The 56,908-nt window shown below is 36.4% G+C and carries 64 protein-coding genes, 1 pseudogene and 1 riboswitch (1 of these 66 running past the window's edge); of the genes and pseudogenes, 40 read left to right on the forward strand and 25 right to left on the reverse strand.

The annotated features are described in order from the left end of the window. Window positions 1-57: 57 nt before the first annotated feature. Together MWJ95_RS15565 and MWJ95_RS15570 are read right to left on the reverse strand one after the other, a co-directional pair. Window positions 58-1,389: an MATE family efflux transporter gene (locus MWJ95_RS15565; RefSeq protein WP_249074892.1), complete on the reverse strand. Its 1,332-nt coding sequence runs from the start codon at window positions 1,387-1,389 to the stop codon at window positions 58-60. Further along, window positions 1,376-1,843 (reverse strand): GNAT family N-acetyltransferase, encoded by a 468-nt coding sequence (locus MWJ95_RS15570; RefSeq protein WP_249074891.1) that lies wholly within the window; start codon window positions 1,841-1,843, stop codon window positions 1,376-1,378. The genes MWJ95_RS15565 and MWJ95_RS15570 overlap by 14 nt, the downstream gene beginning before the upstream one ends. A 99-nt stretch (window positions 1,844-1,942) precedes the next feature. Between MWJ95_RS15570 and MWJ95_RS15575 the strand changes: the two genes are divergently transcribed. From MWJ95_RS15575 to MWJ95_RS15585, 3 genes are all read left to right on the forward strand, one after another. Then, window positions 1,943-2,773, forward strand: coding sequence for a MerR family transcriptional regulator (locus tag MWJ95_RS15575; RefSeq protein ID WP_249106611.1), 831 nt, complete (start codon window positions 1,943-1,945; stop codon window positions 2,771-2,773). Window positions 2,774-3,249: 476 nt separating this feature from the next. Further along, a complete protein-coding gene (locus MWJ95_RS15580; protein ID WP_249106613.1) occupies window positions 3,250-4,461 on the forward strand; it encodes an SMI1/KNR4 family protein in 1,212 nt (403 codons plus the stop codon). Window positions 4,462-4,478: 17 nt separating this feature from the next. Beyond that, entirely contained in the window at window positions 4,479-5,654 is a 1,176-nt protein-coding gene (locus MWJ95_RS15585) for a DUF4272 domain-containing protein (RefSeq protein WP_249074888.1), read from the forward strand. Window positions 5,655-5,710: 56 nt separating this feature from the next. Here MWJ95_RS15585 and MWJ95_RS15590 read toward each other — a convergent pair whose 3' ends face one another. The 3 genes from MWJ95_RS15590 to MWJ95_RS15600 form a co-directional block, all read right to left on the reverse strand. Next, entirely contained in the window at window positions 5,711-7,135 is a 1,425-nt protein-coding gene (locus MWJ95_RS15590; protein WP_249106614.1) for an erythromycin esterase family protein, read from the reverse strand. 180 nt (window positions 7,136-7,315) lie between these two features. Then, a complete protein-coding gene (locus MWJ95_RS15595) occupies window positions 7,316-7,669 on the reverse strand; it encodes a hypothetical protein (protein WP_249074886.1) in 354 nt (117 codons plus the stop codon). A gap of 23 nt (window positions 7,670-7,692) precedes the next feature. Then, window positions 7,693-8,388 carry a DUF2225 domain-containing protein gene (locus MWJ95_RS15600; RefSeq protein WP_249074885.1) on the reverse strand — a complete coding sequence of 232 codons (696 nt, stop codon included), beginning with the start codon at window positions 8,386-8,388 and terminating at the stop codon, window positions 7,693-7,695. Window positions 8,389-8,989: 601 nt separating this feature from the next. On the opposite strand from MWJ95_RS15600, the gene MWJ95_RS15605 reads away from it, so the two are divergent. Then, window positions 8,990-9,763: a Cof-type HAD-IIB family hydrolase gene (locus tag MWJ95_RS15605; RefSeq protein ID WP_249106616.1), complete on the forward strand. Its 774-nt coding sequence runs from the start codon at window positions 8,990-8,992 to the stop codon at window positions 9,761-9,763. 147 nt (window positions 9,764-9,910) lie between these two features. Next, entirely contained in the window at window positions 9,911-10,507 is a 597-nt protein-coding gene (locus MWJ95_RS15610) for a DedA family protein (protein ID WP_249106758.1), read from the forward strand. A 55-nt stretch (window positions 10,508-10,562) separates the two neighbouring features. Here the strand turns inward: MWJ95_RS15610 and MWJ95_RS15615 are convergent, their stop codons facing one another. Then, window positions 10,563-11,300 carry a cyclase family protein gene (locus tag MWJ95_RS15615; RefSeq protein WP_249106618.1) on the reverse strand — a complete coding sequence of 246 codons (738 nt, stop codon included), beginning with the start codon at window positions 11,298-11,300 and terminating at the stop codon, window positions 10,563-10,565. 110 nt (window positions 11,301-11,410) lie between these two features. Further along, window positions 11,411-11,515, reverse strand: a riboswitch (SAM riboswitch). Window positions 11,516-11,658: 143 nt separating this feature from the next. Continuing rightward, window positions 11,659-12,060 carry a YuzC family spore coat inner layer protein gene (locus tag MWJ95_RS15620; protein WP_249106620.1) on the reverse strand — a complete coding sequence of 134 codons (402 nt, stop codon included), beginning with the start codon at window positions 12,058-12,060 and terminating at the stop codon, window positions 11,659-11,661. Between the two features lie 144 nt (window positions 12,061-12,204). On the opposite strand from MWJ95_RS15620, the gene MWJ95_RS15625 reads away from it, so the two are divergent. Then, a complete protein-coding gene (locus MWJ95_RS15625; RefSeq protein WP_249106622.1) occupies window positions 12,205-12,756 on the forward strand; it encodes an SMI1/KNR4 family protein in 552 nt (183 codons plus the stop codon). 49 nt (window positions 12,757-12,805) lie between these two features. Here the strand turns inward: MWJ95_RS15625 and MWJ95_RS15630 are convergent, their stop codons facing one another. Further along, on the reverse strand, window positions 12,806-13,990 hold the full coding sequence (locus MWJ95_RS15630) for an MFS transporter (RefSeq protein ID WP_249074879.1): 1,185 nt from the start codon (window positions 13,988-13,990) through the stop codon (window positions 12,806-12,808). A 110-nt stretch (window positions 13,991-14,100) separates the two neighbouring features. Between MWJ95_RS15630 and MWJ95_RS15635 the strand changes: the two genes are divergently transcribed. Continuing rightward, complete coding sequence (locus MWJ95_RS15635) at window positions 14,101-14,484, forward strand: winged helix-turn-helix transcriptional regulator (RefSeq protein ID WP_197143893.1); 384 nt, start codon at window positions 14,101-14,103, stop codon at window positions 14,482-14,484. A gap of 69 nt (window positions 14,485-14,553) precedes the next feature. Here MWJ95_RS15635 and MWJ95_RS15640 read toward each other — a convergent pair whose 3' ends face one another. Then, on the reverse strand, window positions 14,554-15,399 hold the full coding sequence (locus tag MWJ95_RS15640) for an aldo/keto reductase (protein ID WP_249074878.1): 846 nt from the start codon (window positions 15,397-15,399) through the stop codon (window positions 14,554-14,556). Between the two features lie 281 nt (window positions 15,400-15,680). Between MWJ95_RS15640 and MWJ95_RS15645 the strand changes: the two genes are divergently transcribed. The 8 genes from MWJ95_RS15645 (at window position 15,681) to MWJ95_RS15680 (ending at window position 22,779) form a co-directional block, all read left to right on the forward strand. Continuing rightward, a complete protein-coding gene (locus tag MWJ95_RS15645) occupies window positions 15,681-16,127 on the forward strand; it encodes a VOC family protein (RefSeq protein WP_249106628.1) in 447 nt (148 codons plus the stop codon). Window positions 16,128-16,407: 280 nt separating this feature from the next. After that, window positions 16,408-17,076: a response regulator transcription factor gene (locus MWJ95_RS15650; protein ID WP_249074876.1), complete on the forward strand. Its 669-nt coding sequence runs from the start codon at window positions 16,408-16,410 to the stop codon at window positions 17,074-17,076. Continuing rightward, window positions 17,073-18,425: a HAMP domain-containing sensor histidine kinase gene (locus tag MWJ95_RS15655; RefSeq protein ID WP_249106629.1), complete on the forward strand. Its 1,353-nt coding sequence runs from the start codon at window positions 17,073-17,075 to the stop codon at window positions 18,423-18,425. Before MWJ95_RS15650 ends, MWJ95_RS15655 begins: the two co-directional genes overlap by 4 nt. 312 nt (window positions 18,426-18,737) lie before the next feature. Further along, window positions 18,738-19,649: an ABC transporter ATP-binding protein gene (locus tag MWJ95_RS15660; RefSeq protein WP_249106635.1), complete on the forward strand. Its 912-nt coding sequence runs from the start codon at window positions 18,738-18,740 to the stop codon at window positions 19,647-19,649. Further along, window positions 19,646-20,356 (forward strand): ABC transporter permease, encoded by a 711-nt coding sequence (locus MWJ95_RS15665; RefSeq protein ID WP_249074873.1) that lies wholly within the window; start codon window positions 19,646-19,648, stop codon window positions 20,354-20,356. Before MWJ95_RS15660 ends, MWJ95_RS15665 begins: the two co-directional genes overlap by 4 nt. After that, window positions 20,356-21,093, forward strand: a complete 738-nt coding sequence (locus MWJ95_RS15670; protein ID WP_249074872.1) for an ABC transporter permease — start codon at window positions 20,356-20,358, stop codon at window positions 21,091-21,093. The genes MWJ95_RS15665 and MWJ95_RS15670 overlap by 1 nt, the downstream gene beginning before the upstream one ends. Window positions 21,094-21,228: 135 nt before the next feature. Continuing rightward, entirely contained in the window at window positions 21,229-22,491 is a 1,263-nt protein-coding gene (locus tag MWJ95_RS15675; protein ID WP_249106637.1) for an erythromycin esterase family protein, read from the forward strand. Between the two features lie 129 nt (window positions 22,492-22,620). After that, complete coding sequence (locus tag MWJ95_RS15680; RefSeq protein ID WP_082172635.1) at window positions 22,621-22,779, forward strand: DUF1540 domain-containing protein; 159 nt, start codon at window positions 22,621-22,623, stop codon at window positions 22,777-22,779. Between the two features lie 45 nt (window positions 22,780-22,824). Here MWJ95_RS15680 and MWJ95_RS15685 read toward each other — a convergent pair whose 3' ends face one another. The 3 genes from MWJ95_RS15685 to MWJ95_RS15695 all read right to left on the reverse strand — a co-directional run bounded on the left by MWJ95_RS15685 (window position 22,825) and on the right by MWJ95_RS15695 (window position 25,084). Beyond that, complete coding sequence (locus MWJ95_RS15685) at window positions 22,825-23,070, reverse strand: group-specific protein (protein WP_249106638.1); 246 nt, start codon at window positions 23,068-23,070, stop codon at window positions 22,825-22,827. Window positions 23,071-23,273: 203 nt separating this feature from the next. After that, window positions 23,274-24,368 (reverse strand): sensor histidine kinase, encoded by a 1,095-nt coding sequence (locus MWJ95_RS15690; protein WP_249074869.1) that lies wholly within the window; start codon window positions 24,366-24,368, stop codon window positions 23,274-23,276. After that, on the reverse strand, window positions 24,359-25,084 hold the full coding sequence (locus tag MWJ95_RS15695) for a response regulator transcription factor (protein ID WP_249106639.1): 726 nt from the start codon (window positions 25,082-25,084) through the stop codon (window positions 24,359-24,361). Before MWJ95_RS15695 ends, MWJ95_RS15690 begins: the two co-directional genes overlap by 10 nt. 157 nt (window positions 25,085-25,241) lie before the next feature. Here MWJ95_RS15695 and MWJ95_RS15700 point away from each other — a divergent pair, with 157 nt between their 5' ends. The 5 genes from MWJ95_RS15700 to MWJ95_RS15720 all read left to right on the forward strand — a co-directional run bounded on the left by MWJ95_RS15700 (window position 25,242) and on the right by MWJ95_RS15720 (window position 29,061). Beyond that, window positions 25,242-26,165, forward strand: coding sequence for an ATP-binding cassette domain-containing protein (locus tag MWJ95_RS15700; protein ID WP_249106640.1), 924 nt, complete (start codon window positions 25,242-25,244; stop codon window positions 26,163-26,165). Then, window positions 26,158-26,856, forward strand: coding sequence for an ABC transporter permease (locus MWJ95_RS15705; protein ID WP_249106641.1), 699 nt, complete (start codon window positions 26,158-26,160; stop codon window positions 26,854-26,856). The genes MWJ95_RS15700 and MWJ95_RS15705 overlap by 8 nt, the downstream gene beginning before the upstream one ends. A gap of 22 nt (window positions 26,857-26,878) precedes the next feature. Beyond that, window positions 26,879-27,739: a DUF4097 family beta strand repeat-containing protein gene (locus MWJ95_RS15710; protein ID WP_249106642.1), complete on the forward strand. Its 861-nt coding sequence runs from the start codon at window positions 26,879-26,881 to the stop codon at window positions 27,737-27,739. Window positions 27,740-27,847: 108 nt separating this feature from the next. Continuing rightward, window positions 27,848-28,393: a histidine phosphatase family protein gene (locus MWJ95_RS15715; RefSeq protein WP_249106644.1), complete on the forward strand. Its 546-nt coding sequence runs from the start codon at window positions 27,848-27,850 to the stop codon at window positions 28,391-28,393. 20 nt (window positions 28,394-28,413) lie between these two features. Further along, window positions 28,414-29,061 (forward strand): uridine kinase family protein, encoded by a 648-nt coding sequence (locus MWJ95_RS15720; protein WP_249106646.1) that lies wholly within the window; start codon window positions 28,414-28,416, stop codon window positions 29,059-29,061. A gap of 66 nt (window positions 29,062-29,127) precedes the next feature. Here MWJ95_RS15720 and MWJ95_RS15725 read toward each other — a convergent pair whose 3' ends face one another. The 3 genes from MWJ95_RS15725 to MWJ95_RS24515 all read right to left on the reverse strand — a co-directional run bounded on the left by MWJ95_RS15725 (window position 29,128) and on the right by MWJ95_RS24515 (window position 30,444). Further along, a complete protein-coding gene (locus MWJ95_RS15725; protein ID WP_249074862.1) occupies window positions 29,128-29,751 on the reverse strand; it encodes a DUF2238 domain-containing protein in 624 nt (207 codons plus the stop codon). A gap of 105 nt (window positions 29,752-29,856) precedes the next feature. Then, window positions 29,857-30,159: a YunC family protein gene (locus MWJ95_RS15730; RefSeq protein WP_249074861.1), complete on the reverse strand. Its 303-nt coding sequence runs from the start codon at window positions 30,157-30,159 to the stop codon at window positions 29,857-29,859. Window positions 30,160-30,321: 162 nt separating this feature from the next. Then, window positions 30,322-30,444: a hypothetical protein gene (locus MWJ95_RS24515; RefSeq protein ID WP_256469487.1), complete on the reverse strand. Its 123-nt coding sequence runs from the start codon at window positions 30,442-30,444 to the stop codon at window positions 30,322-30,324. A 302-nt stretch (window positions 30,445-30,746) separates the two neighbouring features. Between MWJ95_RS24515 and MWJ95_RS15735 the strand changes: the two genes are divergently transcribed. Continuing rightward, a complete protein-coding gene (locus tag MWJ95_RS15735; protein ID WP_249106648.1) occupies window positions 30,747-31,484 on the forward strand; it encodes a polysaccharide deacetylase family protein in 738 nt (245 codons plus the stop codon). 97 nt (window positions 31,485-31,581) lie between these two features. Here the strand turns inward: MWJ95_RS15735 and MWJ95_RS15740 are convergent, their stop codons facing one another. Next, window positions 31,582-31,836 carry a hypothetical protein gene (locus MWJ95_RS15740; RefSeq protein WP_249074859.1) on the reverse strand — a complete coding sequence of 85 codons (255 nt, stop codon included), beginning with the start codon at window positions 31,834-31,836 and terminating at the stop codon, window positions 31,582-31,584. Between the two features lie 107 nt (window positions 31,837-31,943). On the opposite strand from MWJ95_RS15740, the gene MWJ95_RS15745 reads away from it, so the two are divergent. Beyond that, window positions 31,944-32,735 carry a DUF2268 domain-containing putative Zn-dependent protease gene (locus MWJ95_RS15745; protein ID WP_249106650.1) on the forward strand — a complete coding sequence of 264 codons (792 nt, stop codon included), beginning with the start codon at window positions 31,944-31,946 and terminating at the stop codon, window positions 32,733-32,735. Between the two features lie 144 nt (window positions 32,736-32,879). Here MWJ95_RS15745 and MWJ95_RS15750 read toward each other — a convergent pair whose 3' ends face one another. From MWJ95_RS15750 to MWJ95_RS15760, 3 genes are all read right to left on the reverse strand, one after another. After that, on the reverse strand, window positions 32,880-34,202 hold the full coding sequence (locus MWJ95_RS15750) for a CitMHS family transporter (RefSeq protein ID WP_249106652.1): 1,323 nt from the start codon (window positions 34,200-34,202) through the stop codon (window positions 32,880-32,882). Window positions 34,203-34,307: 105 nt separating this feature from the next. Further along, window positions 34,308-35,021 (reverse strand): response regulator, encoded by a 714-nt coding sequence (locus tag MWJ95_RS15755; protein WP_249106653.1) that lies wholly within the window; start codon window positions 35,019-35,021, stop codon window positions 34,308-34,310. Beyond that, entirely contained in the window at window positions 34,990-36,528 is a 1,539-nt protein-coding gene (locus MWJ95_RS15760) for an ATP-binding protein (RefSeq protein ID WP_249106656.1), read from the reverse strand. Before MWJ95_RS15760 ends, MWJ95_RS15755 begins: the two co-directional genes overlap by 32 nt. A 294-nt stretch (window positions 36,529-36,822) precedes the next feature. Between MWJ95_RS15760 and MWJ95_RS15765 the strand changes: the two genes are divergently transcribed. Next, the gene (locus MWJ95_RS15765; RefSeq protein ID WP_249106661.1) at window positions 36,823-37,335 is read left to right on the forward strand and encodes a DNA-deoxyinosine glycosylase; all 513 of its coding nucleotides are present in this window, start codon (window positions 36,823-36,825) and stop codon (window positions 37,333-37,335) included. A 78-nt stretch (window positions 37,336-37,413) separates the two neighbouring features. On the opposite strand, the gene MWJ95_RS15770 is transcribed toward MWJ95_RS15765, so the two are convergent. After that, the gene (locus tag MWJ95_RS15770; RefSeq protein WP_249106663.1) at window positions 37,414-38,274 is read right to left on the reverse strand and encodes an endo alpha-1,4 polygalactosaminidase; all 861 of its coding nucleotides are present in this window, start codon (window positions 38,272-38,274) and stop codon (window positions 37,414-37,416) included. A gap of 162 nt (window positions 38,275-38,436) precedes the next feature. Here MWJ95_RS15770 and MWJ95_RS15775 point away from each other — a divergent pair, with 162 nt between their 5' ends. Both MWJ95_RS15775 and MWJ95_RS15780 read left to right on the forward strand, forming a co-directional pair. Then, on the forward strand, window positions 38,437-38,910 hold the full coding sequence (locus MWJ95_RS15775) for a transporter (protein ID WP_249074852.1): 474 nt from the start codon (window positions 38,437-38,439) through the stop codon (window positions 38,908-38,910). Window positions 38,911-39,209: 299 nt separating this feature from the next. Beyond that, window positions 39,210-40,040: a hypothetical protein gene (locus MWJ95_RS15780; RefSeq protein ID WP_249074851.1), complete on the forward strand. Its 831-nt coding sequence runs from the start codon at window positions 39,210-39,212 to the stop codon at window positions 40,038-40,040. A 265-nt stretch (window positions 40,041-40,305) separates the two neighbouring features. Here MWJ95_RS15780 and MWJ95_RS15785 read toward each other — a convergent pair whose 3' ends face one another. Both MWJ95_RS15785 and pdxR read right to left on the reverse strand, forming a co-directional pair. Then, window positions 40,306-40,797 carry an SRPBCC family protein gene (locus tag MWJ95_RS15785; protein ID WP_249074850.1) on the reverse strand — a complete coding sequence of 164 codons (492 nt, stop codon included), beginning with the start codon at window positions 40,795-40,797 and terminating at the stop codon, window positions 40,306-40,308. 16 nt (window positions 40,798-40,813) lie between these two features. After that, window positions 40,814-42,211 (reverse strand): MocR-like pyridoxine biosynthesis transcription factor PdxR, encoded by a 1,398-nt coding sequence (pdxR, locus tag MWJ95_RS15790; RefSeq protein WP_249106666.1) that lies wholly within the window; start codon window positions 42,209-42,211, stop codon window positions 40,814-40,816. Between the two features lie 113 nt (window positions 42,212-42,324). Here pdxR and MWJ95_RS15795 point away from each other — a divergent pair, with 113 nt between their 5' ends. Then, window positions 42,325-43,305 carry a proline dehydrogenase family protein gene (locus tag MWJ95_RS15795; RefSeq protein WP_249074848.1) on the forward strand — a complete coding sequence of 327 codons (981 nt, stop codon included), beginning with the start codon at window positions 42,325-42,327 and terminating at the stop codon, window positions 43,303-43,305. A gap of 27 nt (window positions 43,306-43,332) precedes the next feature. After that, entirely contained in the window at window positions 43,333-43,692 is a 360-nt protein-coding gene (locus tag MWJ95_RS15800) for a YybH family protein (protein ID WP_249074847.1), read from the forward strand. Here MWJ95_RS15800 and MWJ95_RS15805 read toward each other — a convergent pair. Next, a complete protein-coding gene (locus MWJ95_RS15805; protein WP_481817357.1) occupies window positions 43,689-44,441 on the reverse strand; it encodes a sulfite exporter TauE/SafE family protein in 753 nt (250 codons plus the stop codon). The two genes, MWJ95_RS15800 and MWJ95_RS15805, sit on opposite strands and share 4 nt — an antisense overlap. Window positions 44,442-44,687: 246 nt before the next feature. On the opposite strand from MWJ95_RS15805, the pseudogene MWJ95_RS24710 reads away from it, so the two are divergent. The 12 genes and pseudogenes from MWJ95_RS24710 to MWJ95_RS15865 all read left to right on the forward strand — a co-directional run. Beyond that, window positions 44,688-44,858: pseudogene (locus MWJ95_RS24710) on the forward strand (nucleotidyltransferase family protein); the annotation flags it as partial. Window positions 44,859-44,942: 84 nt separating this feature from the next. Then, the gene (locus MWJ95_RS15815; protein ID WP_249106668.1) at window positions 44,943-45,407 is read left to right on the forward strand and encodes a DinB family protein; all 465 of its coding nucleotides are present in this window, start codon (window positions 44,943-44,945) and stop codon (window positions 45,405-45,407) included. A 9-nt stretch (window positions 45,408-45,416) separates the two neighbouring features. Then, window positions 45,417-46,247, forward strand: a complete 831-nt coding sequence (locus MWJ95_RS15820; protein ID WP_249106670.1) for an AraC family transcriptional regulator — start codon at window positions 45,417-45,419, stop codon at window positions 46,245-46,247. Between the two features lie 220 nt (window positions 46,248-46,467). Next, on the forward strand, window positions 46,468-47,442 hold the full coding sequence (locus MWJ95_RS15825) for an ABC transporter substrate-binding protein (protein ID WP_249106672.1): 975 nt from the start codon (window positions 46,468-46,470) through the stop codon (window positions 47,440-47,442). A 90-nt stretch (window positions 47,443-47,532) separates the two neighbouring features. Further along, entirely contained in the window at window positions 47,533-48,540 is a 1,008-nt protein-coding gene (locus MWJ95_RS15830; RefSeq protein WP_249074842.1) for a FecCD family ABC transporter permease, read from the forward strand. Further along, window positions 48,533-49,564 (forward strand): FecCD family ABC transporter permease, encoded by a 1,032-nt coding sequence (locus MWJ95_RS15835; RefSeq protein ID WP_308221936.1) that lies wholly within the window; start codon window positions 48,533-48,535, stop codon window positions 49,562-49,564. The genes MWJ95_RS15830 and MWJ95_RS15835 overlap by 8 nt, the downstream gene beginning before the upstream one ends. 29 nt (window positions 49,565-49,593) lie before the next feature. Continuing rightward, the gene (locus MWJ95_RS15840) at window positions 49,594-50,376 is read left to right on the forward strand and encodes an ABC transporter ATP-binding protein (RefSeq protein WP_249074952.1); all 783 of its coding nucleotides are present in this window, start codon (window positions 49,594-49,596) and stop codon (window positions 50,374-50,376) included. Beyond that, window positions 50,373-51,152 (forward strand): alpha/beta hydrolase, encoded by a 780-nt coding sequence (locus tag MWJ95_RS15845; RefSeq protein ID WP_249074841.1) that lies wholly within the window; start codon window positions 50,373-50,375, stop codon window positions 51,150-51,152. Before MWJ95_RS15840 ends, MWJ95_RS15845 begins: the two co-directional genes overlap by 4 nt. Before the next feature lie 94 nt (window positions 51,153-51,246). Beyond that, entirely contained in the window at window positions 51,247-51,720 is a 474-nt protein-coding gene (locus tag MWJ95_RS15850) for a GNAT family N-acetyltransferase (RefSeq protein WP_249074840.1), read from the forward strand. 6 nt (window positions 51,721-51,726) lie between these two features. Beyond that, entirely contained in the window at window positions 51,727-52,377 is a 651-nt protein-coding gene (locus MWJ95_RS15855; RefSeq protein ID WP_249074951.1) for a hypothetical protein, read from the forward strand. Between the two features lie 73 nt (window positions 52,378-52,450). Continuing rightward, the gene (locus MWJ95_RS15860; protein WP_249074839.1) at window positions 52,451-52,933 is read left to right on the forward strand and encodes a hypothetical protein; all 483 of its coding nucleotides are present in this window, start codon (window positions 52,451-52,453) and stop codon (window positions 52,931-52,933) included. A 151-nt stretch (window positions 52,934-53,084) separates the two neighbouring features. Continuing rightward, window positions 53,085-53,597, forward strand: coding sequence for a YfiT family bacillithiol transferase (locus MWJ95_RS15865; RefSeq protein ID WP_249074838.1), 513 nt, complete (start codon window positions 53,085-53,087; stop codon window positions 53,595-53,597). Between the two features lie 146 nt (window positions 53,598-53,743). On the opposite strand, the gene MWJ95_RS15870 is transcribed toward MWJ95_RS15865, so the two are convergent. Together MWJ95_RS15870 and MWJ95_RS15875 are read right to left on the reverse strand one after the other, a co-directional pair. Further along, window positions 53,744-54,358: an exosporium glycoprotein BclB-related protein gene (locus MWJ95_RS15870; RefSeq protein ID WP_249074837.1), complete on the reverse strand. Its 615-nt coding sequence runs from the start codon at window positions 54,356-54,358 to the stop codon at window positions 53,744-53,746. Window positions 54,359-54,821: 463 nt separating this feature from the next. Next, entirely contained in the window at window positions 54,822-56,018 is a 1,197-nt protein-coding gene (locus MWJ95_RS15875) for a hypothetical protein (RefSeq protein WP_249106674.1), read from the reverse strand. Window positions 56,019-56,413: 395 nt separating this feature from the next. Here MWJ95_RS15875 and MWJ95_RS15880 point away from each other — a divergent pair, with 395 nt between their 5' ends. Next, window positions 56,414-56,908: the 5' portion of a BMQ_0737 family morphogenetic spore coat protein gene (locus tag MWJ95_RS15880; protein WP_249074835.1), read on the forward strand. 144 nt of this gene lie beyond the right edge of the window; the window shows 495 of its 639 coding nt (coding positions 1-495); its start codon is at window positions 56,414-56,416; its stop codon lies beyond the right edge, outside the window.

A 56,908-nucleotide genomic window follows, 5' to 3' on the forward strand; every position in this document is an offset into this window, starting at 1 on the left:
TGGAATTTCGTTGGAAAACAGTTACCCCCCTTTCGATTTGAAAGGGGGGTAACTTCTTTATAGTGAAATTGCATGTGGTTTGTTCTTCATAAATATAAAAATTAACAATGCGGTAATGCCTTCTGCAACAGGGAATGTCCACCAAATAGCCTGTGGGCCAAAGAATTTTGGCAATAGTAACAGAGCGGGGATGAACAATATAATACTTCGAAGTAACATAATAGTTGTTGCAAGACGTATTCTTTCAATTGATTGGAAGAATTCCGCAAATACCATGTTCACTCCAAGGAATACATACCCAATTGCAAAGTGTACGAAGCCTTGTGCTGCCATATTGCGAATTTCGAATGTACTATCACCAAATAATGCTATTAGCTGCGAAGGGAATAACGTAGCAATTATGACAGTAATGAAACCTAGGACAAATGCAGTGGCTATACCGATTTTCAATAACGCTGTTAATCTCTCTATTAATCTCGCACCGTGGTGATAACTAACAAGGGGTTGTAGGGCCATGCCAATACCAAGAAATACTGTTAATAGGACAGTATGAATATAGTTTACCATCGCGTAGGCGGTAACTCCATCTGAGCCCAAATAGTGTAAAAATGTCACATTATATAAAATAACCATAACAGCGACAGAGGCTTCAACGATAAAGCTTGGCAATCCGATAGCGAACATTTTCTTTACATCAGATAAGCTGAAAAATTTACGTACAAATTTTAATTCGGATTGCTTTCGATAAAAGTGAAGGCAAAGCACTGACATACCGATTATTGTGGAGAGTGCTGTAGCTAGGGCACAGCCAGTTACGCCGTAATTGAGCACGAAAATAAAGATGTAGTTTAAAATAATGTTTAACACAGATGTAGTGATTAAGCCCATCATTGCAAGCTTGGGGTTGCCATCATTTCGAATAAAAATACTTAGTAAGTTTTCAATTGTATAGAACACACCGAAAATCAAAATAACATGTAAGTACTCTTGAACATAAGGAAAGGTAGCATCACTTGCCCCAAATATATAGGCGATTTCCTTTAAGTTTAATAAAAGTATTAGAATCAGTGTTATAACGATAACAACCATTGTTGTAAATGCTAATGTAAAGAGCTGGTGTGCTCGTTTTTTATTGCCCTCACCGAGAGAGATTGAAAATAGTGTTGCTCCACCCATACCGATCCAAAGGGAAATAGATAGTAAAATCGAGAAAATGGGTACCGCGATATTTACTCCTGCTAAAGCGGTTGGTCCAACCCCGTGACTAACGAAAATACCATCCACTAAAATATTCACCGACATCAGCAACATCCCAATCATAGCCGGAAATAAGTATGATAAAAACAAGGGTTTAAGTGGTCTTGTTTCAATTGGATTAATGGTAGTCATGAGCATGTACCTCCTTTACCATCACCTTTTCGCCTTTGTCATCTAGCTCACCGTTAAAGATGAAGCCAAATTTTTTATATAGTTCAACAGCTACTGTATTGTTGTCATAAACACTTAAATATATATTTTGACAGTTGTATTTAGCGACTAAATAATTAATAAGCTGCCGTAAAAAGTATTTTCCCAATCCTTTTTGCTGATAACGCTCATCAATGAAATAGCGATCTAACCAAACACGTTGTGTATTGTCCTTGTGTGGGAAAACACCGTACATAGCGAAGCCAACTGCCATATCTTCCTTATACAATCCAATAGGTATAAAGCGTGTATCTGTTTCTGCCTCCGCTAAGCATTGCTGTGTGCTTTCAATAAAATCTTGCTGACTATCAGCGATGCGTAATGCTAATATTTCTTCTTTGTTTAAAGCTGTAATGTCACGAATTTCCGTGAACATAATGTCAAAACCTTTCTTTTATGCTGTGGCATAATTGTTTGTGAATAGCTACAATTTAATGTATATAGTAACTATACAGTCAAGGAGAGAAACTTAAAAATGTTTAATAAAAATGTAAAATATTTCACAACTGGTGAATTCGCTAAAATTTGTAAGGTAAATAAACAAACGTTAATTTACTACGATCAAATCGGTTTATTATCACCAATTATGAAGGATAATAAAGACTACCGTTATTATTCCATTGCACAATATGAATTTTTCAGTGTGATTGAGCTATTAAAGGCTGTCGGTATGTCTTTAAAGGATATTCAAAAATATATGGCAGAAAAATCACCTGAAAATTTCTTGGACTTGATGTATCAGCAGAAGGAAATTGTAGCGAGAAAACGTCGAGAGCTGGAGATGATTGAAAGCATTATTGATGTAAAAATTGACTTAACAAAAGCAGCTTTAAACCTTGATTTTGACAGTATTACGATTGAACATCTTCCAGAAGCGACATTGTATTTAAGTAAAAATATCGAGGATTCGACGGAAGAACAGTTTACGCATGCTGTTTCCGACTTTATTGATGAATTAGATCGCTCTCAATTGGATACAGGTTATCCCATTGGAGGCATGACAAGAAGAGAGCAAGTATTAGCCGGAAATTATGATAACTATAGTTATTTGTATATAGAGCAGCCGCATCCACGAGAAGGTCATCCTTATTTCAGGGCGATTGAAGGGGATTTTATTGTTGGATACCATATAGGAACGTCCGCTACACTGGGAGAATCTTACGAGCGATTATTTAAGGTGATGCGGGAAAAAGGCTTTGAACTAGGGCAGTACGTTTATGAGGAATATATTTATGATGCCGTGATTAAAAATCGTGAAGAGGATTATGTAACGAAAATTATGATAGAAATAAAAAAAGATACGTGATAAGTAAACTATCTCTTTGTAGCATCATTCAGATGTTCTATAAAGGGATATTTTTAATGGTCAAAATGACTAATAGTAATATTAACGAAAAAGGATCTAGAAAAGGTAGGGTAATTTATCATAACTTTTAAGTTTTTGGTGAGAGCAAAAAAGGTATTTATACATAAAATAGGCTTATTGCCAAAAGTTGTGGATGACATTTGTTAAAATATATACCATATTTAAGTTGATTTCTGCTCCGACTAGGCGACTCAGGAAAGTGGTGCTTAGTTAAAATTATGTAGCTTATTATGAGGAAGTATTTTAATTGGTAAAGAAGAGGCACAGGAGGTGAGCAAGGAAGCTTTTCATGGATCTAAAGTGAACATAACTCACTAGGTATAGAGTACTTTTCTTAACGCGGAGGGATCGTATTGCAAAAATGAATTGAACGATGGGCGTACATATTAAAGCAGCTTGAACAGCAAGGAGCTTGGGTGCATCCACTTGAAATAGCGCCTGTAGCTTCAGAGCAAGAGCTATCAAAAGTAGAGGAACGACTTGGCGTTCGTATACCTTCAGAGTTCCGCGATTTATTGCTACATTGTTCGCGACAAGTGGGGATGTATTGGTCTTTGCCAGACGAGGCCCTACTGCCTATTGAGCTAGGGGAGACGCCTTCAGGTGATTTTGGCTGGAGCTTGGAGGATCTGGAATTTCCTGATTTCGGCGGTAACGGTGAAAATCTAGATGAACAACTATATTTACAGTTTCACACAGCTGGCAACGGTGATGCCCTTCTTATTAGAATTGAGGATGGTTCCGTTTGGTATTGGAGTCACGAGGAAGATGAATTCGACCTACTTGCCAAGCGTTTTACTATTTATGTGGAGCGGGCTTCAGCTTTAGGATGTATAGGTGCGGATTGTGGACAGCATCGACAGTTTTGTAGTGAGGATGGGTTGGATTTGAGCCTGACTAGCTCTGAATTATGGCTAAAGTGGCTCGAACAATATTTCACACTAACCCTGAGCCAAGCAATGTCAAACTTGGATTCCTTATTAATATATGTATCGATGCATGGACTGAAAGGTAGCGTTAAGGAAGCATTTGCACAGTTTGATTCTAGTAAGGTGTATGATGCACTCCGACATAAAATTGAACAATCTCTGCCACCAGCCTATAAAGAAGCATGGAGTGAAGTGTTAGTAGAGATTTGTGCGGTTGAGGCAAGTGATTGGGTAAGGACACTCTGGAGTGACAGAAATGATATCCCTAGTCGGATTCGAGATTATTTAACAGCGTATTGTCTACCAGCAGAAGAAGGTTTATCTCTTGTTCTTCAAGATATCGAAAAAAAGGCAGTTGATGCCTATACTACTTTACACCGGCTACGCCATTTTCATAATCCGAAAACGATAGCTTGGATGAAGCCTTATGTTTCATTCCCAGTAGATGGATGGGGTGAACTTTTAGCAGAATCACAGCCAAGTGCAGAGACGTTATTTGAGTGGTTGAGTGGCAGTGAAGTAGAAAGGCTTACCGCGATACGGGCGGTATATCAAATGATGCAGCGAGAAATTGTACCGACAACGTTTGTAGATAAAGATGATTGGGGACAATTGCTTGCTTTTTGGAAGGAAAACGAAATACTACGAAAAAATAAACAGCTATTTAGCCAAGCTCTTGAAGGCTTAGATAGTTGGTGAATAAAGGGGAGAGAAAATTGAACTATTTCACAATATTTGCATCTAAGAACGACATCGATGATATTGAAGTTAAAATTTCAGATGTTTTCGCGAAAGGTTTTGCCATCGATAAAGATGATAATGAGTATTTAATAAAATCCAAGGCGCTGTTTAAAAAGTATAAATTAATCATTAGAGTCATGTCTGAAGATACAAATCCAGACTACTTCGCTAATAATATTCCTGGAATGATGGGCTATTACGATAACATTCCTTTTGAAGATGACCATTTAAAAGAATTAGTGTTAACGCAAATCACTGTTTTAAACACAGTGATTGCGATTGAATCGGAAAAAGAGATCAATGAAGAACAGATGCAGTTATTTACAAACCTGCTATCAAATATAGGGGGGATTGGCTTTCTACCGGATGGCACTTTACTAGACGATGAAGGGGCCGTTATTGTTTATCCTGAGGGGCAATCAGGTCCATCTAAATTTAGACCTCATGCGTGTACACGAAAGATTATGGGGGAAGAGGTGACATCAGAAGAAGGTGAGCAAAGAAAAAATAACACGATAGCCTATTTAAAGGAAAGAGCTATTCCATTTACAACTTCACTCCCTCAGCTCCCACCAATTGAAGATTGTCAGTTTAAAACCCAAGAAGACATTGCTAGAAGAGCTGTAGCCTTGTTAATTGTCATTCAATTTGCCTGTGATGTAGCGCAAGGGGGAAATATAGAAGAATCGCGAGACTTTTTCATCAATATGTTACGCACATATAAAGTGGAAGACTTTCTAACTAGCAATGAAAGAGACTTTTTACAAGCTTCAGAACCAGCTGTGCAAGAAGCCATTAATATTTCGTGGCAATATGAGGCTTATTGGACGCTTATTTGGGCACTTGGCCTTGTTGAAAAGCTTGATTTCCCTGATGAAGTATGTGATTGCGAGTACGCCATTCAAGTTGTTTCTAACTGTGAAACGTTTGAACAATTTTATCTTCAAACGGTCATGCGTAGTCAGAAAGAGATATTGGATGAAGCCGACAAGATTTACAGATACCAGTGGGCTTGTGTAGATAGTCGCATAAAAGACCAAGCGGCTCCTGCTGGGATGAATGAAAGCATCGTCATGGAAAGACGCAGAGGGTTGTTCTGGATGATAGGGCATCGAAGTGAAGAATGGGATAACATATCGATGGATACTTGAATATAAAGGAAAAATAGCAAACTAGAAGTAGAAACTAGTTTGCTATTTTTACATTTTTATTTAATATAATGAGGTTTACTTACTTTATCAATCAAAAGAAGACCATCATATTGATCGCGTGGAACAAGACTTTCCTGAATCATTCCCCAGCTATAAGATAAACGTGGTTCAAACATCCATGAGTTGCCTCGCTCATTTTGACGGTTTCGCATGTCGATAAATGTGTAAGGTTTATTTGAAGATGAAACAATATCCTCGATTGAGCCTTTCACTGTCGGTAAAACGGCCATAGGCTCACCCATATTGTTTGCTGTTTCCCCACTAGTCATATAAAGGCCAAGCACATAGCTATATTTCTTGTAGATGTCTGGTAGACGTTCACCCAGTAATTTTACAGGATATGGAGAACCCATTACTTCGGATTGTGCTTTACGAATATGGTCATTATGCGCCCAGACGATGAATTTTTCAGTTGGATAAATCTCCTCTGCTAACCAAAGTAGGTTTTCCATCATCGATTGGTCACGCCATTCCATTGTTTTAAAATAAGAATCGTATTTATTTTGTTCTACTTCAATGTTGGATTGAATTGATAATTCTACATATTCTTCTGCAAAACGGATACGGTCAGCTAAAGTACGTTCCATAAGCTTTACAATATGTGGTTCGCTCGGATAAGCTGCCTTTAACTCTTTTTCTTTAAGCTGTACTTGTGATTTCACTTGCTTATATACTTTAATAATGCTTGGTTTTACCTTTTGATAGCCCTTTAAATCCTTACCGTAGGTCCAGTCTGCAAGTTGCTCCTCTACTTCACCGAACTGTTTCGCCAGTTGACTATTTTGTAGCCAGTCACCGTTCGTAAATACATTTTGCTGTAGAATATCAAAGCCAGCCAATTTTAATGGTTTATCTGTTTTCTGTGTTTTTTTAGCATATTCGAATAACGTTAGTGTTTCTTTTGACCACCATACAGGATAAATAGCATCCTTCATCGTTTGTTTCGCTATTTGTTTATCAATTTGTCCTTGAGCATTCATAGCATCCCCCATACCGCTTTCGAAAGCTAGGACATTGTAGCCCATCTCTTGGTGTAAAAATTGAATTAAACGTGTTTTTGCTAGGCTAAATTCGGCTGTACCATGTGAACTTTCCCCTAAAAAAACGATGCGCTTATCATGCAATAAAGGCTTTAGCATCTCTAAATCTTCAAATTTAGTAGATGGTATATTTTGTTTACCAACTGCTTCAGGCTGAATGGATGTTAAGCTGTAGGCATGGTCGTTTGTCCACTTTTTCCAATCCTGAAGTGTTTCATTGGATGTGCGAGCTGCCTTAACCTCTAATTTGTTATCGAAAGCTACGCGTTCTTCTATCGCTGGAACTGCTACGGATGCATTTGAAACCCCGTTGAAAGTTACAAAGCTTGTTAGTGCAATGCTTAATGATAATAAAACCTTACGCTTCTTACCTTTTGTCATTCTCTATCAGTCCTTCGTTATATGTTAAAACCAATTATAAGTAATTAAGTTTAAAGTAAAGAGGGACTTTGTTTAAATTTTATTTAAATTTGGGTGAATGTCATTATTCTAGGTGATTCGAATAGGGGTAGGCAAAAAAACATCTCCAAAGCTTAAGTAACTTTGAAGATGTTGATAGTTTTATTTATAGTGATACGCGCTAGCTCTTTGGTTTTTCCGCTGTATTTGATTGAACCATGCACGATCCTTTTCCTCTTGTTTTAATGTACTAACGATGGTTGAGGAGCAGCTGACACAGATTTTTGCCTGAGTAATTTGTCCACAGCGTTCACAAGGTGCGCCTAAATTAGGGAAAATTGATTTTTTCAATTTTCCTGCCTTTACCCATTTATAGAGTAGGTCTGATGAAACCCCAGTTAATGCAACTACCTCGTCGTTCGTTAAATAACGATTATTTTTTCTCAGTAAAAAATGGTGTAGTTCTGAAAAAATATCTTCTTCTCTCACATCAATCCTTTTTGCAAATAGCTGCATGTTTATTACTCTCCTCGTCTACTTCAATTGATAACTTCTTCTATACTTTCATGTATATTGTTAGGTTGCTCGTCATATTTATAGTTTTCCCAGCGATTTCGTGCTAGTTTCCGATATTTATTGGAAACATGTCGATCTGCAATTAATCGAGAAAATCCTTTTTTCGCCTCTGCAATATCTCCAAGTCGAAGGCTTAATTCGGCATGTAAATATTGAATTCTCTCTCCGCCCTCTTGATTGGATGCAAAAGATTTGCTGTAAAAATCTCTTGCAGCGAAGAGGTAGCGCAATTCCGACTCATGATCATTTTTTAAGCGATATAGCCAGGCTATTTTTAGTGCGAAATTGGCCATAAGAAGCGACTCTTCCATAGATGCTCTTGAAACAAGATAAGCTAATTTAAGGCTTACAATGGCATCATCAATCGTACGTTCCTTGCACATATCCATTGGTTTTTGTAGCTCTTTTATATACAATTCATCAATAAGAAGCAGAAAAGGTCCATACGTTCTTGTCATAGATTTGTGGTAAGCATAGCCACAATGTGGACAAACAGCAACCTCATACAATAACGGGTTTAAACCCTCATAAACAGGCATGAAGTCTGTTTGTTCTTCGATAATTTTATATCGATTAGGGCGTACTTTATATGTAGTAAAATGCTTTTTGCAAAACTTGCAATCTACACTACTTTCATAGTAGTAAATGTTAAATGCCATAAGAATAAACTCCTTTGCATCGTTTCTTTTGTTCTATTTATACGATGGATAGAATCGTTCAATGTATTTAATTAATTATCTTTTATATTAACAATTCTATGTTCTTTGGTATACTCCTTTAGCATTATTAAAATAAATATGTCCATTACTTTCTTTGTTATTTAAATTTCTATATGTACCCGTAATAGTATTTATCGGTGCAGTTGTAGCAAGTTATACATTTATTTTAGTTTGTCCAATTAATGTTAAATTAAATAGTAACTAATTTTACTGATATAAGTAATAATACCTATAGTGAATTTTAGTATAAAGATGTTACTTAATGTAAAATTAAAATTACAAATGTGTCGATTGGAGACAGATATTGGCCGACAAAAGAATCCTGTATCAGAATTTAGTGTTTTCTATTTAGATTCATCCCCAAAATGAAGAAGATCTATGTTATTAATATGTATCCTGTGTATAAGTTGATTAGGGTGGAGGCTGGGCGACTCCTTGGAGATCAGCGAAAGCGAAGCGGCAGCTATAAAGCGCCCAGCCGGAACGGAAATCAACCACACGCTTGGTGAAAATTATGTGAAACGCTAAGGAGGAGCGAACGATGGATTATAAAATTGTATTCTTTGACGTAGATGGTACGCTTGTTAATTATGAAGATGGTTGTATGGAAGAAAGTACAAGGAACGCTATTCAACAATTAAAGAGTAAAGGAATTCATATTGTTGCAGCTACAGGAAGACCTTTATCGATGTGCCAGGATTTAAGAAATGTAGGAATAGAGACGTTTATTACAGCGAATGGTGCATATGCTAAGCACCAAGATCAAGTCATACATAAAATACCTGTTGCACAAGAAATTGTCCAGGCCGTTAAAGCTTTCGCTGATGAAAATAAACAAAGTCTATCGTTTTTTACAGAACAATTATCAATGAATAACGTCCGAGAAAAAGAGACCTTAAAAGCCATGCAAGAAACATTATCTTTGCAAGAGTTTCCTGTTATCAATGAAGATATCGTTACGCAAGAGGTGTATTTAATGTGTTTATATGGTGATGAGGATATTGAGAAAAAGTATACTTCAACATTTCCTCATGTATTATTTAAAAGGTGGCATCCTTATATTACAAATGTTTTGCAACATGATGTTTCTAAATCTATTGCTATCCAAGCTGTCCTAGATTATTTCGACTTGAGTCCTGAGGATGCACTTGCTTTTGGCGATGGAGATAATGATATCGATATGCTGGAGCAGGTTGGCTTTGGTATTGCAATGGGTAACGGTAGTGAAGCATTAAAAAATGTGGCTAATTATGTAACAAAGAAATCAACTGAGGGTGGTATTGATTATGCTCTTCGTGAGCTACAAATAATTTAACGCCTTTCCGATTTCTGACGCAATGATGCCAAGGTATAGTTGCGTGGAGAAAATTGGATTGAAACCATAACACTCATAATGTTGTCTCTATTGAGTTATGATAAAGCTAACTATAAAAAATTATTATGCTTTAGGTGGGATGGATTTATGGCGCATCACGTGCAATCTCTTATTGAGCATTACGGATATTTTGGCATCATTCTTATCCTAGTTGGAGGGATTGTTGGGCTGCCACTTCCTGATGAGATATTTTTGACATATGTAGGGTATAGTGTATATCGTGAAACTCTCGCGCATATCCCCGCTTTAATCAGCGCTATTGTAGGTGCGGTAGGAGGAATTACCCTGAGCTACTATATAGGCTATAGATTCGGACTACCTTTATTACAAAAATATGGTTCGAAAATTCATATTACTGAGCAGAAAATTGATTTTACTAAACAGTTATTTGCAAAAATAGGGCCGGGATTATTATTAATAGGATATTTTATTCCCGGTGTGCGTCATCTTACAGCATATATTGCAGCTATTAATAATTATCCTTATAAAAAATTTGCTTTCTTTGCCTATACGGGAGCAACTATATGGACATTTACGTTTATTACTTTAGGTAAAGTACTGGGAGAGAAATGGCATTATGTTGGGGTATATTTATCTCGCTACAGCATTTATCTTATAGTATTATTCATATTAATGATGTTGATCGTTTATGTAGTTTTCAAAAGAAGGAATTCACCGAAATAAATAAAAGGTAAGATAGGTATGATTCAATATTCATCGAATCATACCTATTGCTATTTTAAGGTAATATAGCAAATGAACGGACAGGGAATCCAGATGCTTTTTCAGGCTTTGGTACAATATTAAAAATAACAGCGCCTTTTGGAGGTAGCTTGTCTAAATTGGTCATCAGTTCAATTTGGTAAGTATCTTGCTCAAGCACAAAATATTCACCGTCTAACTTACCATTTGTACGAAAATCCGCTGCTGAATCCGTATCAAAAGTTTCGTGACCGATAGCACTTACTTTGCGCTCGTTGAATAAAAACTGTAACGTTTCTAATCCCCAGCCAGGAATATGATTATGACCATCACCGTCCTTGTTGCTGAAAGACTCTTTATCTGGCCAACGTTTACTCCAATCGGTACGCAGGGCTACAAAGGTACCTGCTTCAATTTCTCCATACTCAGCTTCAAAATCAAGAACATCTTGAACACTTAACGTGTAATCGTTATTCATTTCGGCTTCCTTCGATTTATCAATAACGATGAGTGGTAGCACTAGTTCTTTTAGCTTCAATTCCTCTAAATAGCGTGTATCTCGCACAAAATGGATAGGTGGGTCAATATGTGTGCCGTATTGCCCAGGGAACGTGAATTGCTGTGCAAAGAACCCATCATCATGGGAAAATAATGTTTCAAATTTTGCATCATCAAACATAAAGAAATGAGGAGAATTTGGCCCAAATGTATGTGTTAAATCTACCCATTCTTTCGATTTCAATAGTTGAAGTGCTTGTAAAAGTTCGTTTGTCATAATATTCTCTCGCTTTCTTTTGAAATTTTGGGTGCTACCTTTTGCTTGATAGCAAGTAAAAAAGAGTCCTCCATGAAGAGGACTCTTGTGCAAAGTAACTGCAGTAAGTGTTCTCATCTTCAAGGCCGAATTTTGCCAATTGGAATTAGCACCATACCTATAGGCTGGTTGCTGAGACTTCATAGGGCCAATCCCTCCGTCTCTCTTGATAAGAAAATGCGATATAAGAATTTTCAGAAATAAAACTTACAAACACTTTAGCATATCTTTTTATTGTTTACAAGTTCAATAGGGATACAAGGTTAAAAGTTTGCATTCATTCTGCGAAAAAAGAGGCCCTCTTCAAGGGGCCAACTCTTCACCAACCCAACAATAATGTTAGCTTACAACAACTGCTCTCAGTAAATATTATACGTAATCCATCTGGTGTATAGGTTGTTTCAAATTTTATTGTAATGCCTGTTGACGCAATTAACTTTTCAACTTCTGTTTTATTGGATTGTTGTGCTGCGTCTATAAGATCATGTGCAAATTGCTCTGACTCATCAATTTTATCCGTAAGTAATTGTGCCTGCTGCATAATAGTCTTAATCCGTTTCGCTGAAGTCTTCAACTTATTTGTATTGATGGGTGGAAATGGGCTTCTATTTGTTGGCATTGCTAGATATCTAGAAGGTTGTTGAGTAGTTGGTTGATTTGCCATTACCCATGTTGGATAATAATTAGGATAGACAAAATATGGATAAGGATTGTAATACAACTAACTTCCTCCTATCCTATAGCTGATACATTATCTTATGTATAACGGAGACATTAGGTGTTAATGGCTACCGCTTTGAAAAGCTTGAGCGAAAAGGGGCTCAGTTCAACGGTTTATTATTCTTCTTCAAAAGGAGTTGTTAAGATGGATATTCGTGCATACATAAAAAATGGTTTTGAAGTTTACTATGAACGTTATAATCAGGTGTCTGAAGAAGGGTTTTGTAGATGGATGTGCCCAGATGTACCTGAAGAAATGAAGGTAGTTGATATCGACGGTGAGTGGTCTGTGTGGAGAATGATTCCTTCAACTGTAACGGAGGAAGATATTCAAGCTTTAGAAAAAGAGTTCGGACTTCATTTTCCCGAATGGTATAAAGCTTTTATTTCAACGTATCACCATTATTTTGGTGTAATACCTGACCAAAGTATAGAGGACCCTTTAAATAACGTAAGGGATATGTTTAATCCAACATTATGTAGTTTAGGATACCTACCATTTTCATGGGATACAGAGTATGGAAAAATAATTTGTATTGATTTAAATAATAATGCTGATGAAGACAATTGTGCAATATATGAAATTGAACATGAAATTTTATTTGATGATGGTGCCGATATTCAATCGTCATTAGACTATCTGTATCCAAATTTCAAGGCATATTTTGATGATACTTTCCTTGAATCTAATAAATAGCAAAAAGGAAGGGGCGTTTTAGACAGCACCTTCCTCACAAGCAACGTATTTATTTTTTGTTTCTATCAAAGATTAACCATAGTAACGTAGTAGCTGCGGCAAGCATCACCATGCCGAATCCGTATATAGGAGTATACGCTAATGATTGGTGGCGAACGATGATTCCGCCAATATATGATCCTAGAAAAATACCAATGTTAAAGGCCGAAATATTTAATGCTGAAGCCATTGAAATAGCTGATGGTATATATTTTTCTGAAAGCTGAACGGCATAAAGTTGTAATCCCGGTACATTCATAAACATAAATAGCCCCATCATAAAGACCATTATTAACCCAACGATTGATGATTCTAAAAAGAAATCGATGCCGAGTAGTGCTAATGCTAGGCCTATAAAGATAATAAAGATCGAACGTAAAGGGTTATTATTCGCAAAACGACCACCTAATGTATTACCGATGGCAACACAAATACCGTATACAACTAAAATCACGACTATTGCTTTCGGTGAGTAGCCCATATACTGCTCTAAAATAGGAGAAACATAAGTGTATACTACGAATGCGCCACCATATCCAATTGCAGTAATAAAGAGAATTAATAGCATTCTTATATTTCCTAATACTTTCCCTATATCACGAATGGATATTGGATTCCCTTTTGATAATTGACTAGGTACAAGCAGAGCATTACTAATTAATCCGATAATACCGATAACGACAATGAAAATGAACGACATTCGCCAATCTGTTACTTGTCCGATAAAAGTTCCTAGTGGGACACCAGTCACAGTTGCTAATGTTAGTCCAGTGAACATGAAAGCTATTGCACTTGCTCGTTTATTCGGTGCCACAACATCTGCAGCGATAACAGATGCAATGGACATAAACACACCATGTGCTAATGCTGAAATTACACGCCCAGTAAGTAGTAATGAGAATGAGGGTGCTATAGCTGCAAGTAAATTACCGATAATAAACAGTACCATAACGAGCAGCAACACATTTTTGCGACTAAGGCGCGATGTTAAGGCTGTTAAAAGCGGTGCCCCAATAGTTACACCTAATGCATATATGGATACGGTTAAACCCGCAGTACTCAATGTTATATCAAAATCTTCTGTAATTAATGGAAGTAATCCAACGCTTATAAATTCTGTAGAGCCGATACCAAATGCACTAATCGCAAGTGCGAGTAATGTTAGTTTGGCATTCGGCACTTTTGTATCTTTCATTCTATTACTATCTCCTTTGATTTTTTTTATAGTATATAGTAATATTCATACATACCTTAAAGTTGTATAGGGTACTTTTAGTTACTTTTGAATATTACAGGGGGTTCACAATGAAAAAAGTTTATAATATTGGTGTCGAAGCCACTCTTGAGGTCATTGGGGGCAAATGGAAACCTATTATTCTTTGTCATCTTAACCACCATGGTAAGATTCGTACGAATGAATTTCGCCGATTAATTCCAGGCATTTCACAAAAAATGCTAACAAGCCAATTGCGTGAATTAGAGCAGTCTGGATTAATTAATCGTAAGGTTTTCAATCAAGTACCGCCAAAAGTTGAATATTCGCTAACACCTTATGGTCAAGAGATGGACCCTGTGCTGAACATGCTTTGCACTTGGGGTGAAAAACATATCGAAATGTTACAAGATCAAGGTGAAGATGTACTGATCATGCAACGTGATGAAGATATCGCCATAAAGCATACATCTTAAATAGATTGGAAAGAGACTGTCTAAGAGAAGAAAATAAGACAGTCTCTTTCACGTTTATATAGCTAACATTTACATGACAAAATCAAATTCATCTGGGTTTGGTCCAACGCGTTGATCTAGATTCATGGCGTTAATGATTGCCATCTCTTCATCAGTTAGTGTGAAATCAAAAATATCAGCGTTTTGAATCATACGTTCTTTGCGCACAGATTTTGGAATTGTAACGATACCATTTTGAATATCCCAACGTAAGATCACTTGAGGATTTGATTTCCCGTATTTTTCAGCTATTTTTGAAATAGTTTCATTATCAAGAAGTCCACCTTGCATTAATGGTGCCCAAGCTTCTACTTGAATATTGTGCTCTTCGCAGAATGAACGTACCTCAGTTTGTTGTAATCGTGGATGGAGTTCCACTTGGTTAATAACTGGTTTGATACGAGCAATTTTAAGAAGATCCTGTAAGTGCGATACTTGGAAGTTACATACCCCAATAGCTTTAATTTTCCCTTGCTCGTATAAATCTTCGAGTGCTCTCCAAGCTTCTGCAAATTTATTTTTACCTGGCCAATGAATAAGGTAAAGGTCTAAATAATCTAGCCCTAATTTTTCTAAGCTGTCATCGTATGCAGCGATTGTCTCTTCATAGCTCAAGCCATCGTTCCATACTTTAGATGTAATAAATAAATCCTCACGTTTTAAACCAGTAGTTGCTAGTGCCTGACGAATACCTTCACCAACACCTGCTTCATTTCCATAAATAGCGGCAGTATCGATGCTACGGTAACCAACCTCAATCGCATTTTTTACCATCTCTGCTGTAACATCATTCGGTACTTGGAATACACCTAGACCCATACCAGGCATTTGTAAGCCGTTATTTAATGTAATTTTATCTTGTAAATGATTAATCATTTTTCTGTCCTCCAATTTTCGTTTGTGCTTTGCTGCTTTCTTATTATGCTTCCATGCTATTGCAAAAAAAAGTACGCACTTTTTAGTTTCATAGAAACGTAGAGGTTACTTTTGTGAGATATCAATGGTTCACTGTAAGAAATTTTTATTAGTTTACGTTGTTCGGTCTTTTATATTAATTGAAATTAATTGTGATAAAGCAAATATTTATAGTTTGTAGAAGGTGACTCAATGCCTGAAATAGAATAAGTAATTGAATCTTTTATAAAGGAGAGAGTGGGATGAATCGTTTAAATTTAATTACGTTGGGTGTAAAAGATATGGTCGAGTCTCTTAAATTTTATCGAGAGGGTCTAGGATTTGAAGTCATTGTTTATGGTGAAGAAACAAATCCAGATGTTATTTTCTTTAATAATGGTGGGACAAAAATCTCATTGTTTCCGATTGAGCGTTTAGTAAAAGATATAAACGAAGAAAATCCACCGGCTATCGGCAATGGATTTAACGGGGTTACGCTTGCTTATAACGGAAAGTCGAAAGAAGAAGTTGATCAAGTGTTTGATTTAGCTAAACAGGCCGGAGCTAACATCGTCAAGGAACCAGAAATTGTATTCTGGGGAGGCTATAGCGGCTATTTCCAAGACCCAAACGGCTACTATTGGGAAGTTGCTTATGGGGACATGTGGCAGTTTGATGATAATGATATGTTGATTATGACAAATAATTAATAAGATAGACGTATTTGGGGAATCCAAATACGTTTTTATTGTTATCGCCCAACTTTTTGATTTTATTACCCAACTTTTAAAATTTATCGTCCAACTTTTTAGTTTTATCACCTAACCTTTTTAATTTTATCGACAAACCGAGCTTTAGATGTGATTTATTCAATGACTCTCTCATTTTACTGACAATGATTGAGTGCAAACCGATGAAATCGTATAATACGAATACGCTCTAAATAACATTTATTTCAAATAAATAATCTAGATTGGGAGGATTACCATTTTGTATAACATATTGTACATAGAAGACGAAAAAGAGATTGGCCAATGGGTAACAAAGGATTTAACGGAAAGAGGATACGAGGTTACATGGCTTGAATCAGGGGAAGAGGTCGATCAGCATATAGCTTTTAAGGATATTGCTATATTGGATGTAATGCTACCAGGATTAGATGGCTTTTCAATTGGTAAAAGAATTAAGCGAGAGAATAAAGAAATTCCGATTTTAATGTTGTCAGCACGAACTGCTGTAGAGGATAAAATTGAGGGCCTTAACTTCGCAGATGATTATTTAACAAAGCCATTCCATCCAGATGAACTTATAGCTCGTGTGGAGGTTTTACTAAGAAGATATCAAAAAAATGATGATGTATTAGATCTGCAGCATTTAAAAATTTATACGAAAGAGATGCGAATTATCAACAAGCAAACCGATGAAGAAATTCAATTAACCGGTAAGCAATTCTATCTATTACAGTATTTTATTCGCCATTTAAATCAAATTTTAACGAAGGAACAGCTTTATGAAGGGGTTTGGGGAGAAAGTTACATAGAAGGCGATAAAACATTAATGGTGCATATTCGATACTTAAGAGAAAAAATAGAGATAAATCCAGCCAAGCCGACAATTATTGAAACTATACGTGGTATTGGATATAGGGTGAAACAATGAAATTTTTCCGATCTTTATTAGCTAAGTATATGGTAATTATTTTTTTAGCGATTTCTATTGTTCAATTATCATACTTTGCAATTGCCGTTTTTATGTTTGGAATAGGAAAAACTGGTTTTTCAAGTGAAGTTCTCAGGGAAAGCGAAGTAGAAGAGAAATGGCTTACAGAAGCTAAGAGTATCAAAAATTTCACAGAGGATACAATTGCACAACATTTTAAGGATTGGAAGGATCAGTACCCTAAATCATCCATGTTTTGGGTAAGTGAAGATGGTACATTACGAACAAAGGTGGACGTAAAGGAGCACCTACCATCAGAATGGACGCCAGCATTTACAACAAAGTTTATAAAAGAACATTATGGGGAAGATCCGTTTACAGTTATAGCTTTTTTAGGACAGGACGAATCGAATGGATTTATCGTTTTTGAAATTCCTAGAGAAGTGTTTAATCCACCTCTTAGAAATGTTTATGAACAGTATGGGTACCTTGTAATTGCCGGCACTATTGCGATTATCATATTTTTCATTGCTATATCTTTTTTATTCTTCAGAGGGATTCGAAAGCGACTATTGCACCTGCAGGAAGCAATGGAAATTCGTGATGTAGATGGCTTACCTATTGAAACGAAGGTCAAAAAGAAGGATGAAATCGGTCAGCTCGAACAAAGCTTTAACCGCATGGTGTGCGAGCTTAGGGAAAGTAGGAATCGCGAGCAGCAGGAAGAACAGTTAAGACGTGAATTGATTGCTAATTTATCGCATGATTTACGAACACCATTAACGAAAATACGGGCGCAATCGTATTCAATAAGTAAAGAAGTATTATCAGAGGATGGAAAACATGCCATTAAGGCAATGGAAACGTCGATTGTTAATATTGATACTTTAATAGAAAATTTAATGTCTTATACACTGCTGATGGCTAGTAAATATAAATTTGAACCGAAAGAAATCAACATTATACGTTTCGTACGTGAGCAAATGACTACATGGTATCCTGTGTTCGAAAAGGAAGGCTTTGAAATCGATTTTGGGCTAGATCCATTTGAGAAAAATGAATGGCAAGTGGATCCGATTTGGCTTGGACGTATAGTCGATAATTTATTTCAAAATATATTACGTCATGCAAGTAGCGGGAAATATGTTGGTGTGGAAACCGAATCAACGGAGCGTTATGATGCATTTATCATAAAGGATCACGGAAATGGAATGAAAAATGAATCCAATGCCAAAGGTGCTGGTATTGGCTTATCTATTGTCGATATTATGGTGAAGGGCATGAATTTAGACTGGGATATTGAGTCCAGCGAATCCGGAACCAAGATTAAAATTAAACACTACAAATAGAATAATTCGTGAAGCATGTTAAGGCATGCTTCACTTCATAATTGCCTAACAGTATGCCAGTAAAGTTTATGGCATGCTGTTTTTTTATTTTTACAGACTTCTTGGAAAAGTAGAATGGAGCAATACTTTATAGTAAGGCAATCGGAATTGTTATTTTCTTTTTAATGATCTGTAGCGAAAACGAAGCGTAGCGCCCAGCCGGAACGGAAATCAACCCCATGTTATGGTAAATAGCTTTTTAAACAAAATTTAACCTTGAACCTTACCTGTTTTTAACCTTCATTACTTATGATAATTACAGAGGTGAGGACAATGGAATATATCGTACAAACAGAAAATTTATCAAAGAGTTTTGGTAAAGAGCAAGCTGTATCAAATATAAATTTAAAAATACGCAAAGGTGAAATATATGGATTTTTAGGACCGAATGGAGCGGGAAAAACGACGACAATTCGTATGCTGCTTGGGTTAATGAAACCATCTTCTGGGACCATTAAAATCTTCCAAAAAGATTTAATGAAGGAACGAATGAATATTTTAGCAAAGGTTGGTTCATTAGTAGAGAACCCTTCCTACTATCCGCATTTAACAGCTTATGAAAATTTAGAAGCATTAAGAAAAATTTTAGGTGTACCGAAATCACGTATCGATGAAGTATTAGATATTGTTCGTTTAAAGGATGTCGCAGATAAAAAAGTAAAGGGCTTTTCCCTTGGGATGAAGCAACGTTTAGGTATAGCGGCATCTTTACTAAATAATCCTGAATTACTTATTTTAGATGAGCCAACGAATGGTCTTGATCCTTCTGGTATTATCGAAATTCGTAATTTGATTAAACGACTGCCTGAAGAATATGGAATGACGATTATTATTTCAAGCCATCTATTATCTGAGATTGATCAGATGGCTACACAAGTGGGTATTGTCACAAAGGGTAAAATGATTTTCCAAGATTCAATTGAAGCAATGCGTAGATTTGCTCAGCCGAAGGTAGTCATTAAAGTGAGCGATGGTGAAAAGGGCTGGCGTTCATTAGTGGCAAATGGCATTAAAGCAGAACATAAGGATGACCTCATTTTATTTGATGAATGCTCAGACGAAAAGGTAGCGCATATTGTACAAATTCTTGTACAAGAAGGCGTTTCGGTTTATCGAGTAGAGGAAGAGAAACGATCTTTAGAGGAGATTTTCCTTCAAATGACAACAGGAGAGCATGCGCTATGATAGGGAAACTGTTAACTTCTGACTTTTTGAAAATTAAACGCAAAGGATTATGGTTTTTAACAGCTTTAGGACCAATAGGTGTTGTTGCGATGCAAATGGTGAATTACGGTTTAAGGAAGGACTATTTGCTAGAGCAAAGCGAGGATGATTGGGGCTACTACTTATTAAATGTTCATTCTTTTACTCCACTTGCTATCGTTTTAGGGATTGCCATTTTAACTTCGTTTATGGCAAGTATTGAAAATGAAACGAATGCTTGGAAACAATTAATTGCTCTACCGGTATCAAAATTAACGGTGTATTTATCAAAATTCACTGTTCTAGCTATTTTATTGTTTATGTCTTCCACGATTTTAATGCTAATGACAATGGCCTATGGAGTGTTTTTAGACTTAGGAGATAGCATACCATATGCGGAACTTGCTAAATTTGCTTATTATCCATATTTTGCTTCGTTACCAATATTGGCACTGCAGCTTTGGATTGCAAGCGTTTGTCAGAATCAGGGGATTCCGATCACTGTAGGTATTTTCGGCGTGATTTTTGCCTATTCCTCTTATGTATTGCCAGATTGGATGATTTGGAAATGGCCATCTTTAATGAATCATTGGGATGAGCCCGTTATTAATGTCATGCTTGGCGTAGGCATTGGTATTTTACTGTATATTATCGGAATGATAGATTTTGCTAGAAGGGATGTAAAGTAATGGGGTCTATACTGAGCGCTGAATGGTATAAATTACGTAAATCAAAAGTGGTGCCAATCATTTTCGCGGGACCAATGATCGGACTTTTTATAGGGTTATCAATGAATTCAAATAATATTTTATCAGATGCTGAAATTAATGAATGGTATATTTCTTTAATCTCTATGAATTTACTCTATGCATTATTATTTCTGCCTTTAATTTCAGGAGTATTTGCAAGTCTTATTTGTAGATACGAGCATCAATCTGGCGGCTGGAAACAACTTTTAGCACTACCTGTGACAAGAGGGAAAGTATTTGTCGCAAAATATGCTTTAATTATGCTTCTTGTGCTGGTGATGCAGATACTATATTTATGTTCTATATATGCAGTAGGTCTTTTGAAAGGCTACTCAGATCCTTTCCCAATGGAAATTGTATGGAAGAGTATTTTTGGTGGATGGCTAGCGACATTGCCATTAGTCGCTTTGCAGCTATGGCTGTCCATCATGTTTAAAAGTTTTGCTGCTCCATTTGCAGTAAATGTTGTATTTACTTTACCGTCTATATTAGCAGTCAACTCAGCACGTTTTGGACCTTACTATCCATGGGGGCAGCCCTTCTTGATGATGAATATAGGTGGTAATACAGGTGATGTATTCTTCGTGCCTTGGGAGCAATTATTAACAGTTGTAGGAGGAGGCTTCGTACTGTTTTTCCTTGGAGGGTATTTATATTTCCAACGAAAAGCTGTGTAAAGTGAACTTTAATCAGTGGGAAGATATTTCAACCCACTGATTAAGGTCAGTTAATCCTAATACGCCTTCTAAAACGTGAACTACTGCCCGTTAACGCGGGATAACTTTTTTATAGATAAAGGGAGATTTTTTAAAATGGTATTTGTTAAAAGGAGTTTTTTATTAATTTCGGCACTATTTCTTTTAGTATCTTTAGCGGGATGCGGAAAGGGAGAAGCTGTGAAGGATGCCGCAAAATATACATCCGCGGTTGAAGATATCGATATTCCAAATGATGTGAAAGTAATCGGATTTGGAGAAGCGACACATGGAAACGTTGAATTCCAAACATTAAAGAAGGATGTATTTCAGGCTCTAATAAAAAATGAAAATGTCCGTGTTTTTGTATTAGAAGGCGATTTTGGTGGCGCTCAGCAAATCAATCAGTTCATTTTAAATGGTACTGGCACAGCTGAGGAAGCGGTAAAAGCTTTGGATTATGGGATCTATAAAACGGAGCAAATGATTGACTTTGTTCAATGGATGCATGATTATAACATGACTGCCGATGAGAAAGATAAAATTTATTTTTATGGAAACGATATGCAACGCTATGATTATAGTAAAAAAGAGTTATTAGCATATTACGAAGTGGTTAATAGTGAAGCCGCAAAGAAATATAAGGCACAGTTAAAAGATGTGACGAATAAAACAATGAGGGATTTATCAAGTAGTCAGCTAGAAGAGTTGGACAAAAATATTGATGCCATCATAAAGGATTTACAAACAAATAAAGACGCTTATGAAAAACAATCGTCGAAAGAAACTTATTTATTTGCTGCTCAATATGCACAAATCATGAAGCAACGGACGCAATTATTTTTAAATGACGGTAATTATATGAGTCTTCGTGATGAATATTTAGCAAACAACTTACAATGGATTGTTGATTTTGAAGCGGCTCAAGGTCATGATAAAGTACTTATGTCTGCTCATAATGGCCATATAGAAAAAACTTCTGCAACTGTGGCAGGATATAAATCTATGGGCCACTACTTAGACGAAGTATATAAAGATGCGTACTTTGCCATTGGGACTGACTTTGTTAACAATACGTTCCAGGCACAAAATGGATCTGGCGAAAGAAAAGAATATACAATTGAGCACCATAATGCATTAATAGATGCTTTTAGCGAAGTGAAGGAAAATATTTTTTATGTAGACTTTAAAAAGGCAAATGAATCTCAGGAGTTAGCGGACATCGTGGCTAAAAAACAACGAATGGGTAATATCGGAGATGATTTTAGCTTCTGGTACAAGTTCACGCAGATGCTTTATACAATTAAAATGACACCTGCTGAGGCATATGATGGCATGATAATTGTTCAAGAGGCTACACCAACAAAGGTTATGGAATAACAATATAATCATGCAATAGAAGATACTATAGGATTCATTACAACATTACTTATATGGATTGGGTTCTATAAATAAGTATTAAAATACCTCGCTTTTGTTAATGATAACAAAAGAGGAGGTGTGGAAACGATGGCACAAGAAATTCTATGTGAAGTCAATAACTGTACATTTTGGAACTCTGGAAACAGATGTGGTGCAGAAAAAATCTATGTTGTAAGTCAAAAAGGACAACAGGCATCAAATAGTGAAGAAACAGATTGTAAAACATTTAATCCTGAAACACATTAAAGTATTTAAGGGTAACCATATCAAACGGTTACCCTTTTCTCATCTTTATAAATAGACATTTATTTTTTCTTTGTTAAACAGAAGTGTATGAGCATTTTTCACTTTTTCCTCTACATAATCTAATGAATACTGTCCATAGGAATCTGTTAAATCGCCAATGGCATGAGATAAATTATCAATAACAGGAATCAATGTTTCTAAGTGAGTAAGTTCGCCACCTCTATTCATTTCATCTGTAATTTCATGAGCAAGGTGTTGAATATTTCTTAGTCGCAATTTTTCAGATTGCATGGAATCCTCCTTATTGAGTGAGCTAATTTATGATGCTTAAATATATGTAAAACAATACGATTTCATGAATGGCTCTGGTAAAGTGATTGGGTCCTTCAGAAAATTGCTCAGGTCCGCCCCGAAAGTGATGAGGTTCACCAAAAAACTGCTAGGGTCCACCGGCCAACTACTCAGGAGGAGTCCAAAAATGTTCAATTCCCATATTATCCTTTGGGTAATGTAACAATAAACGTTGTTCCATTAGAAGGTTCGCTCTGTACTGAGATAGTGCCATTATGAGCTTGAACGAGCTTAGAAACGATCGCCATACCTAGTCCAGTACCTTCAGATGAAGATTCTGTAGTGGTTCCACGATAATATTGTTGGAATATATTCTCCATCATGTGTTGAGACATCCCTATGCCATTATCCACAATGTGAATTTCTACATGCTCTGTTCTATCAAAAATCTGTGTATAAATATCTGTATTAGGTGGATTGTGGATAACGGCATTCATAAGAATGTTTTGTAAAATGCGTTGCATGAATTTCGTATCAAAGTCAGTGTTTATAACGGATGTATCAGTTTTAAAGTGCAATATATAGTCATTGGCCTGTGGATTGTTGCTTATAGTAGCAACGATTCTCTTTGTGAAATCCACAATATCCTGCTTGGTTTTGTGCAAGGGTAACTGACCTTCTGTAGTATTAAACTGAATGACGAGACTTAAATCTTGAATAAGTTCCTCCATATGCTTGCCTTTATCTGCAATCTCTTGAATAAAGGAACGGGCTTCCTCCTTGGACCAATTGTATTGATCGTTTAATAGTAGGGTAGAGTAGCCTGTAATATACGTTAATGGCGTTTTTAAATCATGTGAAATACCAGCAATCCATTCTTGTTTTGCTTGTTCCACCTTTTCACGTTCTGTTTCAGCAGCTTTTAATTTTCCTGATAAGGATTGTAGGTGTTGAAGTACCTCTTGATATAACATATAACGCATACGGAGCTTTCCTTTGCGTGTATAGATTTTAGATAGTCCAACAGGTTGTTTGTAGTTTTCCTGTGAGAGCTGATAAATCCAAGACATGATAAAACCAAGAGGACCACCAAAATACCAACCGAATACAGCAATACAAGCAAGAGTGCTAAATCCGAAAATCCATGCGACTAGTAGACTCTGATAAGCTTCACTAACAGATTTTTTAAAGAGTGGGAGAATACCTTCGAGCCCGATCACAATACAAATACCACTCAAAAGTATCCACAGAATAATCCCCATTGCAAGATGCAACGTAAATCGAGTGTTTATTCGCATAGTGAATCCTCTTTTGGTGGAATGAATTTATAGCCAATGCCCCTTAAATTCACAATTATTCTAGGTTTACGCGTATCATCGCCAAGCTTTTTCCTTAGCTTTGAAATATGAATCGTTACGGTTTTCTCCTCACCATATACATCATTTCCCCACACGAATTCATAAAGCTGTGAAGTGGTAAAAATACGATTTGGGTTTTTACAAAAGAAGTGTAGCAACTCAAGCTCTTTAGCTGTACATTCGACAAGCTGATTGTGAACGGTTAATGTAGCGGATTCAGGATTAAGAGCAAAATAACCGAAATCAAATTTTGTAGTCTGCTGTTGTTGAGAACTTTCATACATTTTTTGACGTCGAAGGATGACTTTTATTCGAGCGACGACCTCTAAAGGATTAAAAGGCTTTGTAATATAATCATCTCCGCCAATACCCAATCCCGTTAATTTATCAAAATCAGTAGAGCGAGCACTGACAAAAATGATGGGTGTATTTGAATATTTCCGTATTTCCGTACAAAGCTCAAAGCCACTTATATCCGGCAGCATGATATCGAGCAAAATAACATCGTATTGATTGTCCTTTACAAGCTGTAGTGTACTTTTTCCCGTTGAAGCAGTATCGATATTTATAAAGTTTTCTTTTCGTAACGTAATTTCTAATAATTTTAATATACCAACCTCATCATCTACGATTAGGATTTTTTCTGCAGTTTCCATTTTTATCCCTCATTTCAATTTCATCATAACAGCTTCTGATCTTCATATCCTTACTCTCTTGAAAAAATTACTGTCATTTTCCACCGAGTTTACTTTGTTTTTACTTTCGCTTATTAAGATTAATGTAACGAAATCAAAATTGTAAGGAGTACACAACATGGAAACTGTTATTCAAATACAGCAATTAACGAAGAGCTTTAAAGGAGTCGAAACGGTCTCGAATGTCAATATGAATGTTAAGAAGGGAGAGATTTATGGCTTTTTAGGTCCGAATGGAGCTGGTAAAACAACAATCATGAAGATGATTTTAAATTTAGTAAAACCAACTTCAGGTGAAATTAAAGTATTAAATCAATCCATTGCTAATACTTCCTATCAATACTTGAGCAAAATAGGCAGCATTATCGAGTACCCGGAATTTTACAATAGGCTAACAGCGAAGGAGAACTTAGAGCTTCACTGTAAGTATATTGGAGTTTATGAAAAAGGAGCTACAGAAGAGGCATTAGAGATAGTAGGTCTTAATGGTGTTGAACATAAAAAAATACATGAATTTTCTCTAGGGATGAAGCAAAGATTAGGTATCGCACGTGCCATTGTTGCCAAACCGGAAATTCTTATTTTAGATGAGCCGATAAATGGTCTAGATCCAATTGGTATTAAAGATATTCGAGAGCTCTTACTACATCTAAAGGAGAAGCTTGGAATCACCATATTAATATCTAGTCATATCGTGTCAGAAGTAGAATCAATAGCAGATACAATCGGCATCCTTCATCGTGGTCAATTATTGAAAGAGGTAAAAATGGAGGATATTCGAAAAGAGAATATGGAGTACCTGGAGATTAAAATAGACGATGTGAAAAAAACAATTCATGTGTTAGAGGACAAGTTAGGTATCCGAAAATATGAAATGATCAATGAGCATTGTATTCGAATTTTTGAACATAACATTTCTCAATCTCAAATTAATAAAGAACTTATTTTCAATAACATTACGGTCAATGGCATTGAAAAGCAGCAACAGCATTTAGAGGAGTATTTTTTAAATCTTATAAATGGAGGGAATCAAATTGCTTAAACTATTAAGACTTGAATGGAAAAAGAATAGTATGTCTAGTTATTTTAAAGGCTTAGTCATTTGTATTGTTGGAATTTTTGCGGCAGTTGCACTTATGGCAGTTGGTTCTGAAGATGAAAAGATGTTTCAAGATTACACAGATTTTATGTCTTTGACAAATATATTAATTCGCATTGTTTTTATCATTTTTTCGAGTGTAATCTTATCTCGTTTAGTCATTGATGAATACAAAAATAAGACGGTTCAATTATTATTTACGTATCCATTAAAAAGGAAAAAAATTATTTTTGCTAAGCTGTCTTTAGTATACGGATTTTGTTTCTTTAGCATTATTATTGCGACCTTAATGATGAATATCGCTGTTTATTTTTTAAATCCAATGATGAACTTGTTTGAAACACCTGTTGAGATACAGGAGATGGTAGCTACAATGCCTTCTACCTTTATCAATGCATTTATGATGGGTGGGGTAAGCTTAATTCCTTTGTACTTTGGTATGCGAAAAAAATCAACAGCTGCGACAATTACATCCGCTGTTTTAATTGGATTTTTGATTAATGCAACGGTTTCAAATGGGGGTACATCTGCCAGTTTATTTCAATTTATCATTGTCCCAATAACGATGTGTCTCTTAGGGCTTATTATCGGCTATCTGTCCTATTATAAAGTCGACAAAGTAGATTTAACCTAAAAATGAGAAATGAGGATGTAAAGTGAAAAAAGCAATCATAGCCTTAATATTCGTTATTGCGATTGGAGGAATATTCTTCACTCTTAAAATCAATGGAGAACAGAGCATCACTGAAGAACAGTCCTTTGATGTAGAGCAAATTAAAGAACTAGAAATAAACATTGAGTCTTGGAATATAGCATTAGAAAATACGGAATCTGATAAACTAACAATTGAATTTGAAGATAAGCAACAAAGCAATCCTGTTGAAGTTAAGAAAGACGGAAATATAGTAAAAGTACTTCAACAAGACAATGAAGAAGGAGTTATGAAAAACTTTAGCTTTGGAAAAAAAGATACTATTCACATTTCTATCCCTAAAAATGCAGTGAATAAGATTGCATTAAAAAACAGCTATGGCGATATCAAAATTAACAATATTGAAACGGAAGAACTATCGGTTTCAACGGATTCTGGCGCTAAGACTATTAAGGGGTTAACGGCTAATGAAGGGACAATCACATCAAAAGATGGTGAATTGAGCATCGTAGACAGTACTTTAAACGAATTAACAATAGCTGCTACAAACGGTGATAGCTATATGACTAGAGTCAACAGTCCAAAAACGAAAATTACTTCGACTAGCGGTGAAGTTTTTATGAAGGAAGTCATCGAAGGAAAAGCATTGTTTGTGGAAACTGCTTCAGGGGATATAACAATATCATACAAAGAGGCACCAAAATCATTAGAGCTTATAGCGAACAGTGAATCATCTGACATAAGCGTTAATTTAGAAGGTTATCAGAAGGAAGAACATACGGATCAATTAAAGAAAGGTAAGATTGGTCAAGCGTCAAATAAATTGGAGCTAATTAGTAAAGAAGGTATAATAAGCGTAAAGTGAAAACTTACAATCTGTGAGGTTAATGAATAATGTTAAGACGAGAACTTGTTTCAAACTGAGCAGATAATAATGATGTCGGTTCTCCATATTTCCTCTAGGAGGTTAGAAATGGCCAAATATATATATGTAATAAGGCATTGTGAAGCCCAGGGACAATCGTCGGATGCTTCTTTAACAGTGCATGGTTTTCACCAGGCTGAAGTTTTAGCCGAGTTTTTCGCTGACAAAAAAATTGATCGAATTATTGCTAGTCCCTTTTTACGAGCAATTCAAACAATAGAACCGCTAAGTAAAAGGGAAAATATAAATATTGAAATTGACGAACGCCTTGCAGAACGCATTTTAAGTACAAGAAATTTACCGGATTGGTATGCAAAGCTTCAAGCGACTTTTACGGATATGGATTTAAAATTTGACAATGGCGAGTCAAGTAACGAAGCGATGGAACGTATCGTTAATGTCGTAGAGGAAACTATCAAAAGTGAGTCTGAACATACAATTATCGTTAGTCATGGAAATATAATTACTTTACTTTTGAAAAATTATAATAATGATGTTGATTTTCGATTTTGGACTCATCTAAGTAATCCAGATGTTTTTCAGATAAGTGTTATGGATTATGAAGTGACTGTAGAGCGTATGTGGGAAATATAAGCAGTAGCGGGGGGAGAAAGATGGATAAGTTATTGCAAGAGATCGTTACTTGGATCAACAAGAGAGATAAACCAACTGTTATCGGTATTTCTGGACATGGTGCTGCAGGAAAAACAACGTTCGCCAATAAGCTTATTAACTGTTTAAACGAAGATGAAGTGAATTATATGAACACAGACCCGTATATTGTTAGTTCGGATATACGAAAGCGTGCAATTATCGACTATACTTATCGAAACGAACAGCATCATTTTAAAATGACCGCTTGCCATCCGGCGGCGCATCATTTACCTTCTTTGGAAAGAGATATTCAGATGGTTAGAGAGGGTCTAGATTTATTGACAATTGATACGCATTATATGAAAAGTGCGTTTATTTCTTCAAAAACTAAAGTAACCATTGTTGAGGGAATGAGTGTGGCATTTATTAATCCAAAATTATTTGATTTAAAAATTTATTTTTATACAGATAATGATACGGAAATTAAAAGAAGGTCGAGCCGTGATGTACTTGAAAGGGGAGCAGATATCAATTATTTAATGCAATCGCATGAAGAGCGTAGAATTCAATATGAATTGTATATGCATTCGTATAGTCAGCATTTTGATATCATTTTTAAAACTTTAGATGAAACAGTACATCTAGAAAAAAATACATTTGAATTTTAACCTATAAATAATTCATGTTATCCAGGCAGAAGGCTCACCTTACTGTTTACTATAGAAGAAACTTTTTTACCTTTTGAGTTTTTTTAACAATTTATCATGTAATTTTGTAAATAGTAGTAAAGTCAAAATTGTCCCTAGAAAAGCCGAAAGCATGTCCCATTGTGCATCCCAGCGATCTCCCTGCATGCCTAAAAAATCTTTGGCTACGTTACTACCTTTTGAAAATTTTGTACTGAGCCATTCAATTATTTCATAAAGAGCAGCAATAGCAAGCATAATACTTATTGTGATGCCTGTTAACCATGCTCCTTTTACTAGTGGGGTTTTTCTTATTAATATTTCCCTTATGACAATGGCCATTAAACCTTTTAGGAAATGTCCAAATCGATCATAGTCATTTCGTTTTAAGTGAAACTCCTCTTTAATCCAGTTAAAAAGAGGTACCTCCGAATAAGTATAGTGCCCACCAATAAATGTAAGAATGGATAAAATGGCAATAATAATATAAGAAAATGTAGTAAAGCGAAACTTGTTATAAATAGCGACTACAATAATAATTGCAACGACAGCAGGACTTACTTCTGCAAGCCAATCCAAATAGGATGCTGGTTTTATGACAGACCATATGAAAATGATAAGTACTATGAACAGCAAAATTACATGTATTTTTCGATGTTTATTTTTATCCAAAACGAACACTCCTTTTGTCTAAAGTATGAGGATAGCGTAAATAGCTTATACATAAGACAGTAAAAAAGCGTTCAGTCGTAATCACTGACGCTTTGTAAAAACTTGTTATACCATTTTTAATAAAGCCTCTACACCAGACATTCCCTCAGTAATACCTAACTGATGCGCCTCATATGTCACGGACTCTAATGGAGCCGTCAATAGCTCATCAATTGTTTTTACACCAACTGCTCGACCGGCAATAATTTTCCGGTCTGCCAAGCGATCATTTAATAGACCAACATCTAAAGCCCCGCACATAATGTAGCCCGTATCATTTGAAATTGTCAGCAGTGTTGTTTTTGGTAATTGCACAATGATCGCAGTGAAAAAATGGCCTTTAATCATAATAGGCTCAATTGTTACCATCCGAAATCACCCCTTTTCTCTATATACATATGGCAATAGATAAAAAGGTGTTCGACATTTTTATTAAAAATTATTTGCTACCAAAAACGAACAGCGCCTCTCAACTAGTATTCTACAAAATAAAAGAATCAACTCCGTTACATCAAGAGTTGATTCTTTTAATTATTTTGTATAAGAAAGCATCGCTGTTTGTTTGAAGTTTTTTAATGCAACTGTTGCCTCGTTTTTAGTTTTATACTCGAACATACGATAAGTATTTTGTTCAAAAACTGTAATAATCCACATAATGAAAAATCCCCTTTGTTGTTTTATTTGTACTATAACAACAGGAGGTTTAGTCGGTGTTTTCTCTCGTTGTTATATATCAGTTGTGTCTTTTATTTTACATCATTCTGCGAAAAAATAAAGTACTATGTGAGTGTTTTCACATTTCGTTCAAAATATAACAGGGAATTTTTATGCATAAATTGATTTTTGGAGATTGTTTTGAGGAGAAAACAGCCAAACCTATACAAGTATAATTCATTGTAATTCGTAAATAGTAAGTTGACGGAGTTATGTGAATTTGAACTTGGGAGGTGATGCTTATGACACGTAAATATGTATTGGTTCTATCCCTTTGTTTTTTAATCATTTCGGTATTTTCTACAGGGTTAACAACTTATGCGGATAAAGGTCGACCTTACTATGAGGAGACAGGGGAAGTTGTATGGGACATTAACACAAAAGACAAAATAATTGCCCTAACCTTTGACGATGGACCTCATCCAAAATATACTGCAGCTATTTTAGATTTATTGGCAAAGTATGATGCAAAGGCGACGTTTTTTATTATTGGGAAAAATGCAGAAAAATATCCAGACCTTGTTTTACGATCTTATTCAGAAGGGCATGAGCTGGCCAATCATACGTATTCACATCCGTTTAAAGCTTCCGTAGCTGAATTAAAGGGACAACTTCGTAAGACGAAGGAAATAATTTATGGTATTACTGGATTTGCACCAGTTTTGTTCCGTCCTGTAGGTGGTTACTATAATGATCAAATGATAAATGCCGCTGTTAAGGATGGCTACAAAGTAGTTATGTGGTCTTGGCATCAGGATACTCAAGATTGGAAACAGCCGGGGGTTAATAAAATTTCCCAAAAAGTGCTGCAGGGATCGAAGCCTGGAGATGTTATTCTGTTCCATGATGGAGGCGGCAATCGCGCGCAGACTATTAAGGCACTGGAAGAAATTTTGCCAGAACTTAAAAAACAAGGTTATACATTTGTCACAATATCCGAGTTGATTAAAAGCAAGCAGCAACAAGAGCAAGTGCAATAAGGAAAATAAGCCATCTCATTAGATTGAAATGGCTTATTTTTTCTCAATGACAGAGTCTGTCATTGCGCAGCGGATAGTATAATTAGTCATTTCAATATTACCAAAATAATAGTGGTGCTAAGGCAATTCCGGCAACTGTCCCAAGTGCGATACCAACTCCAAAACCTGCTCCTGGTCCCCACCCCCAATAACCTAAACCATAACCGCCAAATCGTCTATCAGGTAGAATCCACACCTGTCTTCTATCCACCCTAGTTATTTCTCCATAATGTACTCTGCCACATGTTTCTGTAATTCTTACACGTTTACCATGATATTGACAACAAAGATTATAAGTATCAGCTGGATTCACAAACTATCCCTCCTTTCGACTTCCTTACAAGCTAATATATGCGGTTACAAACAGTATCACTAGCCGATTGTCTACTTCCGTCATAAGCTATAGTAAGGGGGGAATGTATGTCAGTAATACCAACAGATGAGTGGTTGAATGAATTAATAGTTAGTCAAAAACTTGATAACAGTAAAAATCTTGAAGACTTACAACGCACTATTCTTTGCAGTCGTTTAGTAGAGATTTTTATTGGTGGATCTCCAGATGAAATACAATTTGAACTACAACAACAGGGGCTATTTCAGTCACATGAAAAAATAGACATTCACAAGTTAAAAAAACAAAACGTTTGGGAAGTAGTCCAGAAGGAATTTATCTATTTAAAGGAGAAATGGAGCGGTCCCAATATACCAATCTATATTTTTCCGATCACACAGGAGCAAGCGATTACTAAGAAAAACGGCGTTGCCTATCCAAATGCTCTGTTTTTATATATAGAAGAGCTTGAAAAGCAGGAGCTTAAAGCGTTATTTACACATGAGTATAATCATGTTTGCCGTCTGCACTATTTAAATAAATCTTTAGACGAAGTGACTTTATTAGATTCATTAATTTTAGAGGGGTTAGCTGAATGTGCAGTGGAGGAGATTTATGGTGATAAATGGTTAGCACCATGGTTGAAGTATTATTCATTGGATGAGATGTTAAAAATTTGGGAGGAACATTTTTTGCCTCAAATGAATAGTCAAGGATTAAATAATCATGTTGAGTTTTTATATGGTGGAAAGCTGCCTCAATGGATAGGGTATTGCATTGGTTATGAAATAGTAAGGACATATATTAAAAATTATTCATCCAATAAACTGCATGTAAAAAGCTCGAAGGAAATACTCGCTGGCTCTGATTTTCCTTTATAATCAATGTCTATGTAAAGTTTCACCGGTGAAAAGAAGGGGAAGACACTTAATTGAACCCAGTCGGAACGGAAATCAATCCTACGTTACGATGATATAAAATAACCAGTTGTCGAAAAATTTACGACAACTGGTACTCTAAATAATTTAGATTGCAACAATTCCTAATGCTACAGCAATGAATAGTAAAGTAATGCTCAATCCCCACATCCAGAAGAAAGAGTACTTTAAGTGTTTCCCCATTTCTAATCCTGATAAGCCTAAAGCTAACCAAACAGCAGGGGCAAGTGGCGATACAAATGTACCTACAATATTACCAATAATCATTGCATAGGCAGTCGAAAGAGAATCAATATCGAAAGATAGACCAATCTGTTCAACTACAGGGAATAACGCGAAGTAATATGCATCCGTACTTAGTAATAAATCAAATGGTACGCCCAATATCCCAATAATGATATGTAAATAAGATGATAGACCAGACGGTAAAATATTTACAGCATTGTTGGCAATCGCAGTTAACATCCCGGTACCATTAAGTATGCCTAAGAATAATCCAGCGGCAATGATGATAGACGCCATTGTTAAGGCATTTGGTGCATGTGCTCGTACGCGTTCCATTTGTTCTTTAGGAGAACGATAGTTGATTGGCAAGGCGATAGCCACACCAATTAAAAAGGCTAATCCCGCTGGTAAAATACCTGCAACTAAAACGCCGATAACAAGAATCGTAATAATTGCATTAACCCACAAAAGTTTTGGTCGTTGTAAGCTTGTGTCTACTTCTGATGAAACAACACCTTGTGTAATAGTGTGATCATCATTTGTGAAGTCAAGGGTACCATATTGTTTCAGAATACGGCGCTTTTCTCTAAAACCAAGGAACACCGCTAAAGCTAACATTAACACGACACCTATGATCTGAATAGTGATTAGAGGATACCAAAGTTCCGTTACATCTGTCTCTAAAACCGAGGCAACACGACCTAATGGACCACCCCAAGGAATCATATTAATTACTGCTGCAGATCCCCCAACTAATAACAGCAATAGATATGGATTCATGCGTAAACGTAAATATAAAGGCAATAATGCTGGAATTGTAATTAAAAATGTTGAAGCTCCAGATCCATCTAGTTGCGCTACTACAGCAATTATTACTGTTATTACGGCAACGACAATAATATTTCCTTTTGAAAGCGCAATCATTTTATTGATTAATGGTTCGAATAATCCTACATCCTGCATAATACCAAAGAAAATAATAGCAAAGATAAACATAACAGCTACGCTCATCACAGAGCTTAATCCAGAATTAAAGAATTCCCCTAATTCATCGAAATTAAAGCCAGCTATAAACGCTGCTACGATAGGTGGTATCACCATTGCTACAAGTGGTGATACTCGACCACTAATAAGTAGAGCAACAATAATAATAATTGTGATAAATCCGATTAAACTTAGACTCAAAAAAATTTCCTCCCTTTGTGATTAATCATTCAGATTATTAAAAAAATATCACAGTGCTAAAGAGAGGAAAATAATATAGTCATATGTTAAATAAAGAACATACAATTAGTTTTGTTCATAAGTTCCATGAAATACATATTTTCGTTCAGGTCTTCCAACAGTTCCGTAAATTAGTTTTGTCTGTAAAAACTGCTCGCCCACTAAATATTCTAAATAACGTCGAGCAGTTGAACGACTAGAACCAATGAGTTCGCTTAATTGTGAGGCTGTGAGCTCTTGGGTTTGGTGATCTTCAAATAGGCTTTTAACAATTTGTAATGTGTGCAAATCAATACCTTTTACAAAAGGTTCTTCATCTTCTATTTTATTGTTTGATTCACTATAAAATAATGAATCAAGGTCATTTTGAGTGACATTTTTGCTTTGTTGAAATAATCGAAGTTCCTGCAAATATTTTTGAAATGCACGTTGAAGTCGGTGCTCTTCAAAGGGTTTTATTAAATAATCTAAAACGCCTAAGTCTACTATATTCTTTATTAAATTTATTTCTGTCGCTGCTGAGATTACGATGATTTTTATAGATGGATAGAGGTGGCGTAAATGGCTTACTAATGAGCTACCTTCAACATCAGGAATATATAAATCTGTTAATATAATGTCTGGCAAGCTAGAAGTTGTTTTCAGCTTTTCAATCGTTTCTTTTCCTGTACGTAAATTTTCAGTGACGATAAAACCTTCTATATTATGAACATAATCTGCGTGAATTTTTGCTACTCTAAAGTCATCTTCAATAATCCATACACTTTTTAATGTTGTCATTCTCAATGTCTCCTTTAGGAACTATAATTAAAAAACAGGCTCCTGATAAATCACCTGAATCTAATAAAATTTCCCCGTTTATCTCCTGAAGGGCTTTCTTGCTTATAGCAAGTCCATGTCCACGGTCTAACCCTTCTTTAGTAGATACCCCTTTTGTGAAAATTTCATCGTAAATATTGTTATCAATACCTGGTCCATTGTCTTGGATCTCAAATAAATAATGATTTTTATAATTGTTGATGGATAGTTGAATCACTTTATCCGAGGATTCCCAGCTTTTTAAAGTTTCAATAGCGTTTTGAAGTACATTACCAAGAGCTGTTAGGATAGCATTTTCTTGTTGTTTAGATAATTCGATAGATGAAGAAATCTCCTTTAGCTCGAGTGTAATCCCCAGTTCTGCAGCTTCGGCAATTTTCCCCTGAATTAAGGCAAGTAGAAGAGGGGTAGTCACATTGCTAGTTAAAAAAGCTTGATTTTTGAGCTGGATGTTTCGTTCTTCTTTAATAAATTCAATTGCTTCATGATAATGTTTATGAACAAGTAAACCTAAAATGATATGAAGCTTATTTGCAAATTCATGAGTATAGGCCCGTTGAACATTTGCATACTGCTTCATCTGTTTTAATTCGTCTGTGATTTTTTGTATATCTACTTTTTTTCTAAAGGTGTATAACGAGCCAATCTTCCTTTTCTTTTCAACCAAAGGTGCTTTATTTAAAATGATAATATGCTCATCAAGCGGTAGCTCTAAATTATGAATGTTTTTCTCTGCAACAATTTTAGGCGTGAAAATATCTTCAATTTTTGTACCCATCCAATCTGAAAGAGGCTTATAGTGAGCTGGATCTAGCATTTCATAAGCACTTTTATTAATGGTAGTAATTTGATTAAAGTGATCGACTGCCAGTATACCTTCTGCCGTTGTTTCTAAAATGACCTTGTTTTGTTGATATAATTTAGCAATTTGAATAGGTTCCATATTAAACAATAATTTTTTGATATAAACAGAAATAGCTACTGCACCTAATATGCCTATGAAAAGGATAATTGCGGTGTATTTGATCCATTTGTGGACATAACTTTCAATGATTGTATCGATATTTTCTGTTAAAAAACCGACAGATACAACACCGATAATTTTATTGTCTAATATGATAGGGGCTTTCCCTCGAATTGATTCACCTAATGATCCTATAGTTTTAGAAATATAAGCTTGTCTATCTAGCAATGCAGCATCATTGTCTCCACCAACCATTTTTTCTCCAATTTTATCTTTGAAAGGATGTGAATAACGAATTCCTTCAGAATTTCCAACGACAATATATGCTGCGCCAATTTCTTTTCTTAAAGGTTCGACGATGGGCTGGATGATTTCACTTGGATTTTCTTTATCGAAAGCCGTAATGATTTCTTCCATAGATGCGAGGGTTTTTGCAATATTTAATGCTTCTACTCCCATCTCTTTTTCTGTCGTATCCCGAATATGTTCCTGCAATAAATACATAAACAGTCCACATATTAAAAGGATCAAAATACTTATTAAAAAAATCATTCTAGCTGTAAGAGACTGGAACCAACTTCTCATATTTCACCTCTATGTAGTTTAAAATACTCGTCATTTATTAAAGTGACAGCATGTTGACAAAAACATCTTAAAAAGAGTGCATTTGATTTAGTCTATCACAAATATCCAACAAATAGAGAAAGACCCTTTCTTAGGAAAGCGCCCATTGGGATTATGCCCTTCAATGACATTGAAGCAAATTTTCCGCTACAATATAAGGAAGGAGGGACTATCATGTCAAATGAACTTAAAAATGTATTACCACCAGTTATTGATGGATCAACAAAGGTGCTAATCGTAGGCTCAATGCCTGGGAAGCAATCATTAGAGAAGCAGCAATATTATGGTAACCCACGCAATCACTTTTGGCCGATTATTGGGGAAATCTTAGAAGTAGATATTCCTCAGGATTATGGAGAAAGATTACAATTGCTAAAGAACCACCATATTGGTCTTTGGGATACAATAGAATCGTGCGAGCGTAAAGGAAGCTTAGATGCAACTATTCGTAATGAGAAACCGAATGATTTTAAAATGCTTTTTGAACATTATCCTACTATTGAGTTGGTGCTTTTTAATGGCGCAAAAGCGTTTGAGGTTTTTAAAAAGCATATTGGGCTTGAAGTTTTAGATGGTCGAGCATATCAAAAAATGCCTTCGACTAGCCCAATACCAGGGAAGAATATTAAATCCTTTGAAGAAAAGATTGAGGATTGGCGAGTAATGTACTCTTATTTGTCTAGATAATTACATGATAAAATCCCCACCGATTAGTGTTGCTTGCCGGAGAGGATTGTAAGCATTATTTAATAGATGAGGATGATATTACTGCCATGTGTTGTAGTAAGATCCTGCTGGGCTATAAAAGAATTTAAAATGATATTTTTCAGCTAAGGCCCGACTTTTCTCTTCGTCGTCAAATCCGATTGTCATCACCTGAGTACCGAACTTTTCTCGGATTTGAACTAATTGCTGCATCTTATCAAATGCCCATTCATCTTCTCCGACTACATCATATGAAAAGTTTTCCCACATAACAAAATCGATATATGGTGCTGTATAATCAGCTAATGTTTGAAAGCCCCAATTTTGAGCAACCGACAAGTTGTTATACTGCTGCTTTATGTTTTTTATAAAGGCAAGCATTGCTTCATTTTGCGCGCCCTGTTCTTTTTCGGGTAAGTAGGAGTCGATATTGCCAACAGTATCTAAAAACACACCATCCAACCCTTTTTGAACAATTTGTTTTTGAATTTCTTCTAGTAAAAGCGCTTGATAGTGTTTAGATGTCATATCCATTAAATACGAATCCCACTCAGAGAAATACATCTTTTCTCCGTGTTCGTCTTTATAAAAATCCTCTTCTTTCAATTGGCTATAGAACTCTATATTCCATTTGTCTGCTTCCATTGCATTAATATAGCCATAAATTAATGTTCCATTTTTTTGAGCCTGTTTAATATACTTCTGCTGCATTTCGATAGGCTCCACAATGACCAAATCTTCTTTAGCCATTTCCTTTCCAATCTTATCGTTCCCTTTATCTAAATAATATTTGTATTTTGTAACAGCAGCTAGCTTGTTTTGAATACTTGTTGATTCTGCAGAAGGAGATGTAGAGTTGAAAAATAGCCAGATCCCAAAGGACAATAGAATTGTAGTAATTAGTAAAAGTATTTTTCGCATAAGTACCCCCTTTTTATTGGAATATATACCCTTTATTATACGATATTGGGTGTGGAAATACGAATGCAGCTTAGGACGACTAAATACTAAGTTAATAGGCAATTGCTCAACGGTTATTAGCCCTCTTACATATATTGAGTTATGTAAAAGGAGGGGTTTAGCATGTATCCATATGAAGAAATAATGCCACTTCCAGAGCCTGGATTCGAACCGTCATTCGGATTGCCTGGTGTTGGAGCACCACCATCGTTTGGTCCGCCAGGTTTTGGCCCACCACCGTCGTTTGGTCCGCCTAGCTTTGGTCCACCGCCTTCAACTAGACCACCAAGTTTTGGTCCGCCACCACCATTTGGACCACCTAGTTTCGGTCCACCGCCAGCAGGTCAAATGCCTCTTGGTCCACCGCCTAGCTTTACGCCAGCGATGCCATCTTGGGGAATAGGTACAAGTGGTATTCAATCTTGCCTATTTAGAAATACGTATATATGGATGTTTAATGGATCAGGCTTTTGGTTTTTCCTAACTTCTGTAGGAAGAGAGTTTATTACAGGGTTCCGATGGAGTAGTAGAAGTGGTTGGCGCTTCCAAACTATTGCAAGAAGAAATATTCTCTCGTATGAATGTTCGAGATGGTAATTAAGCGTATATCTACTCGTCCTTGTTTAGATGCAGATAGTGGAAATAGCTTGCTTAGTAATGGAACATAAACGAAACTATGTGCATAAACTTAATTGTGTATGATATTTTTGCGACTAATCCTTCCAAATTACTTGGAGGGATTTTTTTATCCACCAAACTTACCTTCAAGGGAGTAAAATTAGAAAAAACACATACCATTTTCTTAAGAAGGGTGATAGAAAATAGGTGGGAGCTTAAATAACAAAAAGTCCCAGTTGATTACTGGCGGGGAAAAAGAAATAAAGGAGGGCTATGCCATGAAAAAAATCCTTTTTATCTGCATGCTTTTAAGTGTCAGTATAGTAAGTGCATGTTCTGATAAAGATGAAAAACCTAACGTGCCGGATCAGCCACAAGAAGAACAACAAGCTAATGTGCCGAGCAAGCCACAAAAAGAACAACAATCACATGAACATCAACAGGAACCACCCAAAACAAATAATGAAAACACAGTAGCATCTAATACACCGACTGGGGCACTAATAAATATTAAGGACCAGCTCAAAACGAATATATCGATAACTTTACCAACAAGGCTTCCAATCACAAAAGGTACATTTTTAACCGCAATAACGAAGTCTGAAGCTAACCAAGTTGAAATAGTATTTTTGGAAAGCAAAGAGTATATAACCATCAATGATAGGCAACTGAAACAACCAGGTAGAGCGACGGTTATTGCTCGGCTCTCCGTGAAGCAATATAAAAATACAGACGAAGCAAATGAGCAAATTTCCTTTGAGAACTATAGCAAAAATGGCGGTCAAGAAGTTGATCTTGGATACAACATTAAAGGTTACCAGGATGCAGGTGTTGGCTCTTTATGGACTGGTTGGAATGAGGGAAGATGGGCAATAGCGACACATACAAGAACAGAAAATCCAGAGGCGGGTGTGAAGCTTGCTAAGCAGGCAGTACAATTTTTAGAAACACATATGCTGCCTATTCCGAAGCAGAACGGTTTTGCCCATTTAGATGTTTATAAATCAGGGAATTTAATCGTATGGCAGGAGGGCAAACTTGTCTATACACTGGATTCAATCAAGGAGCCACTAAAAGCACTTGAAATTGCTACAGCTTTTTATCATTAATCATATTTTAAGTACTATATCGATGAGTCGCCCAGTCGTAACGAAGATCAACCATTTCACAGGGCATGTATCCTCTCGCATGCTAATTTATAGTGAAAAATGCAAAAGCGAAGTGCAGATGAAGCGGCAGCAATAGTATTATTATCCGTGCGAAAGCAAGTAACATGGAACGAAATCAACCTCATTTAAATACCGCACCATTGATCAACACAAATAAACTCCTAGGGCATTAAATTCACACCTTAGAAGTTTATTTGTGAAATGCTTAAATTTTTTCTACGTCATCCACAAGTTGCTTATACTCTGCAAACCATTTTTGCCATTCCTCCATCGGGAATGCTTCATGTACAGTTCCATTCAATAAGTCCGAAAGCAGGTTTAAGCATACATGCCAACCTGCTAAATCTTTAGGCGTATGCTCAGTTAGCTCACGAATCGATTCAACTAATACTAATATGGAGCCGCTACTAGTAGGAGATAATTCAAATCTTACTGTATCTTTGCCCCAATCAAATTCAAGTACTTCCGACTCAACATAGTCTGTAATCGTTATTTCCATAGATGCATCTGTTCCATCATTCATATTAAAACGGATTTTACCGTTTTTTCGAAGATCTATGATTTCTAAATTGTTCATCCATTTTTGAAGTTTTTCATTCTCCGTTAATACTGCCCAAACAGCTTCAACTGAATGTGACAGAGGACGGTTAAATTTAACGACATAGTTATTCTGTTGTTTTTGAATAGTAGCGAGCATTTGATATCCCCCTTAGTTATTTTTCCTCATCATAAACTGCTTGAAATAATCTTGTCACGCCTTTTTCTATCTCATCCTTCTTTAAATGTCCATACCCTAAAATAATCCGATTATTATAGTTCCCTTTCTCTATCGTATGATCCTCTACAGGGTATACCTTTACACCATACTGCTCGATTTTAAACAATACCTCTTTTGAAAAATGAATATCCTCTAATTCAGCAATTAAATGTAAACCAGTAGAGTAACCGGAAATTTTCACTTTATTTGAAAAGGTTGTTTGCAAACATTGGATAAGAAAATCTCGCTGGTTTTTATAAAACTTCTTCATTTTTGCAATATGTCGTTCTAAGTAGCCTTCCTTAATAAAATGAGCGAGAATAAGCTGATCTAATGATGGTGTGTGTAAATCGGTAAACCATTTCAGTTGTCGACATTTTTCAATTAGATGAGTTGGAAGAACGATGTAACCTATTCGTAATGCTGGAGAGAGGATTTTACTAAAAGAGCCGATATAAAATACACGTTCTGGATCTAAGCCTTGTAAAGAGCTGACAGGCGGACCTTCATAGCGAAACTCACTATCATAATCATCTTCAACTAAAAAGCAATCATTCCTCCTAGCGAAATTGATTAATTGGATTCTGCGCTGTATGGGTAGCGTACCTCCTAATGGGAATTGATGAGATGGAGTCAGGAAGACAAATTTAGGGTGCAAATTTTCTGGTATTAAGGATGTCTTCATGCCATCTTCATCTACGGTTATTGGATAAATAGAGGCACCTGAAGATTTAAAAATGGTTTGAATATCATTCGTAATAGGATCTTCCATAATGGCTATATCCTTAGGCGTTAAAAGCAACCTTGAAACAAGGGTCATTGCTTGTGTAGCACCTGATGTAATAATAATTTGTTCTGGGTGACAGTTAACACCTCTAGTTCTTAATAAGTAGTGTGCCAGCGTTTGTCTTAATTCTAAACGACCTTCTGGGGAATCATATCCAAAATTAGTTGATTCAATATCATTCCACAGTTGATGTGATAGCTTAGCCCATGTTTTACGAGGGAATAGATCCAAAGCTGGAATACCTGAACGGAAATTAATAATATGATTTTTCACCTTTTTTTCATCGACTTCAAATAAAAATGGTGCCTCATGCTGCGTTAAAAAAGCTCCTTCTGCAACAAAGGTACCAGATCCTCTTCGTGCCATTAAAAACCCCTCTGCTAACAATTGATCGTAAGCTTCCAATATGACATTTCTTGAAACCTTAAGCTCGACACAAAGCTTACGTGTTGATGCTAGCCTTTCACCTGCGTGAAGATGGCCATTTAATATGTTTTCCCGAATTTGCTGATAAACTTGCCGGTTTAGAGGTATATCTGAAGAACGGTCGATTGGTATCCATAACAACTTTGTTTCGCCTCCTAGTTAAAGTGGTACTTTGAAAAATTCTATAAAGTGGCTCTTATGCTACCAATTTTATCATGTTAAAGTACTGGAAAATAGCTAAAGGAGGAATAAAGATGAATAAAGCAGAAGAATTAGTGGTTCAAGCATTAAAATCGGCAGCGAGAGATGAGCGGATGAAACATACTGTTCAACAGTCAACAGAACTCTATCCATTATTATGGAAAGCGGCAAAACGATATGTCACGGGTGAAAAGAGACAGGATGCTCTTCGGGTGGCCATGGAATGTATCGGCAATGATTATCAAATATCCCTTGAATTGTTGGGGGAAAATACAGCGGATTTGTTGGAATGCCAAAAGGCCAAAGATGAATTTTTGCAACTTATTGAGAGTATGGGTGCTTCGTCAATGAAACAAACCGTCTCGTTTGATTTGTCTCATATTGGTCTTTCTATCAGCGCAGAACTTGCTTATCAACACTTGATAGAGCTTGCTCAAAAAGCACAACAATATGAAATTACTTTAATGATTAGTATGGAGGAGTCATCAAAAACGAGCGATATTCTCGACATTTATAAAAAAATAGCTAACCAATATTCCAATGTCGGGATTACACTACAAGTGCATCTCTATCGTACAGAGGAGGATATACAGCAGCTCATTCAATACCCAGGGAAAATACGGCTTGTTAAAGGTGCTTTCCAGGAACTGGCTGACGTTGCGCTAAAAAGATCAGATGAACTGAATGAACGTTTTCTTTATTATGTAGAGCAGTTGATTAATGCTAATCATCCAATCTCGATAGCTACGCATGATGAAGTATTGATTCAAGAAATGGAACAAAGGCAATATTTTAATCAATCAAATGTTGAGATAGAGATGCTTTATGGCATACGGCCAGATTTGATTCATCAATTAAAAGCGAAGGGCTATTGTTGTAAGGTTTATCTTACGTATGGGAGAGAGTGGTATTTATATTTATGTCATCGTCTTGCTGAATATCCGGAAAATCTATTTTTGGCAGTAGCAGACATTATTAATTTTAAACAAGTGAATACTTCGAATCCCCTTTATGGAGAGTATAATTTCAGTTAACAGTAGTTAAAAAAGGAGTGGATTACTATGAAGTATCAACAAGCTTTAGAGCGCTATATTACAGCTACAAATTCCCATGATTTTAATAATGTAAAAGAAATTTTGCATCCGCAAGCAGTGTATTGGTTTACCGATAAAACATGTATAACCTTAGAAGAAATAGGAGCCTATTTCAATAATGCATGGGATTTGATAAAGGAAGAAGTTTATTCGGCTACCGATGTCCAGTGGCTTACGGTTGATGAAAGATCAGCTACCTGCATTTATACATACCACTATGAAGGCTATCATAACGGAAAATTTGTATCAGGTAGCGGAAGAGCAACAAATATTTTTACGGTCCTAAACAATGAATGGAAGTTAATCCACGAACATTTAAGTAGTTAAATTAATTTTACTGTTACTTGAATAAGTAATAATGAAATGATGAGTATTAGTAGTATTTTAGCTACTTTTATCGGGATTTTCGGTAGAATCAAAAGTCCGAGCTGAGAGCCGATAATAGAGCCTATTGCCATCGCTATTGCATACTCCCATTGAATAAAGCCAGTTTGGTAAAACACTATAAATGCCCCTGTACAGCTCCCGAAAATAAGTACACGTGTGAGCTGTACAGCCTTTATGTAGGTGTAATGGTAGCGTAAAAAATGTAGTATGCTGAAGGTGGAAGAGCCTGGTCCAAAGCCACCATCATAGATCGCTATTAAAAATGGCTGCCATAATTTATTGCTGTGTTTAGCATCATTTTCTTCTGAGTTAGCCGTCCATTCTTTATTCTTTATCGTTATTAATAAGGCAAAGACAAGTAGAATACATGCAATAATATTCATTGTTTTTTCTGAGATGGATACTGTTAGGAATGCTCCACAAACGCCTCCAGCAATGGCTACAGCAACATATTTCATGATAGATGCTAGACGAAGCTCTTTATGATAAAGAAGATAAAAGATGCTCGACAACGCTGCAATGCCCGAAGAAAATTTATTCGTAGCAATGCCTGTTTGAATAGGTATACCAATAAGCATCATAGCAGGGATCGTAATTAGCCCAGCACCTCCAGCAAGGGTACCTATAAATGCGGCAATAATTCCGATACTGATGAGCTTCAGTGAAAGTTTTGTATAAAAAAGCCCCATTACAATGGCAAGGGCCACAATCAAAATAAAAGATTTTTTCATAAGCGTCTCCTTTAACGTTGTTAGTTACAGGGTATTGCTACATTATTTATAAATCTAATATATTATTTTTAGTTTTTTATAAATAAAACTTATAAACGTATGATTGCTGATGGGTATTTTAAAAACCGTAGAAAAGATAAGATATTGATGTGATATATTTTGATAAATGAATTCTTTAGAGAATAATGAGAAGTAGTATGAACATTGAAGAATTATTTACCGATTGTGTCTTGGTCTGTGAAGAATCAAGCAAGGATGCATGTAGTGAATAATTGTACACCTTATCAGTCATTGATGGATGAAATAGCACATTTTCCTGAGATCCCAACGGCTATCGGTGTATGGCTTGTAACTGGAATACTTGAGTTAGCTGCATCTCAGAAATTAAGTAATTAGTTTATAGGATTTTGGCCGAAATTACAGATTTTCTACTAAAATGAGGCGAAGGAGCTGTTGAATTTGTATGACCATAAACATCAAATAATCTCGCATTATGAAAGATCAATCGTATTTGTAGAAAGTTTAGCAGACATAACTGAAGAACAATGGCGTACCCCTATAGAGCCAGGGAAATGGTCGGTTGCAGAGATAATTGGCCATCTTACACCGTGGGATGCATTTGTGTTAAATCAACGTTTACCGTTTCTTTTTACAAAGGAAAGCTTACCAAAAGGGCCAGATGTAGAAGAGATGAATACTAATGCAGCAAGGAATAGTCGTGCACAAAGTAAAGAAGAAACGATAGCCGATTTTATCCATCAGAGACGTCAACTAATTGATGCGCTTTATCAAATTGTGGATCAGCAATGGCAACAGTCCTTTACAATAGGCGCTTCTGAATTAACGCTTCACCGTTATTTTGCTAGTTTAGTAGAACATGATCTACATCATTTTTCACAAGTTCGAAAGTATTTAAGGATGTAGGGGTATAAAATGGACATCAAACATTTAATTGATTACTATGCACACGCGTCTGTAAAATTTACGGATGTTTTTACGAACGAAATGGAGCCAGGTCAAGTAGATAAAGGACGAACAACGGCTCCTGGGAAGTGTGGATTGGTTGTGCCGCTTGCTGGTAGTGCTATATTTAGCTTTAGTGGTACCCCTTATACAATGGTGCCGGGTATGGTCGTACATGCAGGACCACAAATGCCAATCGAAATTAAAGCTGCTGATGATAAGGGATGGGAATATGCAGTTGTTCATTATCAACTTTCTCCCGAAGAGGCAATTTTATATCCATTATCAACTCAGCACTTTTTAATCAATACAGGCTATCATACGAAAATAATTAATTATGTACAGCAGCTAATAGAAAGCCAAGCAATGCCAGGAAATATGTCAGTACTTAAAGCAAAGACGCTGTTTATGAATCTTTTGGAAGCCATTCTTATGTCTGCAAAAGTGAAGGTGCTCGATACGGCAAGTGATCAGATGGAACAAGCTTTAGAGTATATACATGAAAATTATGCTACGCAACTTTCTGTTTCGAAAATTGCTGAAGAATTTGGTGTAGAGCGTCGTAGGTTTGCCTATCTGTTTGAACAGCATACAGGGATGAATCCTAGCGTTTATTTAACGGAGTACCGCATTCGACGGTCGAAGGAGTTACTGAAATATGACGATTCTCCAGTAGCGGAAATAGCAGAATGTGTAGGTTATGTAGATTGCTTTTATTTCAGTCGAGTATTTAAAAAATGTACTGGAATGTCCCCAACAACATATCGAAAAACAATGCTTGAGGAAGCTAAATACTTATAAAAAGTTGTTTCTTGAAAAAAGAAGCGGCTTTTTTTTAGTCCGAAATCGGCAAAAGTCCATGTGGTTCGTGATATCGTCCATTCACAATGGGTTTTCTCTTTGTTAGGATAGTATCCGTAAATGATAATGAATATCAATTAAATTAATAAACACTATTGACTTATAAATGAAAATGATTATCATTATCAATATATTCGAGTTTCGTTAGGAGAGAATAGCTATGAATAAATACTTTAAAATGTGTGCACCTGCGCTATTAGCGCTATCTTTGGCAGCATGTGGAACAGATAAAGCAGAAGAGTCTTCTACATCTTCAAATAATGTAGCAGAAACTAGTGCAACAGAAAATCAAGCAAAAACACAAACGATTACATACTTAGGCGAAAAATATGAACTTGCAGCAAATGTTAAAAATATAGTAGCTGCAAGCTTAGAGTCTATGGAAGATGCAGCAATGCTCGGCATCAAGCCTGTTGGTGTGCTTGATATCGGAGGGAAAATTCCAGCTTATCTTGCGTCTGAATTAGAAGGTGCTGAGCTTGTTGGCAATAAAATGACACCGAATACTGAAGCCATTCTTAAACTTAATCCAGATGTTATTTTAGGTTCCTCAAAATACCCTGAGGAAATGGCTGAAAAGGTCAATAAAATTCAAACAATGATTCCGTATTCACATGTCTCTACAAATTGGAAAGAGAATTTAACATTACTTGCACAGCTTTCAGGCAAAGAAGATGAGGCTAAAAAAATTATTGCTGATTATGAAGCGAAGGTTGCTGATTCTCAAGTGAAATCTAAAGAGCAATTAGCGGACAAGCAAATTCTAGTGATTCGAGTACGTGGAGGCATCATGTATATCTATCCTGCTAGCGTTTACTTAAACCCTGTTCTATATGAAGATTTAGGGGCGCCGATACCAGAGGTTTTAAAAACTGCCAAGGCACAGGCTGAACTATCGCTTGAAACATTAGCAGAGGTTAATCCTGATGCTATTTTTCTTCAATTCGAGGAATCAGAAAATGCCGATGCACCAAAAGCATTAGAAGAGTTACAAAAGAATCCAATCTTTGCAAGCTTAAAAGCATCACAAAACAATCAGGTTTTCGTGAATGCCATTGAACCTTTAGCACAAGGTGGTACAGCATGGTCTAAGGTGAAATTCTTAGATATCGCAGCTGAAAAATTACTTAAATAAGTTTGAACAGGCTGGTAGTAGATGTGGTGGAGTCACCAGGCTATTACCAGCCTTTTATAAAGTAAGTTCAAATAGAAAAAGGTGTGGAAGTTGAAAAAAACAAACATGGTGGCATTTTCAATAGTAGCAGCTTCTCCAATTCTAATTGCGATTGTGGCATTAGTATCCGTTATGTACGGCACAAAAGACATTAGCGCAACAACGGTATGGCAGGCCATTACTGCATTCGACTCTTCAAATGTTGACCACCAAATTATACGAACTGGGCGTATTCCTAGAATTGCCGCAGTATTACTGGTGGGAGCATTTTTAGCAGTAGCGGGGGCAGTGATGCAAGGTATTACACGAAACTATTTAGCGTCCCCATCATTAATGGGCGTTAATGATGGTTCGGCATTTATGATTACGTTGGCAATCGTCTTTTTCCCGGGGCTTCCTAATTACCAAATGATTCTACTTTCAATGCTCGGTTCAGCATTAGGAGCTGGGATTGTCTTTGGTTTTGGCTCTTTAATTCGAAATGGTTTATCACCAGTAAGGCTCGCCATTATTGGGACGGTCATTGGTACGTTTCTAAGTAGTATTGCTACAGCCATTGCGATGTATTTCCAAGTATCACAAACGGTAAGTGTTTGGTACAACACAAAAGTACATATGGTGGATATGGATATGCTCATGCTAGCTATTCCATTTGGGCTAATTGGTTTAGTTCTTGCGTTATTATCAGCTAAGGCTATTACGATCACTTCATTAGGCGAAGATATCGCAATTGGACTTGGGCAAAAAACCAAAGCGGTGAAAATTATTAGTATGCTTGCGGTTGTGTGTTTAACAGGAACGGCAGTTGCACTTGTAGGAAAGATAGCCTTTGTAGGGTTAGTCATACCTCATATTACACGTTTCCTTGTTGGAGTCGATTACCGTTTTATCATTCCTTGTGCAGCTGCAATAGGTGCATTTTTCTTAGCGCTCTGTGATGTACTCAGTCGCTTTGTTAATTATCCATTCGAAACTCCAATCGGCGTATTAACGGCGTTGGTTGGTGTTCCATTCTTCTTATATTTAGTTCGTAAACACGGAGGTGAACAACGTGCGTAAAAAAACCTCCAGCGTATTCGTTATGACTGTTTCTATACTCATGCTATTTATTTTTGGCGCCAGCTATCTCCATCTTACAAATGGTGTCTTTGATATGTCGGTGATGGATGTCTTAAAAACATTGCTACGCATCGAGCCGAACCCGAAATTTGATCTAGTCATTTTTGAATTCCGTTTACCACGTATTGTTATAGCAGCATTAGTCGGTATTGGCTTAGGGATGGCGGGGGTTGTGCTACAAGGTATTACGCGTAATGGGCTAGCGGACCCTGGGATTTTAGGGATCAATGCTGGTGCCGGAGCAGCAGTGGTCATATTTATGTTTTTCTTTCAATTACGTCTCACATCTGCAGATATGAGTAGCTGGTTCTCCATTTTGATGATGCCGGTTTTTGGGTTTGTCGGTGGGGCGATGGCTGCTGTGTTAATTTTCTCGTTTGCTCTGAAAAATGGCCATTTAGATATGCAACGACTAATTTTAACAGGGATTGCAATTAATAGTGGCTTCGGGGCATTGTCATTATTTTTATCATTGAAAATGAATGCTCAGGATTTTGAAGGTGCTGCAGTTTGGATGGCAGGCTCTATTTATAATGCAAACTGGATTTTTGTTGTGACTATGCTACCGTGGCTTATTTTATTAGGCTTTTACGTTTACCGGAAATCATATTTGCTCGATTATTTTCAATTAGAAGAGGATAGTATTACTAGCTTAGGGATAGCGGTAGAAAAGGAGAAAATGAAGCTGTTATTGGCAAGCGTCGGTTTAGTCAGTGCTTGCGTATCGGTATCGGGTAGTATCGGTTTTATTGGATTAATGGCACCACATATTGCTAAACAGCTTGTTGGTATACAACATCGTTATGTCATGCCAGTAAGTGCATTGATAGGTGCGGGGTTGCTTATTGTAGCTGATTTTATAGGAAAAACAGTATTTGCGCCGTCTGAGCTGGCAGTCGGAATTGTTGTCTCAATTATCGGGATTCCGTATTTCTTATATTTACTAGTGAAATCGAAGGCATAGGAGGAAATCGTGTGCAAACGGCATTTAGAATGGAAAATTTGGCCTCTGGCTATGAGCAGGTTCGTGTGTTCGAAGGCTTGAATTTATCAATAGAAGAAGGAAAGGTTACGACTATTATTGGCCCTAATGGATGTGGAAAATCTACATTATTAAAAACGATTGGTCGTATATTAAAGAAGCAGCAGGGAACGGTCTATTTACAGGATCAAAACATGCAAAATTTATCGACGAAGGAAATCGCTAAAAAGCTAGCTATCCTATCACAGACACCTATTGCACCAGGTCAGTTAAAGGTTGAGGAGCTTATTGCTTATGGTCGTTATCCGCATCGTAATAATGTAAATCGCTTAACAAAGAAGGATGAGGAAATGATTGAATGGGCCTTAAATGTGACAAATACGACGGGGTACAGAAATCGAGAGCTTGCTCAGCTTTCTGGAGGTCAACGCCAACGTGTATGGCTGGCGATGGCTTTAGCCCAAGAAACGAATATTTTGTTATTGGACGAACCGACAACTTATTTAGATATGGCGCATCAGTTAGAGGTGCTAGAAATTGTAAAAAGCTTAAATGAGCGGCATCGTTGTACGATTGTTATGGTATTGCACGACATTAATCACGCTGCTCGATATTCGGATTATTTAATCGCAATGCGACAGGGGGCTGTTATGAAAACTGGAACACCTGAGGAAATTTTATGTGCAGAGGTTATGCGCAACGTCTTCAATATTAATGCACGTATTATGCAAGATCCAGTTACGAAAACACCAGTTTGTTATGGCTATGATGTTATGAAGGAGATTGACAAATGATTGAGGAGAAAATCGTGAAAGTACTTGATTATGTGACGCAACAAATTGAATCGAAGTTTACGGATTATACGTATACAGTAAAAATCTATGTACCGAATGGAGAAGTACCAGAAGGAGGTTTTCCAGTCTTATACGTATTAGATGGATCGTCTTATTTCCATCTTGTAAAGGAAGTGGTCCGCCTACAAAGTCGCAATGCACTTAAAACGGGTGTTTTGCCAACTATTGTTGTAGGTGTTGGGCACGATGCGGATATGCATGAACGGAGATTTTATGATTTTACAGGACAAGCCGAAACATATACGTATCCTGCAAGATTTAACGGTAAGGGCTATGAGAAACATGGGGGAGCAGAGAATTTTAGTACATTTTTAGAGGAGGAATTAAAGCCGAGTATTCAGGCTCAATTCCCTGTAAATATGCAGCAACAATCACTTTTTGGGCATTCGTTAGCAGGTTACTTTGTACTTTGGCAATTATTCCATCATCAATCAACCTTCCAACGTTATATAGCGATTAGCCCCTCTATCTGGTGGAATGAGCATGAACTATTCAGTTATGCCGCAACATTTATAAAAGAGCGACCATATGCTTATGAAAAATTATTTATCGGTGTGGGAGAACTTGAAACTTTTATGGTGGATGATGCGCAACAAATTGCGAATAAATTACAGAAAATCATGGATATATCCTTCTATGAAGCGTTGGAGGAAAATCATGCTTCAATCGTGCCAACTATTATGAGTAGAGCAATACGTTTTGTGAACAAAAAATAATTAGTAGTGACCGCATTATTTTATAGTAATGCGGTTTATTTGTGATTAAAAATACATTATAATGTATTTTTAATCACAAAGGGAGGGTTGACAGATGAACATTATTTTAGCACAAGTAGAGGATGCCTCAGTAATTCATAACGTTATGCTACAGGCCTTTAAAGAGTATGAACATGCAACACCACCATCAAGTGCATTAAGTGAAACGATTGCATCGATTGAACAGGCGATGAAAAATGGAGAGCATGCCTTCATCGGATATATTGATGAACAACCAGTTGCGATGGTGAGATTTACCCTTAGCACTCAAAAAATTTATTTTTTTAGATTATCTGTAATTCCAGGAAAGCAGGGACAAGGAGTGGCTAAGGCATTAATTGCCGAGCTTGAGCAATTCGCACGCATGAAAGGAAAAACAATTAGTGAATGTAAAGTACGTATGAGTGTACCAAGAAATATTGAGTTATATTCATCGTTGGGATATATTGTCACAAAAGAAAGTGAGGAAGAAAATCGTAACGGTTTCTCTCTTTCTGTAGCGACAATGGAAAAACAGCTTATGAATTAGGGGGAACTGCTCTTGAGGAAAAAACTTGGCTGTTTACATGCACACTATTCAAATATTGAATATATAGAACAGGCATTTCAAAATATCGAGAAGGTAGAGCTAGTCCATTTTGTGGATCCAGGTCTTATACAAAAAGTTTCAAAAGGGACTGGTGGATTATTCTTTAAGGTGAAAGAGCAACTTGAGTGGATGGAAAGTTGTGATATGGACGCCATCTTAATAACGTGTACGAATTATATTGCATTGTTAGAGGAAGAACAGCTAGAACTTTCTATTCCGATTATGAAAATTGATGAGCCTTTCTTTGAAATGTTATGTGAGGAAAATCAGCTTCAAACGATTCTCTTTACAAATCCTGAAACCGTAGAAGGTACGATGAACAGACTTCAGCAATATGCTTTACTACATGAAAAATCCATTCATGCTGAAGTTAAAGTTATCGACAACACGTTTGAGCTCATTATTCAGGGAAAAAAGGATGCATATAATAATGCTGTTGTACAAACTCTTCATGATGTAGCAGGGGGGCAGCGGCACATTTCAGTTGCGCAGCTTTCAATGGTTGAGGCTGCAAGGCAATTCGAAAAAGAGTCAACTTTAACGATTATCCATCCACTAAAGTCGTTAGTTAAATTTGTGATGAAATCTATAGAATAATAGTTCAAGCGTAACAATTTGTGCAATACATTCGTTTCATAGGAAATAACTATAACTTGTAGGGAGTGTAGTAATGAGGCGATGGGTACTTATGGTAACATTGTTGTTATTGTTGGTAGGCTGTACAATGAGCGAGAAAACGATTGCTCTACCAAATGATTTACCTGACTTTGTGCAAGAAAGTGACTTTAAATCAATTGATTGGGGCCAAAAGGCAGCTGAATTTGGAGAGAGAGGTATTATCGGTAATGCAAATAAATCAGGTGTTATTGGTGTCGATATGCCGAGTTTAAACACTCAAAAATGGATGTGGCATATTTGGGGAATTGAAGAAGGTCATGATACTAAGTTAACAATTGTCGGGTATCATAAAGATTCTAAAACAGTGCATCCTATTTTAGTAGATGGTTGGACTATAGGGCTTGGCGGACCTGTTAATGGTGCAGATGCTCATGCACCTTCAAGTGTAATAATCCCGAAGCCTGGAGAATGGGCAATTTTACTTTATACAAATGGGAGCTATTTTGATACGTTAATTTATGACGTTACTGAATAAAAAGTCCATATTCAACATAATGTGACCCTCGTTTTGTAAGCTGAAATTCTTACAAAATGAGGGTTTTACTTTAAAGAATGAATGTGAATAGCGTGAAAAATATAAAATTGGTAATATAAAAAGTAAGAAAATAGAAATGGAGGATAGCTACATGACCGATTTACGATATCCAATTGGACAATTTCAATTTCCGGAAGTAGTGACAGCGCAGCAAATAAAGGAATGGATAGAGGATATTCGTCTATTACCGACACATCTAGCAGAGGCACTTAACGGGGCAAGTGAACAAGCATTAACGAAATCTTACCGAGAAAATGGCTGGACGGTTACGCAGCTTGTCCACCATATTGCAGATAGTCATATGAATAGCTATATCCGTTTTAAGCTAGCTTTGACAGAGGATACTCCGACAATTAAACCTTATGACGAAGTGGAATGGGCACAGCTTCCGGATTCAGAAATGCCAGTTTCGGCATCTTATAAAGTGATTGATGGCTTGCATGCACGCTGGGTTTATTTGCTGGAAAGCTTAACAGCAGAGCAATTACAACGAGCATTTAACCATCCTGATTTAGGATTAATGACGCTTGAAAAAGCCGTAGCCTTATATGCTTGGCACGGGAAGCATCATCTTGCTCATATTCAAATTGCTTTGGCGAAATGAAAAATATATGTTAGAACGAAAAGTAGGTGATTTTCCGTTTAGGAGAAAATCACCTACTTTTGAAATTGTTTTTTCAAGAAATATCGTCTGTTATACGGATAATGATATTATATGGTAGCTTTAATCTAACTTACGAACATAATTTTTTACACAATATTAATTCCTGCACTTGCGTTACCAGTAACAGAAGCAACTATCCCTGAGGAAGTAATAGAGAACACCATTAATAAGCGATCACCAGCAGCTACTGGCACTGGTGCAACGTTTGCAGTACCAAATGTAATAGTACCTACTGCTATTGTTGACAGAGCTGGAGCTAAATCAACAAATGCTGTTGTAGGGCTGAAAACATTACTTCCCGCTACCGCGCGGTAAATTTGTGCTCTGACTGTTGCTGTTCCTGTAAGGGTTACAGCAACTGTTGCAGACAATGATGCAGAAATAGATGTAATAGTACCAGCACGTGGAACTGAAAAGGCTTCTGTTCCTGTAGCGGCTGTTAAATCTATATTTGTACCAGTAAGAGTCACCCCTGGAATAGACGTACCGAATCCTACCAGACTTACTGTACCGATCGCGCCACCAAGGACTGATGTTAAAACAACAGGAACTATTCCTGATGCGAATGGGATGATAGAGCCTGTTGCTGGTGGAGTCGTAATACATGCAGCCTCTATAGCTTCAAAAGGACCAAGTGCAGTACACTGATTATTTTGATTTGCGCAGCCGCTGCACGCTGAATTCATACAATTCATACACATTTTTACACCCCCTTTCTTCATTATTCTATTCAGCTAAGCTTATAGGGTGAGGGCAATTAACTCTATTGCAATTTTTATATGCGAAGATATTGATGATTCTTTAGAGATTGTTAATGGCAAGTATTCGTAATGAAATTGACGTCCGGCTAAATTGGTTAACTTATATCAATAGGTGTCTAAAACCTGCTGAAATAGGGGGACTCAGTCTAAGAATGGCACGTCCTGTAGCAATTTATCTGTTGCTGTCGCTACGTTACACTACGCTTTCGCACAAACAACATCTGTTGCTGTCGCTACGCTTTCGCACAAAAAAATTTACCAGGCTAAGCACAAAGCCGATTCCAGACGAATTATGCTCGGGCATAATTGATTTGAACAGAAAAAAAGTCCAATATGTATTTTCATACGTATTGGACGGATTTATCGTAAAATCTCCATAGACTCTGTACACCACAACTTTAAACTAACTCCATTTTCGAAAGAAATTGAAAAACAAAGAACCCTTATCTTTTTTCTGGCTTTCTTCAGAAGATTCTTCTTTTAGCTCGGGTTGCTTGTTTACTTCTTCAATTTGTGCTTGGGTTTCATATACTTCCCCTAATGTAGGTTCGAAAATTTTATCACATTCATCACTTTTTAAAATAGGTGATTTATGTGTGTCCTCTTGCTCGTTAACCACTTTAGCAGTTTCAAGAGTGGCAGTCTCATCAACCGTTTCAACCGCTTCAAGAATGACAGACTCATTAACATTTTTAGCTGTTTCAAGAATGACAGACTCATTAACGGTTTCAGCTGCTTCAAGAATGACAGATTCATTAACATTTTCAAATGCTTTATGATGATCAGCCTCATGTGTTATTTCAGAGTTCATTTCATCTATAGTGACAGCCGTATTTTTTTTTCTGTAATTCTCAGGAGTTGCGTCATCGTCAGGTGGTAAGGTAGGTTCATTCATATTAACTGGAATTTCCTGTGTACTCGTAGCGTGTTTAAAATGGAATGTGGATTCGGTTGAGGTATTTCTATATAAGCCGTTATATATTTGGCTTGGATAAGTATTTATTGATTGAAAGTATTGTTGATTAAAATGGCGTTCCTCGGGTACATCTCTTTGATTTCCGTTGTGAGTAGAAGGTTTACTATTATTTACATCTAATTGCGTATTTGTTGCTTTACCTGCCAGACTTTGTAGCATTTTATAAGATGGTTGTGTTGATGCAGTCGCTGATTGGCTTGCTGTTTCTGTAATGATCGAATCCCTTTGTGCTATGTTAGCGAAAAATTTAGATGTGTTTTCCGTTTTAGATGGAGTGGTAGTAGCTTCGGTATTTTCAATCGTGAGTAGTTTGTTTAATACCATTAGTATTTCTCGATTCATGTCCTCAATCGTTTGATTCAGGGAATCAATTTGTGCCGACAGAAGTTTTATCTGTTCCTCATAGCCTTTAATTTGTGGGTTTTCTTGCTTATCATCTATTGTTTCCGTTAGCTCTTCTAAAAGTGCCATTTGCGTTTTAATCTCATCAAAATCCATTTTCATAAATAAGTAATCTTCAAGTGGAGTTCCTATTTTTAATGAAGTTAACGTGTCTTTGTATGCTTCTACCTTTTGCTTCAATTTTTCAATGTCTTGAGTGGCGTACAATTTTGAATCTTCCATTGCATTTCACCCCTTTCAGTCCATTAATATTTTATTAAAAATATTTACTTTCTGTTACAAATATACCGGTCCTTTCGAATATTTTAGTTTCTCTTATATAAGAGAAGATGAAAGCAAAAACGTTACAAACTGGAGTATTTTAAATTCTTTCAGCTGCAGTCTTCCTCTATAGGTGGTGAGATGAATGCGGATTTAAGCTACTGTTCAACCAACACCGTGTTGCTGTCGCTTCGCTTTCACATGCTGGCCTAAGTACAAAGCTGATTCCGAGCACAATTGTGACGAAGCATAATTGATTAAAAATCAAAGTAAAAATATTTGTTAGCCCATACACTTATAGCTAAAAAACATATGATACAAACGAAAGATAAAAAATTTATGGAGGTGTCAAAAGGATGCTAGAGAATATGCCATCCCAGGCGCAGGAACTAATTTGTATCAACGTCGATAAGGTATTCGACTGGATTGTAAAGGAAATGTCGTTTGATTTTTCTCCAACTGGACCAATTACTTTTCCAGGAGTAACGGCAACTACTGATTTAACAGGCGCAGTAGCTACATGTAAGGTAGTTCCAGCAACAACTAATCCTATTGTTATCTTGAACCGTGAGAATCGACAATTCTCCATTGATGGTTCAACTGTTTGTCTTCAAAATTTAACTATTCAAAAGAACTTTATTCTTACAATAGTTGTTTGCTTACCAAACGGCACTATGTTCACAAGCAATACTATTCCGCTTTCTCGTTGCGAACAAGTTACATTATGTGCACCAACAGGGACAGATGTAGAAATTTTATTCACAGATTTAGATTGTTTCGTGTGTACAACAGGAACATTAACAGCAGGAGCAGGCACAATTACGTTTTCTGCATTAACAATTACAGTTTCA

Origin of the sequence: Lysinibacillus sp. Bpr_S20 (assembly GCF_023337835.1) — a bacterium.
Taxonomy (GTDB): domain Bacteria; phylum Bacillota; class Bacilli; order Bacillales_A; family Planococcaceae; genus Lysinibacillus.

Bases quoted from the DNA above. Each gene is read 5' to 3' on its own strand.
- MWJ95_RS15635 (WP_197143893.1), top strand. From the start codon at position 14,101: ATGAAAAAAGTTTATAATATTGGTGTCGAAGCCACTCTTGAGGTCATT.
- MWJ95_RS15695 (WP_249106639.1), bottom strand. From the start codon at position 25,084: ATGGAAACTGCAGAAAAAATCCTAATCGTAGATGATGAGGTTGGTATA.
- MWJ95_RS15770 (WP_249106663.1), bottom strand. From the start codon at position 38,274: ATGCGAAAAATACTTTTACTAATTACTACAATTCTATTGTCCTTTGGG.
- MWJ95_RS15655 (WP_249106629.1), top strand. From the start codon at position 17,073: ATGAAATTTTTCCGATCTTTATTAGCTAAGTATATGGTAATTATTTTT.
- MWJ95_RS15615 (WP_249106618.1), bottom strand. From the start codon at position 11,300: ATGACAAACGAACTTTTACAAGCACTTCAACTATTGAAATCGAAAGAA.
- MWJ95_RS15595 (WP_249074886.1), bottom strand. From the start codon at position 7,669: ATGCAGCTATTTGCAAAAAGGATTGATGTGAGAGAAGAAGATATTTTT.
- MWJ95_RS15745 (WP_249106650.1), top strand. From the start codon at position 31,944: ATGTCAGTAATACCAACAGATGAGTGGTTGAATGAATTAATAGTTAGT.
- MWJ95_RS15870 (WP_249074837.1), bottom strand. From the start codon at position 54,358: ATGTGTATGAATTGTATGAATTCAGCGTGCAGCGGCTGCGCAAATCAA.
- MWJ95_RS15730 (WP_249074861.1), bottom strand. From the start codon at position 30,159: ATGGTAACAATTGAGCCTATTATGATTAAAGGCCATTTTTTCACTGCG.
- MWJ95_RS15720 (WP_249106646.1), top strand. From the start codon at position 28,414: ATGGATAAGTTATTGCAAGAGATCGTTACTTGGATCAACAAGAGAGAT.
- MWJ95_RS15700 (WP_249106640.1), top strand. From the start codon at position 25,242: ATGGAAACTGTTATTCAAATACAGCAATTAACGAAGAGCTTTAAAGGA.
- MWJ95_RS15570 (WP_249074891.1), bottom strand. From the start codon at position 1,843: ATGTTCACGGAAATTCGTGACATTACAGCTTTAAACAAAGAAGAAATA.
- MWJ95_RS15775 (WP_249074852.1), top strand. From the start codon at position 38,437: ATGTATCCATATGAAGAAATAATGCCACTTCCAGAGCCTGGATTCGAA.
- MWJ95_RS15630 (WP_249074879.1), bottom strand. From the start codon at position 13,990: ATGAAAGATACAAAAGTGCCGAATGCCAAACTAACATTACTCGCACTT.
- MWJ95_RS15675 (WP_249106637.1), top strand. From the start codon at position 21,229: ATGGTATTTGTTAAAAGGAGTTTTTTATTAATTTCGGCACTATTTCTT.
- MWJ95_RS15780 (WP_249074851.1), top strand. From the start codon at position 39,210: ATGAAAAAAATCCTTTTTATCTGCATGCTTTTAAGTGTCAGTATAGTA.
- MWJ95_RS15805 (WP_481817357.1), bottom strand. From the start codon at position 44,441: ATGGGGCTTTTTTATACAAAACTTTCACTGAAGCTCATCAGTATCGGA.
- MWJ95_RS15875 (WP_249106674.1), bottom strand. From the start codon at position 56,018: ATGGAAGATTCAAAATTGTACGCCACTCAAGACATTGAAAAATTGAAG.
- MWJ95_RS15865 (WP_249074838.1), top strand. From the start codon at position 53,085: ATGACCGATTTACGATATCCAATTGGACAATTTCAATTTCCGGAAGTA.
- MWJ95_RS15765 (WP_249106661.1), top strand. From the start codon at position 36,823: ATGTCAAATGAACTTAAAAATGTATTACCACCAGTTATTGATGGATCA.
- MWJ95_RS15820 (WP_249106670.1), top strand. From the start codon at position 45,417: ATGGACATCAAACATTTAATTGATTACTATGCACACGCGTCTGTAAAA.
- MWJ95_RS15760 (WP_249106656.1), bottom strand. From the start codon at position 36,528: ATGTATTTATTGCAGGAACATATTCGGGATACGACAGAAAAAGAGATG.
- MWJ95_RS15625 (WP_249106622.1), top strand. From the start codon at position 12,205: ATGGATATTCGTGCATACATAAAAAATGGTTTTGAAGTTTACTATGAA.
- MWJ95_RS15660 (WP_249106635.1), top strand. From the start codon at position 18,738: ATGGAATATATCGTACAAACAGAAAATTTATCAAAGAGTTTTGGTAAA.
- MWJ95_RS15640 (WP_249074878.1), bottom strand. From the start codon at position 15,399: ATGATTAATCATTTACAAGATAAAATTACATTAAATAACGGCTTACAA.
- MWJ95_RS15840 (WP_249074952.1), top strand. From the start codon at position 49,594: ATGGAAAATTTGGCCTCTGGCTATGAGCAGGTTCGTGTGTTCGAAGGC.
- MWJ95_RS15850 (WP_249074840.1), top strand. From the start codon at position 51,247: ATGAACATTATTTTAGCACAAGTAGAGGATGCCTCAGTAATTCATAAC.
- MWJ95_RS15575 (WP_249106611.1), top strand. From the start codon at position 1,943: ATGTTTAATAAAAATGTAAAATATTTCACAACTGGTGAATTCGCTAAA.
- MWJ95_RS15610 (WP_249106758.1), top strand. From the start codon at position 9,911: ATGGCGCATCACGTGCAATCTCTTATTGAGCATTACGGATATTTTGGC.
- MWJ95_RS24515 (WP_256469487.1), bottom strand. From the start codon at position 30,444: ATGTGGATTATTACAGTTTTTGAACAAAATACTTATCGTATGTTCGAG.
- MWJ95_RS15735 (WP_249106648.1), top strand. From the start codon at position 30,747: ATGACACGTAAATATGTATTGGTTCTATCCCTTTGTTTTTTAATCATT.
- MWJ95_RS15605 (WP_249106616.1), top strand. From the start codon at position 8,990: ATGGATTATAAAATTGTATTCTTTGACGTAGATGGTACGCTTGTTAAT.
- MWJ95_RS15845 (WP_249074841.1), top strand. From the start codon at position 50,373: ATGATTGAGGAGAAAATCGTGAAAGTACTTGATTATGTGACGCAACAA.
- MWJ95_RS15795 (WP_249074848.1), top strand. From the start codon at position 42,325: ATGAATAAAGCAGAAGAATTAGTGGTTCAAGCATTAAAATCGGCAGCG.
- MWJ95_RS15690 (WP_249074869.1), bottom strand. From the start codon at position 24,368: ATGCGAATAAACACTCGATTTACGTTGCATCTTGCAATGGGGATTATT.
- MWJ95_RS15860 (WP_249074839.1), top strand. From the start codon at position 52,451: ATGAGGCGATGGGTACTTATGGTAACATTGTTGTTATTGTTGGTAGGC.
- MWJ95_RS15590 (WP_249106614.1), bottom strand. From the start codon at position 7,135: ATGACAAAAGGTAAGAAGCGTAAGGTTTTATTATCATTAAGCATTGCA.
- MWJ95_RS15565 (WP_249074892.1), bottom strand. From the start codon at position 1,389: ATGACTACCATTAATCCAATTGAAACAAGACCACTTAAACCCTTGTTT.
- MWJ95_RS15755 (WP_249106653.1), bottom strand. From the start codon at position 35,021: ATGACAACATTAAAAAGTGTATGGATTATTGAAGATGACTTTAGAGTA.
- MWJ95_RS15715 (WP_249106644.1), top strand. From the start codon at position 27,848: ATGGCCAAATATATATATGTAATAAGGCATTGTGAAGCCCAGGGACAA.
- MWJ95_RS15825 (WP_249106672.1), top strand. From the start codon at position 46,468: ATGAATAAATACTTTAAAATGTGTGCACCTGCGCTATTAGCGCTATCT.
- MWJ95_RS15685 (WP_249106638.1), bottom strand. From the start codon at position 23,070: ATGCAATCTGAAAAATTGCGACTAAGAAATATTCAACACCTTGCTCAT.
- MWJ95_RS15800 (WP_249074847.1), top strand. From the start codon at position 43,333: ATGAAGTATCAACAAGCTTTAGAGCGCTATATTACAGCTACAAATTCC.
- MWJ95_RS15645 (WP_249106628.1), top strand. From the start codon at position 15,681: ATGAATCGTTTAAATTTAATTACGTTGGGTGTAAAAGATATGGTCGAG.
- MWJ95_RS15600 (WP_249074885.1), bottom strand. From the start codon at position 8,388: ATGGCATTTAACATTTACTACTATGAAAGTAGTGTAGATTGCAAGTTT.
- MWJ95_RS15670 (WP_249074872.1), top strand. From the start codon at position 20,356: ATGGGGTCTATACTGAGCGCTGAATGGTATAAATTACGTAAATCAAAA.
- MWJ95_RS15680 (WP_082172635.1), top strand. From the start codon at position 22,621: ATGGCACAAGAAATTCTATGTGAAGTCAATAACTGTACATTTTGGAAC.
- MWJ95_RS15785 (WP_249074850.1), bottom strand. From the start codon at position 40,797: ATGCTCGCTACTATTCAAAAACAACAGAATAACTATGTCGTTAAATTT.
- MWJ95_RS15665 (WP_249074873.1), top strand. From the start codon at position 19,646: ATGATAGGGAAACTGTTAACTTCTGACTTTTTGAAAATTAAACGCAAA.